This window comes from Afipia sp. P52-10 (assembly GCF_000516555.1).
Taxonomy (GTDB): domain Bacteria; phylum Pseudomonadota; class Alphaproteobacteria; order Rhizobiales; family Xanthobacteraceae; genus P52-10.
On record NZ_AZSJ01000007.1, the window covers coordinates 915816 to 971629 of the forward strand.

At 63.1% G+C, this 55814-nt stretch carries 60 protein-coding genes (1 of these 60 only partly in view); 32 read left to right on the plus strand and 28 right to left on the minus strand.

Features of this window, described 5'->3' with window-relative positions; all coding sequences use genetic code 11:
• Window positions 1–288 precede the first annotated feature (288 nt).
• Window positions 289–777 (plus strand): Holliday junction resolvase RuvX, encoded by a 489-nt coding sequence (gene ruvX / locus X566_RS21555; RefSeq protein WP_034471426.1) that lies wholly within the window; start codon window positions 289–291, stop codon window positions 775–777.
• Window positions 778–781: 4 nt separating this feature from the next.
• Window positions 782–1705, plus strand: coding sequence for an AEC family transporter (locus X566_RS21560; RefSeq protein ID WP_034471427.1), 924 nt, complete (start codon window positions 782–784; stop codon window positions 1703–1705).
• Window positions 1706–1785: 80 nt separating this feature from the next.
• Here the strand turns inward: X566_RS21560 and X566_RS21565 are convergent, their stop codons facing one another.
• The 3 genes from X566_RS21565 to X566_RS21575 form a co-directional block, all read right to left on the minus strand.
• Complete coding sequence (locus X566_RS21565) at window positions 1786–2049, minus strand: hypothetical protein (RefSeq protein ID WP_034471428.1); 264 nt, start codon at window positions 2047–2049, stop codon at window positions 1786–1788.
• Between the two features lie 301 nt (window positions 2050–2350).
• Window positions 2351–2722, minus strand: coding sequence for a hypothetical protein (locus X566_RS24115; protein WP_081740498.1), 372 nt, complete (start codon window positions 2720–2722; stop codon window positions 2351–2353).
• Between the two features lie 199 nt (window positions 2723–2921).
• On the minus strand, window positions 2922–3623 hold the full coding sequence (locus X566_RS21575; RefSeq protein ID WP_206538718.1) for a CPBP family intramembrane glutamic endopeptidase: 702 nt from the start codon (window positions 3621–3623) through the stop codon (window positions 2922–2924).
• Between the two features lie 259 nt (window positions 3624–3882).
• Between X566_RS21575 and X566_RS21580 the strand changes: the two genes are divergently transcribed.
• From X566_RS21580 to dprA, 4 genes are all read left to right on the plus strand, one after another.
• Window positions 3883–4836 (plus strand): aspartate carbamoyltransferase catalytic subunit, encoded by a 954-nt coding sequence (locus X566_RS21580; RefSeq protein WP_034471431.1) that lies wholly within the window; start codon window positions 3883–3885, stop codon window positions 4834–4836.
• Between the two features lie 39 nt (window positions 4837–4875).
• Window positions 4876–6183: a dihydroorotase gene (locus X566_RS21585; RefSeq protein ID WP_034471433.1), complete on the plus strand. Its 1308-nt coding sequence runs from the start codon at window positions 4876–4878 to the stop codon at window positions 6181–6183.
• A 196-nt stretch (window positions 6184–6379) separates the two neighbouring features.
• Complete coding sequence (plsY, locus tag X566_RS21590) at window positions 6380–6973, plus strand: glycerol-3-phosphate 1-O-acyltransferase PlsY (protein ID WP_034472714.1); 594 nt, start codon at window positions 6380–6382, stop codon at window positions 6971–6973.
• Window positions 6974–8071 (plus strand): DNA-processing protein DprA, encoded by a 1098-nt coding sequence (dprA, locus tag X566_RS21595; protein WP_034471436.1) that lies wholly within the window; start codon window positions 6974–6976, stop codon window positions 8069–8071. It begins immediately after the preceding gene.
• Here dprA and X566_RS21600 read toward each other — a convergent pair.
• A complete protein-coding gene (locus tag X566_RS21600; RefSeq protein ID WP_034471438.1) occupies window positions 8060–8305 on the minus strand; it encodes a hypothetical protein in 246 nt (81 codons plus the stop codon). The two genes, dprA and X566_RS21600, sit on opposite strands and share 12 nt — an antisense overlap.
• A gap of 232 nt (window positions 8306–8537) precedes the next feature.
• On the opposite strand from X566_RS21600, the gene topA reads away from it, so the two are divergent.
• The 6 genes from topA to X566_RS21630 all read left to right on the plus strand — a co-directional run bounded on the left by topA (window position 8538) and on the right by X566_RS21630 (window position 15612).
• Window positions 8538–11258: a type I DNA topoisomerase gene (gene topA / locus X566_RS21605; protein ID WP_034471440.1), complete on the plus strand. Its 2721-nt coding sequence runs from the start codon at window positions 8538–8540 to the stop codon at window positions 11256–11258.
• Between the two features lie 23 nt (window positions 11259–11281).
• Window positions 11282–13636, plus strand: coding sequence for a ribonuclease R (gene rnr, locus X566_RS21610; protein ID WP_034471442.1), 2355 nt, complete (start codon window positions 11282–11284; stop codon window positions 13634–13636).
• Complete coding sequence (locus X566_RS21615) at window positions 13633–14085, plus strand: DUF983 domain-containing protein (RefSeq protein ID WP_051444418.1); 453 nt, start codon at window positions 13633–13635, stop codon at window positions 14083–14085. Before rnr ends, X566_RS21615 begins: the two co-directional genes overlap by 4 nt.
• An 8-nt stretch (window positions 14086–14093) precedes the next feature.
• Window positions 14094–14858 (plus strand): NUDIX hydrolase, encoded by a 765-nt coding sequence (locus X566_RS21620; protein ID WP_034471443.1) that lies wholly within the window; start codon window positions 14094–14096, stop codon window positions 14856–14858.
• 177 nt (window positions 14859–15035) lie between these two features.
• Window positions 15036–15203: a 50S ribosomal protein L33 gene (gene rpmG, locus X566_RS21625; RefSeq protein WP_034471445.1), complete on the plus strand. Its 168-nt coding sequence runs from the start codon at window positions 15036–15038 to the stop codon at window positions 15201–15203.
• Between the two features lie 226 nt (window positions 15204–15429).
• The gene (locus tag X566_RS21630; RefSeq protein ID WP_034471447.1) at window positions 15430–15612 is read left to right on the plus strand and encodes a hypothetical protein; all 183 of its coding nucleotides are present in this window, start codon (window positions 15430–15432) and stop codon (window positions 15610–15612) included.
• Window positions 15613–15879: 267 nt separating this feature from the next.
• Here X566_RS21630 and X566_RS21635 read toward each other — a convergent pair whose 3' ends face one another.
• From X566_RS21635 to X566_RS21645, 3 genes are all read right to left on the minus strand, one after another.
• Window positions 15880–16167: a His-rich protein BRANT gene (locus X566_RS21635; RefSeq protein WP_034471450.1), complete on the minus strand. Its 288-nt coding sequence runs from the start codon at window positions 16165–16167 to the stop codon at window positions 15880–15882.
• 283 nt (window positions 16168–16450) lie between these two features.
• Window positions 16451–17824 carry a PleD family two-component system response regulator gene (locus tag X566_RS21640; RefSeq protein WP_034471452.1) on the minus strand — a complete coding sequence of 458 codons (1374 nt, stop codon included), beginning with the start codon at window positions 17822–17824 and terminating at the stop codon, window positions 16451–16453.
• A 10-nt stretch (window positions 17825–17834) separates the two neighbouring features.
• Window positions 17835–18200 carry a response regulator gene (locus X566_RS21645; RefSeq protein WP_034471454.1) on the minus strand — a complete coding sequence of 122 codons (366 nt, stop codon included), beginning with the start codon at window positions 18198–18200 and terminating at the stop codon, window positions 17835–17837.
• Between the two features lie 125 nt (window positions 18201–18325).
• On the opposite strand from X566_RS21645, the gene X566_RS21650 reads away from it, so the two are divergent.
• On the plus strand, window positions 18326–18625 hold the full coding sequence (locus X566_RS21650) for a DUF3572 domain-containing protein (RefSeq protein ID WP_034472718.1): 300 nt from the start codon (window positions 18326–18328) through the stop codon (window positions 18623–18625).
• Entirely contained in the window at window positions 18622–19899 is a 1278-nt protein-coding gene (locus X566_RS21655; protein WP_034471456.1) for a DNA polymerase IV, read from the plus strand. Before X566_RS21650 ends, X566_RS21655 begins: the two co-directional genes overlap by 4 nt.
• A 6-nt stretch (window positions 19900–19905) precedes the next feature.
• On the opposite strand, the gene X566_RS21660 is transcribed toward X566_RS21655, so the two are convergent.
• The gene (locus tag X566_RS21660) at window positions 19906–20793 is read right to left on the minus strand and encodes a cell envelope integrity EipB family protein (protein WP_409337841.1); all 888 of its coding nucleotides are present in this window, start codon (window positions 20791–20793) and stop codon (window positions 19906–19908) included.
• A gap of 204 nt (window positions 20794–20997) precedes the next feature.
• Here X566_RS21660 and X566_RS21665 point away from each other — a divergent pair, with 204 nt between their 5' ends.
• From X566_RS21665 to X566_RS21680, 4 genes are all read left to right on the plus strand, one after another.
• Window positions 20998–21465, plus strand: a complete 468-nt coding sequence (locus tag X566_RS21665; RefSeq protein WP_034471460.1) for a RidA family protein — start codon at window positions 20998–21000, stop codon at window positions 21463–21465.
• 87 nt (window positions 21466–21552) lie between these two features.
• Window positions 21553–22305, plus strand: a complete 753-nt coding sequence (locus tag X566_RS21670; protein ID WP_034472720.1) for a glycerophosphodiester phosphodiesterase — start codon at window positions 21553–21555, stop codon at window positions 22303–22305.
• 102 nt (window positions 22306–22407) lie between these two features.
• Window positions 22408–23655, plus strand: a complete 1248-nt coding sequence (locus X566_RS21675; protein WP_034471462.1) for a GNAT family N-acetyltransferase — start codon at window positions 22408–22410, stop codon at window positions 23653–23655.
• A 109-nt stretch (window positions 23656–23764) separates the two neighbouring features.
• On the plus strand, window positions 23765–24193 hold the full coding sequence (locus X566_RS21680; protein ID WP_034471466.1) for an HIT domain-containing protein: 429 nt from the start codon (window positions 23765–23767) through the stop codon (window positions 24191–24193).
• Window positions 24194–24343: 150 nt separating this feature from the next.
• Here X566_RS21680 and X566_RS21685 read toward each other — a convergent pair whose 3' ends face one another.
• The 4 genes from X566_RS21685 to X566_RS21700 form a co-directional block, all read right to left on the minus strand.
• Window positions 24344–24967 (minus strand): MSMEG_1061 family FMN-dependent PPOX-type flavoprotein, encoded by a 624-nt coding sequence (locus tag X566_RS21685; RefSeq protein ID WP_034471469.1) that lies wholly within the window; start codon window positions 24965–24967, stop codon window positions 24344–24346.
• Between the two features lie 119 nt (window positions 24968–25086).
• The gene (tsaA, locus tag X566_RS21690) at window positions 25087–25542 is read right to left on the minus strand and encodes a tRNA (N6-threonylcarbamoyladenosine(37)-N6)-methyltransferase TrmO (protein ID WP_034471472.1); all 456 of its coding nucleotides are present in this window, start codon (window positions 25540–25542) and stop codon (window positions 25087–25089) included.
• Between the two features lie 11 nt (window positions 25543–25553).
• Window positions 25554–25898: an AzlD domain-containing protein gene (locus X566_RS21695; RefSeq protein WP_034471474.1), complete on the minus strand. Its 345-nt coding sequence runs from the start codon at window positions 25896–25898 to the stop codon at window positions 25554–25556.
• Window positions 25895–26644, minus strand: a complete 750-nt coding sequence (locus tag X566_RS21700) for an AzlC family ABC transporter permease (protein WP_051444419.1) — start codon at window positions 26642–26644, stop codon at window positions 25895–25897. Before X566_RS21700 ends, X566_RS21695 begins: the two co-directional genes overlap by 4 nt.
• A 225-nt stretch (window positions 26645–26869) precedes the next feature.
• Between X566_RS21700 and X566_RS21705 the strand changes: the two genes are divergently transcribed.
• Window positions 26870–27970 carry an LLM class flavin-dependent oxidoreductase gene (locus X566_RS21705; RefSeq protein WP_034472726.1) on the plus strand — a complete coding sequence of 367 codons (1101 nt, stop codon included), beginning with the start codon at window positions 26870–26872 and terminating at the stop codon, window positions 27968–27970.
• A gap of 217 nt (window positions 27971–28187) precedes the next feature.
• Here the strand turns inward: X566_RS21705 and X566_RS21710 are convergent, their stop codons facing one another.
• From X566_RS21710 to clpS, 3 genes are all read right to left on the minus strand, one after another.
• On the minus strand, window positions 28188–29603 hold the full coding sequence (locus tag X566_RS21710; RefSeq protein WP_034471476.1) for a M20 family metallopeptidase: 1416 nt from the start codon (window positions 29601–29603) through the stop codon (window positions 28188–28190).
• A gap of 119 nt (window positions 29604–29722) precedes the next feature.
• On the minus strand, window positions 29723–32125 hold the full coding sequence (clpA, locus tag X566_RS21715) for an ATP-dependent Clp protease ATP-binding subunit ClpA (protein ID WP_034471478.1): 2403 nt from the start codon (window positions 32123–32125) through the stop codon (window positions 29723–29725).
• A gap of 131 nt (window positions 32126–32256) precedes the next feature.
• Window positions 32257–32589 carry an ATP-dependent Clp protease adapter ClpS gene (gene clpS, locus X566_RS21720; protein ID WP_034472729.1) on the minus strand — a complete coding sequence of 111 codons (333 nt, stop codon included), beginning with the start codon at window positions 32587–32589 and terminating at the stop codon, window positions 32257–32259.
• A 674-nt stretch (window positions 32590–33263) separates the two neighbouring features.
• On the opposite strand from clpS, the gene X566_RS21725 reads away from it, so the two are divergent.
• From X566_RS21725 to X566_RS21735, 3 genes are all read left to right on the plus strand, one after another.
• Entirely contained in the window at window positions 33264–34667 is a 1404-nt protein-coding gene (locus tag X566_RS21725; protein ID WP_034471480.1) for a TadE/TadG family type IV pilus assembly protein, read from the plus strand.
• Between the two features lie 167 nt (window positions 34668–34834).
• The gene (locus X566_RS21730) at window positions 34835–35257 is read left to right on the plus strand and encodes a hypothetical protein (RefSeq protein WP_034471482.1); all 423 of its coding nucleotides are present in this window, start codon (window positions 34835–34837) and stop codon (window positions 35255–35257) included.
• A gap of 136 nt (window positions 35258–35393) precedes the next feature.
• Window positions 35394–36023 carry a glutathione S-transferase family protein gene (locus tag X566_RS21735; RefSeq protein ID WP_034471486.1) on the plus strand — a complete coding sequence of 210 codons (630 nt, stop codon included), beginning with the start codon at window positions 35394–35396 and terminating at the stop codon, window positions 36021–36023.
• Window positions 36024–36121: 98 nt separating this feature from the next.
• On the opposite strand, the gene X566_RS21740 is transcribed toward X566_RS21735, so the two are convergent.
• Window positions 36122–37522 (minus strand): carotenoid oxygenase family protein, encoded by a 1401-nt coding sequence (locus X566_RS21740; protein ID WP_051444420.1) that lies wholly within the window; start codon window positions 37520–37522, stop codon window positions 36122–36124.
• 237 nt (window positions 37523–37759) lie between these two features.
• Between X566_RS21740 and X566_RS21745 the strand changes: the two genes are divergently transcribed.
• The 6 genes from X566_RS21745 to X566_RS21770 all read left to right on the plus strand — a co-directional run bounded on the left by X566_RS21745 (window position 37760) and on the right by X566_RS21770 (window position 43247).
• Window positions 37760–38413, plus strand: a complete 654-nt coding sequence (locus X566_RS21745) for a hypothetical protein (RefSeq protein WP_034471487.1) — start codon at window positions 37760–37762, stop codon at window positions 38411–38413.
• 13 nt (window positions 38414–38426) lie between these two features.
• The gene (locus tag X566_RS21750; protein ID WP_034471489.1) at window positions 38427–38765 is read left to right on the plus strand and encodes a pentapeptide repeat-containing protein; all 339 of its coding nucleotides are present in this window, start codon (window positions 38427–38429) and stop codon (window positions 38763–38765) included.
• Window positions 38762–39085 (plus strand): YnfA family protein, encoded by a 324-nt coding sequence (locus X566_RS21755; protein ID WP_034471491.1) that lies wholly within the window; start codon window positions 38762–38764, stop codon window positions 39083–39085. Before X566_RS21750 ends, X566_RS21755 begins: the two co-directional genes overlap by 4 nt.
• Before the next feature lie 167 nt (window positions 39086–39252).
• Window positions 39253–40581, plus strand: coding sequence for an MFS transporter (locus X566_RS21760; protein ID WP_244434851.1), 1329 nt, complete (start codon window positions 39253–39255; stop codon window positions 40579–40581).
• Window positions 40582–40722: 141 nt separating this feature from the next.
• Complete coding sequence (locus tag X566_RS21765; protein ID WP_034471493.1) at window positions 40723–41670, plus strand: nitronate monooxygenase family protein; 948 nt, start codon at window positions 40723–40725, stop codon at window positions 41668–41670.
• Between the two features lie 197 nt (window positions 41671–41867).
• Window positions 41868–43247, plus strand: a complete 1380-nt coding sequence (locus X566_RS21770) for a serine hydrolase (protein WP_051444421.1) — start codon at window positions 41868–41870, stop codon at window positions 43245–43247.
• 133 nt (window positions 43248–43380) lie between these two features.
• On the opposite strand, the gene X566_RS21775 is transcribed toward X566_RS21770, so the two are convergent.
• Complete coding sequence (locus X566_RS21775; protein WP_034471495.1) at window positions 43381–43716, minus strand: phasin family protein; 336 nt, start codon at window positions 43714–43716, stop codon at window positions 43381–43383.
• 413 nt (window positions 43717–44129) lie between these two features.
• Here X566_RS21775 and X566_RS21780 point away from each other — a divergent pair, with 413 nt between their 5' ends.
• On the plus strand, window positions 44130–45905 hold the full coding sequence (locus X566_RS21780) for a D-alanyl-D-alanine carboxypeptidase (protein ID WP_034471498.1): 1776 nt from the start codon (window positions 44130–44132) through the stop codon (window positions 45903–45905).
• 221 nt (window positions 45906–46126) lie between these two features.
• Here the strand turns inward: X566_RS21780 and X566_RS21785 are convergent, their stop codons facing one another.
• Both X566_RS21785 and X566_RS21790 read right to left on the minus strand, forming a co-directional pair.
• Window positions 46127–46849, minus strand: coding sequence for a DnaJ domain-containing protein (locus X566_RS21785; RefSeq protein ID WP_034471501.1), 723 nt, complete (start codon window positions 46847–46849; stop codon window positions 46127–46129).
• A 130-nt stretch (window positions 46850–46979) separates the two neighbouring features.
• Window positions 46980–47708, minus strand: a complete 729-nt coding sequence (locus tag X566_RS21790; protein ID WP_034471503.1) for a hypothetical protein — start codon at window positions 47706–47708, stop codon at window positions 46980–46982.
• 133 nt (window positions 47709–47841) lie between these two features.
• Between X566_RS21790 and X566_RS21795 the strand changes: the two genes are divergently transcribed.
• The gene (locus X566_RS21795; protein ID WP_034471505.1) at window positions 47842–48156 is read left to right on the plus strand and encodes an HdeA/HdeB family chaperone; all 315 of its coding nucleotides are present in this window, start codon (window positions 47842–47844) and stop codon (window positions 48154–48156) included.
• 77 nt (window positions 48157–48233) lie between these two features.
• On the opposite strand, the gene X566_RS21800 is transcribed toward X566_RS21795, so the two are convergent.
• The 3 genes from X566_RS21800 to X566_RS21810 form a co-directional block, all read right to left on the minus strand.
• On the minus strand, window positions 48234–48791 hold the full coding sequence (locus X566_RS21800; RefSeq protein ID WP_034471507.1) for a cytochrome b: 558 nt from the start codon (window positions 48789–48791) through the stop codon (window positions 48234–48236).
• 183 nt (window positions 48792–48974) lie between these two features.
• Complete coding sequence (locus tag X566_RS21805; RefSeq protein ID WP_081740501.1) at window positions 48975–49145, minus strand: Flp family type IVb pilin; 171 nt, start codon at window positions 49143–49145, stop codon at window positions 48975–48977.
• Between the two features lie 204 nt (window positions 49146–49349).
• Window positions 49350–50267 carry a division plane positioning ATPase MipZ gene (locus X566_RS21810; protein ID WP_034471512.1) on the minus strand — a complete coding sequence of 306 codons (918 nt, stop codon included), beginning with the start codon at window positions 50265–50267 and terminating at the stop codon, window positions 49350–49352.
• A gap of 305 nt (window positions 50268–50572) precedes the next feature.
• Here X566_RS21810 and panC point away from each other — a divergent pair, with 305 nt between their 5' ends.
• On the plus strand, window positions 50573–51424 hold the full coding sequence (gene panC / locus X566_RS21815) for a pantoate--beta-alanine ligase (protein ID WP_034471514.1): 852 nt from the start codon (window positions 50573–50575) through the stop codon (window positions 51422–51424).
• A 45-nt stretch (window positions 51425–51469) separates the two neighbouring features.
• On the opposite strand, the gene X566_RS21820 is transcribed toward panC, so the two are convergent.
• The 4 genes from X566_RS21820 to X566_RS21835 form a co-directional block, all read right to left on the minus strand.
• Window positions 51470–51907: a DUF1489 family protein gene (locus X566_RS21820; protein ID WP_034471517.1), complete on the minus strand. Its 438-nt coding sequence runs from the start codon at window positions 51905–51907 to the stop codon at window positions 51470–51472.
• Window positions 51908–52023: 116 nt separating this feature from the next.
• The gene (locus X566_RS21825; protein ID WP_034471519.1) at window positions 52024–52995 is read right to left on the minus strand and encodes a hypothetical protein; all 972 of its coding nucleotides are present in this window, start codon (window positions 52993–52995) and stop codon (window positions 52024–52026) included.
• Between the two features lie 167 nt (window positions 52996–53162).
• Window positions 53163–53354, minus strand: a complete 192-nt coding sequence (locus X566_RS21830) for a hypothetical protein (protein ID WP_034471521.1) — start codon at window positions 53352–53354, stop codon at window positions 53163–53165.
• 274 nt (window positions 53355–53628) lie between these two features.
• Window positions 53629–54285, minus strand: coding sequence for a glutathione S-transferase family protein (locus X566_RS21835; protein ID WP_034471525.1), 657 nt, complete (start codon window positions 54283–54285; stop codon window positions 53629–53631).
• A 122-nt stretch (window positions 54286–54407) separates the two neighbouring features.
• Here X566_RS21835 and X566_RS21840 point away from each other — a divergent pair, with 122 nt between their 5' ends.
• Entirely contained in the window at window positions 54408–54701 is a 294-nt protein-coding gene (locus tag X566_RS21840; RefSeq protein ID WP_034471527.1) for a DUF3253 domain-containing protein, read from the plus strand.
• A gap of 36 nt (window positions 54702–54737) precedes the next feature.
• Here the strand turns inward: X566_RS21840 and X566_RS21845 are convergent, their stop codons facing one another.
• On the minus strand, window positions 54738–55535 hold the full coding sequence (locus X566_RS21845; protein ID WP_034471529.1) for a YdcF family protein: 798 nt from the start codon (window positions 55533–55535) through the stop codon (window positions 54738–54740).
• Between the two features lie 76 nt (window positions 55536–55611).
• A protein-coding gene (locus tag X566_RS21850) for an aldo/keto reductase (protein ID WP_034471532.1) crosses the window boundary here: on the minus strand, window positions 55612–55814 show its final stretch. Its footprint extends 616 nt past the window's final position; the window shows 203 of its 819 coding nt (coding positions 617–819); its start codon lies beyond the right edge, outside the window; the stop codon is at window positions 55612–55614.

Genomic DNA, 55814 nt, shown 5'->3' on the forward strand with positions numbered 1-55814 from the left:
AGCACTGCAGCGCAAATCATCATCGAGAACGGGCGCATTGTGCCGACGGATTGCACTGCGGCAAGATATTCGTTGCACAAGTCCGGATTGCAGTGCGCACATGAACCCGACTTTCGTTGCAGCCATCCATCGCGCGGCTTGATGGCTTCCATCACAGCCCGCGATCACTCTCCGGCCGATCCGGCGTCCTCACCAGCCAAAACGCCGCTTCGGAACACTCTTCGATTTCGCGCGGGATGACGGCGGCTTTCCCTATGCAGGGCCGCAGGCCGGTGTTAGGCAGACTCCATGCCCGCCCCTGTCCTCCCGTTAATCGAAGCCGCACAGTTCTGGCCAGAGTCCGGCGCCCTGATCGGGCTCGACCTCGGTACCAAGACCATCGGCGTTGCGGTGTCCGATCCGGCGCGCCGCATCGCCACGGGCGTCGAGACGATCACTCGCAAGGCCTTCACGGCGGACGCCGCACGCCTGCTGGCGCTGGCCGCCGAGCGGCGGGTGGTTGGCATCGTGCTCGGCCTGCCGGTCAACATGGACGGAAGCGAAGGAGCCCGCGCGCAATCCACCCGCGCCTTCGCGCGTAACCTGTCGGGCAAGACCGACTTGTCGATCGCGCTCTGGGACGAACGGTTGTCCACCGCCGCCGTCGAGCGCGAGCTGATCGCTGCCGATGTCAGCCGCGCTAAGCGTGCCAAGGTGATCGACGAGCATGCGGCGATCTTCATCCTGCAAGGCGCGCTCGATCGGCTGACGACCCTCAAGCGCGAGAGCGGCACGTAAGCCGATGGCCGTCGTCCTTGCCGCCCTGCTGCCGGTGTTCCTGCTCATCGTCATGGGTTTCTGGCTGCGCCATTCGCTGCTGACCGAAGATGCGCACTGGATCGGCCTTGAACGTCTCGTCTACTACATACTGTTCCCCGCACTGCTGATCGAGACGTTGGCTCGTGCCAACCTGACCACCGTGCCGATCGGCGGCGTCGGCGGCGCGCTGATGCTGGCGGTGCTGACGATGGGCGCGTTCTGCCTGTTGATCCGCAGGCCGCTGCAAAGCGCGCTCGACGTCGATGGGCCTGCTTTCACCTCGATCTTTCAGGCCGCAACACGCTGGCAGACCTTCGTCGCACTCGCCGTCGCCGGCAACCTCTATGGCGATCTCGGCATCGCGCTGGCCTCGGTGGCGATGGTGGCGATGATCCCGCTACTCAATGTCATGAGCGTCGCCGTGCTCGCGCATTACGCGCGGCCGCAACGCCTGTCATGGCCGCAGATCCTGCTCACCGTGGCGCGCAACCCGTTCATCTGGGCCTGCGTAATCGGCCTTGCGCTGAACGTTCTCAACGTGCCTGTGCCGAAGGTCGCCTACGACTTCGCTAACGCGCTTGGCCGTTCATCATTGGCGATCGGCCTGCTGGTGGTCGGCGCCGGACTGCAGCTCAGCATGATCCGTCCCACCGCGCCCGTGACGCTGACGGTCATTTTGAAGCTGATAGCGATGCCGTCGATCGCGGTGAGCTATGCCCTGCTGTTCGGCCTGTCCGGAACAAATCTCGCGGTCGTCGCCTGCTGCGCATCGGTGCCGGCGGCATCGAACGCTTACGTGCTGGCGAAGCAGATGGGTGGCGACGCACCGCTCCTCGCACAGATATTGACCTTGCAGACGATCCTGGCAGTGCTGACGATGCCGATCGTGATCTCGCTCGTCCGATAACCGGAACACCGCCGGCTCCAAACAAGACAAGAGGCCGCGCTGCCGCAGCCTCCTGTGCTCATCCAAACCCGTAAGAACCACTACTGGTTCGGATTGTAGTTGGCACCGAAGCGGCCATCGTTGAAATTGATGCCACCACCGCTGACAGCCGGCGGAACGGCAAGGTTATATGACCCGCGGAAGGATTGCTGACGCACATATGCTGCGTCAGACGCAGACCCTCTGTGAACGTGTGTCGCCACACTTTTCGTGCGCGCAGAGCGCGCTTCCGCTGATGGCATCGAGAACGCTGCCGCGCCGATAACCGCAAAAGCCAATGCCAGTTTCGCTGTGGTGCTGATCATTCGAAAATCTCCTGACAGACATTTCCGCGATTGAACGTTCGTTCATGTCGCGCTGCGGTCTGCAGGTGGCTTTTGCCCTCGCACTGCACAAGGGGCGTTGAACTTTTTGTCATTGGGGAGGGATTATCGAGCGACAATGACAGCGTCGTGAGACGAGCGGACGATTTCGTCTCGCACTGGGCTTTCGATGAGAAAAATCATCTGCCGTGCGCACATCAAAAGAAAGAGGAGATCGCGTCGCGATCTCCTCCCTACTTAGTGCGATCAGCGCGTAATTCGATCGCAGCTCTGCGTTTTCGCGTTAGCCGCCGTTGGGATTGTAGTTTGTGCCCGGAACCGGCGCGCTGCGCGGACGGCCATAATAGCCATAGCCCGGCCCATCATAGTAGCCGTCATAGCTGCGATAGCGAGGCTGGTAGTAGTTGTAGCTGTCGCCGTAATAGCCGCCACCATAGTAGCCGCTATCGTAGTAGCCGTTCGGATAGTAGTAGCGCGGCTGTGACGCTGCGGCCGCCATGGCGCCAAGCGCCAGCGCACCGGCGGCGATGCCGAAACCGATCGCAGCATTGCGGCCGCCGCGCGCCTCTGCGGAAGGCACCGAGAGCGCTATCGCGCCCGCGACACCAAGCGCCGTCGCTAACTTCCAGCCAGAAAACGTGCGAGCCGTGCTCATGTCCTTCTCCTCATAACGCCACACACTGAACGGTTGTTCATCGCGTCGCGGCAAGCTGCGGTGGAAACTCACCAGGTCCCGACATGGTTCCGATGCCGGATCGCCGCAAGATCATACGCAATGAACTTTCGGTAACCTGTCCAAGCAACGATGGTGCATCGGCTGCGCTGAACCGCCGGTGAATGGCGGCAGAGAGCGATCAACTCACGAACCACAACGCCTGCAGCGAGGCGGTGAGATTGTAGAAGGCGTGAGTGATCACGGTCAGCCAGGTCGAGTTGCTCCACGCCCGCAGTGTGCCGAACAGCAGGCCGATGGCGAAGATGCCAGTGACATAGAACCATTCGTACTGGACGTGGATCACCGCGAACAAGGCGGCAGTGAGGACGATTGCACCGGCGGGCCTTAGGAATGTCACCGACCAGCCGCGATACATGAACCCGCGGAAGATGAATTCCTCGCCGATCGGCGCCGCAAAGCAGAAGCCGGCGAGCACCAGCCAGATCAAACCTGACTCACGCGCGGTCCGCATACTGGTCAGCGAAAATTCGGGAGCCAGCGGATAGCCGCACAGGTAAGCAGCGACATCGAGCAGGATCAGCAGCACCGCCGACGCTGCGAGCGCAATGCCGAGCTGACGCCAGCTCGGCCAGCGCAACGCCAGGTATCCCGCGAACGATCGCCGCGCCAGACGGATTGCGATCCAGAGCACCACGAGCCCGGCCGGCAGACCGGCCAATACGGAAAGAGCCACCGTGCCTCCGTGCTGGCCGATGGCTTTCAAACCTTCTTCCGAGAGGTCGAGGTCGGTGAAAACACCGAGCACGCCGATGAGCGCGAACACCTGCGCAAGCGACATGGCGCCGAAAGCGAGGCCACCCCAAAAGGTTGTGCCGAACAATTTCCAGGTTCGCGGCGGCTTCGATACAGGTTTTTGGGCGATTTCAGTGCATTCTACAGACGACATACGGCCCCTCTGAGCGGTTGGTGGCACCCTGCGCCCAGCCGGTTCAAACTTTATGAAAGAGCGGCGGGAACATGCTCCCGCGGCACCTGTTCTTCCCCCGAACAGCCGAAGGGCGAGATCGCAGGGGAAATGTCATCTTTGCCCAAGGGAAGGCTTCTCAGGGCACATGGTTTCCCCTATAGAACCGACTTTAATGACTTCCGCACCGAAATCGTCGTTCGTCCTCGGCCACCGCCATCTGCTTGGCATCGAGGGGCTTTCCGTCGCCGACATCACAGGCCTTCTCGACCTTTCCGAAGAGTTCGTCGAGCTCAACCGGCAGATCGAGAAGAAGACCACCTATCTGCGCGGCCGCACGCAAATCAACCTGTTCTTCGAAGCCTCCACCCGCACTCAGTCCTCGTTCGAGATCGCCGGCAAGCGGCTCGGCGCCGACGTGATGAACATGTCGGTCTCCTCGTCCTCGATGCGTAAGGGCGAGACGCTGATCGACACCGCTGTCACGCTGAACGCCATGCACCCGGATATCCTGGTCGTGCGCCATCACGCCTCCGGCGCTGTGGAACTGCTGGCGCGCAAGGTGGATGGTTCAGTCATCAATGCCGGAGACGGTGCGCACGAGCACCCGACCCAGGCGCTGCTGGACGCGCTCACCATCCGCCGCAACAAGGGCCGGATCGAGGGGCTGACGGTGGCGATCTGCGGCGACGTCCTGCACTCGCGCGTCGCCCGCTCCAACATTCTGCTGCTCACCACCATGGGCGCGCGCGTCCGTGTCGTCGCCCCCTCCACGCTGCTGCCGCCCGGCATCGAGAAAATGGGTGTCGAGGTCGCGCGCGACATGCGCGAGGGATTGAACGGCGCCGATATCGTCATGATGCTGCGCCTGCAGCGCGAGCGCATGAACGGCTCGTTCGTGCCTTCGAGCCAGGAATACTTCCAGTATTTCGGCCTCGACCAGAAGAAGCTCAATTACGCCAAGCCGGACGCGCTGGTGATGCATCCAGGTCCGATGAACCGCGGCGTGGAGATCGACTCGCTGGTCGCCGATGGCGCGCAGTCGCTGATCCGCGAGCAGGTGGAAATGGGCGTGGCCGTGCGGATGGCGGTGCTCGAAGCACTCGCCCGCAACCTGCCCAATGCGTAACCGCCATGATCGTCCGTTCAAAGAAGAAGCCGTAAGCCCATGCTGACGGAACGCCGTCCTATCCTGCTCGCCAACGCCCGCATCGTCGACCCGTCCCGCGGCATCGACGAACGCGGCGACGTGCTGATCACCGATGGCCTGATCCGCGAAGCGAAGCGCGGCATCGGCGCCGCCGGCGTCCCGGAAGGCACCGACATCATCGACTGCGGCGGCAAGGTGGTTGCGCCCGGCCTGATCGATATGGGCGCCTTCATCGGCGAACCCGGCGCCAACCATCGCGAGACGCTGGCAAGCGCGAGCGCGGCCGCTGCCGCCTCCGGCATCACCACCATCGTCTGCCGCCCCGATACGTCGCCGGTGATCGACAACTCCGCCACGGTCGATTTCGTGATGCGCCGGGCACGGGACACCGCGATCGTTCACATCCAGCCGATGGCGGCCCTCACCAAGGGCTTGCGCGGCGAAGAGATGACCGAGATCGGCCTCTTGAAGGCCGCCGGCGCGATCGCCTTCACCGATGCCGGCAAGAGCGTCACCAATGCCCTCGTGATGCGACGCGCCCTCACCTATGCCAAGGATTTCGGCGCGCTGATCGTCCATCACACCGAAGATCCGAACCTGGTCGGCGAAGGCGTGATGAACGAAGGCGAACTCGCCGCGCGGCTCGGTCTCGCCGGCGTGCCGACGGCGGCGGAAGCCGTCATGCTCGAACGCGACATGCGCCTGGTCGCACTCACCGGTGGCCGTTACCACGCATCGTCGCTCACCTGCATCGAGTCGCTGGATATCCTGAAGCGGGCCAAGGACGCCGGGCTGAACGTCAGCGCGTCGGCCTCGATCAACCATGTGACGCTGAACGAAAACGACATAGGGCCCTACCGCACCTATCTGAAGCTGTCGCCTCCGCTGCGCACCGAGGCGGATCGCGCGGCGCTCGCCGCCGCCGTCGACTCCGGACTGATCGACACGGTGATATCCGATCACAATCCGCACGACGTCGAAACCAAGCGCCTGCCATTTGCGGAGGCCGAGGCCGGCGCGATCGGGCTCGAGACGATGCTGCCCGCAGGCTTGCGGCTGGTGCACAACGGCGAAGTCACGCTGATGTCGCTGATCCGCGCCATGTCCACGCGCCCGGCCGAACTGCTCGGGCTACCGGGTGGAACGTTGCGTCCCGGCGCACCGGCCGATCTGGTCGTCATCGATCTCGATACGCCTTGGGTCGTCGATCCGGCGAAGTTGCGCTCATCCTGCAAGAATACGCCGTTCGACGAGGCCAAGTTCACGGGGGGCGCTGTGCGGACCATTGCGGGCGGCCGCACGGTGTTTCAGCGGGCGATGCCGTAACGCCATCGCAACTGAACGGCGCCGTTCAGCCAACCATGCAGCCGCGCTTTCCGATTGAAATGAGACATCGTCCAAAATAACGTCGTCCTGCCGGATGACCGCAACCGGCGGCGACAGGCGCAGCAACAACGATAGCAACAACGATAACGTGCGGCTTGAAAACGGCGGGCTTGGAAATGGCAAGCTTGGGGATGTCATGCTGGCTCTGAATCTCACGATCGCATTCCTGATCGGCTACCTGTTCGGCTCGGTGCCGTTCGGCCTGCTGCTGACTCGGCTCGCCGGCGGCGGTGACATCCGCGCCATCGGCTCCGGCAATATCGGCGCGACCAACGTGCTGCGGACCGGCCGCAAGGGTCTCGCCGCAGCGACACTGATCTGCGATGCGCTGAAGGGCACCTTTGCCGTGCTCGTCGGCGGCGCCATCGCGGGCCCCAATGGCGCCATCGTCGCGGCGCTCGGCGCGTTCCTCGGCCATCTCTTTCCGGTCTGGCTCAAATTCAAGGGCGGCAAAGGCGTCGCGACCTATATCGGTCTCCTGATCGGCCTGATCTGGCCGGCCGCACTGGCCTTCTGTGCGATCTGGCTCGCGGTCGCACTGCTCACCCGCTACTCATCGGCAGCGGCACTGATCGCCAGCCTCGCCACGCCGTTTCTGCTCTGGGGCTATGACCATCCGGCGCTTGCGGTTCTGTTCGCCGCGTTGACCGCGCTGTTGTGGTTCATGCATCGCGGCAACATCACGAAGCTGATGGCTGGGACCGAGTCCAAGATCGGCGCGAGGGCCTGATTGAGCCCCGTCCTCTCCGACGCGCAACGTATCGACTGGCTGCGGCTGATCCGTTCGGAGAATGTGGGGCCGCGTACATTCCGCCATCTGGTCAACCACACCGGCAGCGCCAGTGCCGCGCTGAAGGCTCTTCCCGATCTCGCCCGCCGTGGCGGGGCCGCCCGTTCGGGCCGGATCTGTTCGGAGGACGAAGCGAGACGCGAGATCGCTGCTGCGCGCGCGATGGGCGTTAGCCTCGTCGCCCCCGGCGAGCATGGTTATCCGGCGCGGCTGACGACGATCGATGATGCTCCGCCGCTGCTGGCGATCCGCGGACAGGCCGACGCACTGATGCGGCCGATGATCGCCATCGTCGGCTCGCGCAACGCCTCCGCGGCCGGGATCAAATTCACCCAGACCTTGACCACGGACCTGGCCGTCGCCGGCTTTGCGATCGTATCCGGGCTTGCGCGCGGCATCGATCATGCGGCTCATCGTGCCAGCGTGGCGAGCGGCACGGTTGCGGTACTAGCGGGCGGGCATGCGCAGATCTATCCGCCCGAGCACGAACCGTTGCTGCAGGCGATCGTCAGCGGCCCGGGCGGGGCCATCTCGGAGATGCCCCTCATGCATGCGCCGAGAGCGCGCGACTTTCCTCGCCGCAACCGACTGATCGCAGGGGCCGCCGTTGGCGTTGTCATCGTTGAAGCCGCCGAGCGCTCCGGTTCGCTGATTACTGCACGAATGGCTGCCGAACAGGGCCGCGAGGTGTTTGCCGTTCCCGGCTCACCGCTCGATCCCCGCGCGGCTGGTACCAATGGTCTGCTCAAGCAAGGCGCGACCCTCGTCACCTCTGCCATAGACATTATAAATGCCGTCGATCCGATCCTTGAACGGCCGCTTAAGGGCTTGTTCGAGGAGCCTGAGGCGCCTGCCTCCGAACCGGACAATCCGGACCGGAGCCGGATCGTCGCCCTACTCGGCCCCTCACCCGTGAGCATGGACGACCTCATCCGCCTGTCGGGAGCGTCGGCTTCGGCGGTCCGGATCGTTCTGCTGGAGCTGGAACTCGCCGGCCGGCTCGAGCGGCACGGCGGTGGACTGGTATCACTGCTCTGACGGGTCACGGACCCGGTAACGGCTTCGCCACAGCCTTTTCTCCTCATCCGCCTCCATCTTCACCATGTCGAGCAGATAAACGAGCGTATCCATCCCATGTCGCCGGGCAATCAGCGCGAGATTGTCCGCGACCGACCCGATGTAATCGGCGGCCTCGAATTCATTGCCGGTCCGCGCGGGCTCGTGCTTGGTCCCGTCACCGTCCGGTCCTCCATCGCGTGGCTTGGAGACCATAGATCCTCGCTTCTCGACAAACGGAGGTCCGAGCAGCCGGTTCCATAGGTCTTTCGCACTCTCGGCGTATGCAATCTATGATTACATTGATACACGTTTGCAACTATTAGTCTTCACAATCCACGCCTTTGCGATTTGACAGCGGGGGCCCGGGACACCATGTTCCGCCGCAAACGGGCTGGTTCGAGTCTTCGATCCTTGCCCGATATCGCCCTTAAGCCTTTGGAATTGCATGAATATCGTCATTGTCGAGTCGCCGGCGAAGGCCAAGACGATCAACAAGTATCTGGGCCCCTCCTATGAGGTTCTGGCCTCGTTCGGCCATATCCGCGATCTCCCGGCCAAGAACGGATCGGTCGATCCGGAAGAAAATTTTCGCATGATCTGGGAGGTCGATCCCAAGGCCTCCAGCCGCCTGAATGACATCGCCCGCGCGGTCAAGGGCGCCGACAAGCTGATTCTCGCCACCGACCCGGATCGGGAAGGTGAAGCCATCTCCTGGCATGTGCTTGAAGTGCTCAAGGAAAAGCGGGCGCTCAAGGACCAGGAAGTCGAGCGCGTCGTGTTCAACGCCATCACCAAGCAGGCGGTGACCGAAGCGATGAACCACCCGCGCAAGATCGATGGCGCGCTGGTGGACGCCTATATGGCCCGCCGGGCGCTCGACTATCTGGTCGGTTTCACCCTCTCCCCGGTCCTGTGGCGCAAATTGCCCGGCGCCCGCTCGGCCGGCCGGGTGCAATCGGTAGCACTGCGGCTCGTCTGCGACCGCGAGCTGGAGATCGAGAAGTTCGTCCCGCGCGAATACTGGTCACTGGTGGCGACGCTCGCCACCCCGCGCAATGAGACCTTCGAGGCCCGTCTGGTCGGCGCCGACGGCAAGAAGATCCAGCGCCTCGACATCGGCTCGGGCCAGGAAGCTGAGGACTTCAAGAAGGCGCTTGAGGCGGCCAATTTCACCGTGACCACGGTGGAAGCCCGTCCTGCGCGCCGCAATCCCTACGCCCCCTTCACCACTTCGACCCTGCAGCAGGAAGCGAGCCGCAAGCTTGGTTTCGCGCCGGCCCACACCATGCGGATCGCCCAGCGGCTCTACGAAGGCGTCAACATCGGTGGCGAGACCACGGGCCTCATCACCTATATGCGAACCGACGGCGTGCAGATCGCCAATGAGGCGATCACCCAGGCGCGCAAGGTGATCGGCGAGGACTATGGCAAGAACTACGTGCCGGATTCACCGCGCCAGTATCAAACCAAGGCGAAGAATGCGCAGGAGGCGCACGAAGCGATCCGCCCGACCGATCTGACGCGCCGTCCGAAGGACATCGCCAAGAAGCTCGAGCCCGAGCAGGCCAAGCTCTACGAACTGATCTGGCTGCGCACCATCGCCAGCCAGATGGAATCCGCCGAACTCGAGCGGACCACCGTGGACATCGCCGCCAGGGCCGGCGCACGCACGCTCGAGCTGCGCGCCACCGGCCAGGTGATCAAGTTCGACGGCTTCCTGGCGCTTTATCAGGAAGGCATCGACGATGCTGCCGACGATGACGACAGCCGCCGTCTGCCCGCAATGAGCGAAGGCGAAGCCCTCGATCGGCGCGAATTGAACGTCTCGCAGCACTTCACCGAGCCGCCGCCGCGCTTCTCGGAAGCCTCGCTGGTCAAGCGCATGGAAGAGCTCGGCATCGGCCGTCCCTCCACCTATGCCTCTATCCTACAGGTGCTGAAGGACCGCGGCTATGTGAAGCTCGACAAGAAGCGCCTCTATGCGGAAGACAAGGGCCGCGTCGTCGTCGCGTTCCTAGAGAACTTCTTCGCGCGCTACGTCGAATACGATTTCACGGCCTCGCTGGAGGACCAGCTCGACAAGATCTCCAACAATGAAGTCGCCTGGCGCGATGTGCTGGCCGATTTCTGGCGCGGCTTCATCGGCGCCGTCGACGAGATCAAGGAACTGCGCGTCGCGCAGGTCCTGGACGTGCTGGACGATATGCTCGGTCCGCATATCTATCCGCCGCGCGAGGACGGCGGCGACCCGCGCCAGTGCCCGACCTGCGGCACCGGTCGGCTGAACCTGAAGGCCGGCAAGTTCGGCGCATTCGTCGGCTGTACCAACTATCCGGAATGCCGCTACACTCGGCCACTCGCGGCCAGCAGCGCCGATAGTGGTGACCGCGTGCTCGGCAAGGACCCGGAGACCGGCCTCGACGTCGCCGTGAAATCCGGGCGCTTCGGGCCCTACATCCAACTCGGCGAGCAGAAGGATGTCGGTGAGGACGAAAAGCCGAAACGTGCTGGCATCCCAAAAGGCACCTCGCCCGGCGATGTCGATCTTGACCTGGCGCTGAAGCTGCTCTCACTGCCCCGCGAAATCGGCAAGCATCCCGAAACCGGCGAACCGATCACTGCCGGTATCGGCCGCTTCGGGCCGTTCGTGAAGCACGAAAAGACCTACGCCAGCCTGGAAGCTGGCGACGACGTCTACACCATAGGCCTCAACCGCGCGGTGACGCTGATCGCCGAGAAGATCGCCAAGGGTCCCGGCCGCGGCCGCTTCAAGGCTGATCCCGGCAAACCGCTGGGCGACCATCCGAACGGCGGCGTCATCACCGTGAAGAACGGCCGCTACGGTCCTTACGTCAGCCACGAGGGCACCAACGCCACGCTGCCGGCAGAGATCACGCCGGAAACGGTGACGCTGGCACAGGCGATCGAACTGATCGATGCCCGCGCCGGCAAGGGCAAGCCCAAGCGTGCCGCCAAGAAGGCCTCCGCGAAGAAGTCAGCGCCAAAGAAAGCGGCCGCCAAGCCGGCGTCCTCCGATGCAAAGCCTGCGAAGAAGTCGGTCGCCAAGGCGCGTGGGACGGTCACCGAGAAAGCTCCCGCGAAGACGAAGGCGGCGGCCGCCAAGGCTTCGGGCGCCAAGAAGGTGGCGGGCAAAGCCGGCGCATAACCGCAGAAAGTGTTTCGACCCCTGTGAAACGAAAACGCGACGCTGAGACCTCCTTCCCCTCGCGGGACGACATCGTCGCGTTCATCCGTTCGCAGCCGAACGAGGTGGGCACGCGCGAGATCGCCCGCGCCTTCGGTCTGAAGAACGCCGACCGCATCGAGCTGAAGAAGATCCTGCGTGAACTGTCCGACGATGGTGTCGTCGCGCGGCGCGGCCGCAAGACCGTGCATCTTGCGGGCGAGTTACCGCCGGTGCTTGCCGCCGACATCACCGAGCGCGACGAGGACGGTGAGCTGATCGCCATCCCCGCCGAATGGGACGAGGAGCGCGGCACTCCACCGAAAATTCTGGTGCATATCTCGCGCCGCGCGCATGCAGGGGTCACAGGCGGTGTCGGCGACCGCGTGCTGCTGCGCATCGAGCATGCGCACGATCAGGACGAGGTCACTCATCCCAGCGGCCGCATCATCAAGCTGCTCGATGCGGCCAAGCACCGCGTGCTGGGCATCTTCCGTGCTTTGCCCGATGGCAGCGGCCGCATGGTGCCGATCGACAAGAAGAACGTCGGCCGCGAACTTGTCATCGCAGCGCGCGATAGCATGGACGCCAGAGACGGCGACCTGATCTCTGTCGAAGTTCAGCGCGGGCGCGGCTTCGGCCTGCCCTCCGGTCGCGTTAAGGAGCGGCTGGGCTCGCTCAAGACCGAACGTGCGGTGTCGCTGATTGCGATCCACGCGCACGACATCCCGCACGTGTTTCCGCCTGCGGTTCTGCAGGAGGCGGAAGCCGCCATGCCGGCGACGGTCGAGGGCCTCGAGGACTGGCGCGATCTTCCGCTCGTCACCATCGACCCGCCCGATGCCAAGGATCACGACGACGCGGTGCATGCCGTCGCCGATCACGATCCCGACAACCGCGGCGGCTTCATCGTCACCGTTGCCATTGCCGACGTGTCGTTCTACGTCCGACCGGGCTCGGCGCTCGACCGCGAAGCCGTCAAACGCGGCAACTCGGTCTACTTCCCCGATCGCGTCGTGCCAATGCTGCCCGAGCGCATCTCCAACGATCTCTGCTCGCTGAAGCCCGGCGAGCCGCGCGGCGCGCTTGCCGTGCGTATGGTGATCGCGAAGGACGGCCGGAAGCGCTCGCATAGCTTTCACCGCGTGCTGATGCGCTCAGCCGCAAAGCTGCATTATGCGCAGGCGCAGGCAGCGATCGATGGCCATCCGGACGATACGACGGGCCCTCTGCTGAAGCCGATCCTCGAACCGCTCTACGCTGCATACGCTGCGGTGAAGAAGGCGCGTGACGATCGCGAACCGCTCGACCTCGACCTGCCCGAACGCAAGATCATGCTGAAGCCGGACGGCACGGTGGATCGCGTGACCGTCCCCGAACGCCTCGACGCGCACAAGCTGATCGAGGAATTCATGATCCTCGCCAACGTCGCCGCGGCGGAAACGCTGGAGAAGCGCGGCACACCCCTGATCTACCGCGTGCATGACGAGCCTGGTCGGGAGAAGGTCGTCGCGCTGCGCGAATTTCTGCAGACGCTAGACATCAATTTTCCGAAGACCGGCGCGCTGCGGCCGGAAAACTTCAACCGCACCTTACGCGAGGTGAAGGGCCACGATTCCGAACCGCTGGTGAACGAGATCGTACTGCGCTCGCAGGCGCAGGCCGAATACGCGGCGGAGAACTACGGTCACTTCGGCCTTAATCTGCGCCGCTACGCGCACTTCACCTCGCCGATCCGCCGCTATGCCGATTTGATCGTGCATCGCGCGCTGGTGCGCGCACTCAAGCTCGGCTCGGGCGGATTGCCGGAGACGGAAACGGTCGAGACGCTTGCGGAAATCTCGGCCAACATCTCGGCCACCGAGCGGCGGGCGATGAAGGCCGAGCGCGAGACCACCGACCGGTTGATCGCTCACTTTCTGAGCGATCGCGTCGGTGCGCATTTCCACGGGCGGATCTCAGGCGTGACGCGCGCCGGCCTGTTCGTGAAGCTCGACGACACCGGTGCCGACGGGCTCATTCCAGTCCGCTCGCTCGGCGGCGAGTACTATCAATACGACGAAGCACGCCACGCACTCATCGGCACACGCAGCGGAGCCATGCATCGGCTGGGCGATACGGTGGAGGTTCGTCTGGTAGAAGCAGCTCCCGTTGCCGGCGCATTGCGGTTCGAGCTTCTCTCGGAAGCGTCCAGCACGGTACGGCGCGGACGCAAGGATTTCGCAGGCCGGGACGATGCGCGGCGCGAGCGTCGTCCCGAAAAAGCTGTATTCCCTGCCAAGGCGCGCCGCGAGAAGCCTGCGAAATCGAGGAAGCCGAAATTGAAGGTGAAGCCGAAGGGCAAGCGAGGTCGGCGATGACAGCGACCAAGGAAGTCTGGACCAATCGCCCCGATGCCCCGCCGAAGCGCGACCTGTGGCAGGCGATGCTACGCGGCTTCCGCTGCCGCTGCCCAAACTGCGGCGAAGGCACGCTGTTTCGCAGCTACCTGAAAACCCGCGACACCTGTGGGACGTGCGGTCTTGAGTTTCACCATCACCGCGCCGACGACCTTCCAGCCTATCTGGTCATCGTCATCGTCGGCCACATCATCGTACCTCTGGTTCTTGCTGTGGAACAGAACTTCGCGCCTCCCTATCTGGTGCACCTTGCGGTATGGCTCCCCCTCACCTTGGGCATGTCGCTGGCATTGCTCCAGCCGGTCAAAGGCGCCATTGTTGGCTTGCAATGGGCGTTCCGGATGCATGGATTCGATGAGAACAGTCCCGGCGACCCGCTTGAGGCGGGCTTGAGACAGAAGAAGAGCTGAGGGACGAAATGACCGATACGACCGCATCGGAATCGAAGCTGCCGAACCCCGGAAACTATCGCGAAGACACCACCAAACACCCCTATTTCCGTCCCAAGGACGCGGCCACGCTGATCCTGATCGATCGCAGCGAGGCCAAGCCGAAGGTTCTCGTCGGCAAGCGCCACGACAAGGTGGTGTTCATGCCGAGCGCGTTCGTGTTCCCGGGCGGCCGCGTCGATCCAAAGGACAACAAGGTTGCCGTTGCGGCGCCAATTCCCGCCGAGCTCGAGGCGCGCTTGCTGCAGGGCAGCCCGAAGATCTCCGCTGCGCGGGCCCGTGCGCTCGCCAACACGGCCATCCGTGAGGCCTGTGAGGAAACCGGGCTCTGCCTCGGCAAACCAGCCAATGGCACCAAGGCGACGTTAGAGGGTAGCTGGAAGCCCTTCGGAGATGCCGGTCTCCTGCCAGACCCCTCTTCGCTCTACCTGATCGCGCGCGCAATCACGCCGCCAGGCCGGGTGAAACGCTTCGACACCCGCTTCTTTACCGCCGACGCGTCCGCGATCACCCACCGGGTCCCGGGAATCGTCCATGCGGATGCCGAATTGGTGGAGCTCGTCTGGGTCGAGATCGGCTCGCAGCCGCTTGCCAACATGCACCCGATGACGGTGAAGGTGCTGGAGCAGCTCGAAAAACGCCTTGCAGCCGGGCCGCTGCGGCATGACGCGCCGATTCCGTTCTTCCACTTCTATGGTGGCAAGATGCAGATGGATCTGCTGCCGGGAGCCTGATCTTGCAGGTCTTGCAGGAAAATCGCGGTTTTCGCTGAGATATCGAGCGAAAAACGACGATTTTCGGCGCAAGGAATGGTCCTGAAACCTTGACTTTGGGCCAGTCCTGGCTAGGTTGCGGGCCAACGGGCGGGTTCGGACCCGCCCTTCTCATTTCTAAGTTTTCGAGGTTTCGTCATGGCCAAGGCCGTCACCATCAAGGTCAAGCTCGTTTCGAGCGCCGACACCGGCTACTACTACGTGGCCAAAAAGAACTCGCGTACGATGACCGACAAGCTCGTGAAGAAGAAGTACGATCCAGTCGCCAAGAAGCACGTCGAGTTCCGCGAGGCCAAGATCAAGTAAATCTCGGCGGCAGCTCGCTTCGCGCGAACCGCAGATATGCAAAACGGAGCCGCTGGGCTCCGTTTTTCGTTTTGGGTGAGTTGCCAACCCAACCGCCGCTCCGTCAGCGAGCAGTATCATCACGGGAGCAAAACCCACCCACGCGCGTTGATACTCCGGTGAGCGCTGCCTCGTGGTTACAGCGTTCCATTTATCTGATCTGAATGACTAAGAGGAGCATGACACGATGCGCGAGCTTGATATCCACGCCTGCGCGCGGGAACTGCTGGAAGTGCGCGGCGTCCAGGCGATCGCCGACGCGGCGCAGAACGCCGTGAAGTTCGAAACCGAGGGCAACGCGGATCAGGCCCGCACCTGGCGACGAATCGAATCCGCGCTGAAGATCATGCGGGGGCCGCATCAAAGCTGACGCAACGCGGGCTTGTATCGCTGCGCGCAACGGCGCCAGCGTATTTGCCTTGCCTTCGTGGGATCGCCTCCCCACGCTTCCCGCAAACGGCTTCGCGGGCCGAGTCCGGAGCATGGGCACGCGTGGACCGAGCCTTCCCTTCAACGAGAGCGATCAACGAATGGCGCCTCTGGAGCGCAGATGCTCCAGAGGCCGCTTCAGCATGATTCTTGAGACGCGATGAGTTGACGAGCAGCCCGGCGATCCCCTCGGCGTGGGTCGCGGGTGTCAGCCCTTGACCTTCGCCGCAGCCGGCTTGACCGGCGAAACCTGCTTCGCCTTGGCCAAGCGCGCGTGCTTGTGCGTCTTCATGACCGTGTGTTTCTTGTGAACGCGGTGATGCCGCAGATGGCTGCGATGAACCTTATGCGTGGCCACCTTCAGCTTGCCGGCTTTCGACGCCATCGTTTCCGATTTGGCTGTCGGCGCAGCGTCAGTCCTGACCGTGCCGGCGGCCATAGCCGGAGCGGCAATCAGCGATGTCGCAAGCAACGCGGCTGAGATTGTCTTGAACATGGTGCTCTCCTGTTTTGATCGAGCAGCCACTCGAATGAGAGGCCTGCTGATCGTCGATGAGAACACTACGGCTAAGGCGCTGAACTCCTCCTGAGTTAGCCCGATAGTCTCCGTTCATCTGAATGAAATGTTGGTCAGAGTTCCGCGACGAGCTGTAGCGGCGGCGCTGCCCAAGGTGGCCGCTAAGGCATGATCCGGAAAAGTGTGTCGCGGTTTTCCGAAAAGACCATGCTTAAACCATGAGCTAAAGCGCGAGGATGACTCATCCAAATCTCATCGCGCTTTAGGCCGCCGCCAGCACCACGCGATTGCGGCCGTCGCGCTTGGCGCGATAGAGCGCCTGATCGGCACGCCGGATCACATCGCCAATCGGCTCGCCCTTGTTGTCGAGGCTGGCGATCCCGATCGAGATCGTCACGTCGATCCGCTTCGATCCCTTGTCGACGGCGAACGGTTCGGCAGCAATCGCCCGGCGAAGCCGCTCCGCGACCATGCCCGCGACGTTGACGTCCGTCTCCGGCATCACGATCACGAACTCCTCGCCGCCATAGCGGCAGGCGAGATCGATGCCGCGGATGCACTTGCGAATCCGCACCGCGAACTCGCGCAGCACGTCGTCACCGGCATCGTGGCCGTAGGTATCATTGATCGATTTGAAGAAATCGATGTCCAGCACCATCAGCGCCAGCGGCTTGCCGCGCGAGCCGGCCTGCTCCGCCAGCGTCGCGAGATGCGTTTCCATGTAGCGGCGGTTGTGCAGGCCAGTCAGCGCGTCGGTAATTGCCGCCTCGATCGAATGCTGCACGTTGTCGCGCAGATGATCGGTGTAACGACGCTTGCGGACTTGGGTGCGCGCGCGCGCCAGTAGCTCATTCTTGTCCACGGGGCGCAGCAGGTAGTCGTTGACGCCGATCTCGAGCCCGCGCAGCAGCCGCGCATTGTTGTCGGCATCGGAGATCGCGAGGATAGGCACATGCCGCGTACGCTCCAGCGAGCGCGCCTGGCTGCACAGCCTGAGACCGTCGAAGTTCTCAAGCCCGAGCGAGACGATCAGCAGATCGTAATTGCCATCGGCCGCATGAAACAGCGCCTCCGACGGATTCGGCTCCACATCGACGGTATGCTCTTCCGTCAGCATCGTCGCGATGCGCTCATAGGACGCCGGCCGATCATCGACCAGCAGGATCTTGCCGCCCTTGCCCTGGTCCGCGACCGCATCACGCTCCGGTCCCTGGATTCCGATCTCGTGCGAGGTGATGGCCCGCATGCGCAGCTCGTCGGTCATCATCTTCAGCCGCGTCAGCGAACGCACGCGGGCGATCAGCACGACATCGGAGACTGGCTTGGTGAGAAAATCATCAGCACCCGCTTCCAGGCCGCGCACGCGATCGGCGGGCGAGTCCAGCGCCGTCACCATCACCACGGGAATGAAATGGGTCGCCGGATTCGACTTCAGCCGGCGGCAGACTTCGAACCCGTCCATGTCCGGCATCATCACGTCCAGCAACACGATATCGCACTCGGCACGGGCTGCCGCTTCCAGCGCCTGCCGGCCATTCGCAGCCGTCACCACATCGAAGTATTCTGCCGACAGCCGCGCTTCCAGCAGCTTCACGTTCGCTGGCACATCGTCGACAACCAAAATACGCGCGGACATTTCCGTCCCCCTACCCGATAAAATGCCGGACAGTTTCGATGAATTTTCCGACCGAAATCGGCTTCGACAAATATGCTTCGCACCCGCCCTCGCGGATGCGCTCCTCATCGCCCTTCATGGCGAATGCAGTGACGGCAACAACCGGAATGGCACTCAGTTCCGGATCGCTCTTGATCCAGCGCGTAACATCGAGGCCCGAGACCTCGGGCAACTGAATATCCATCAGGATCAAGTCCGGGCGATGACGTCGCACGAGGTCGAGCGCCTCGATCCCCTTGTTGGTGCCAACGGTCTGATAACCATGCGCTTCGAGGAGATCGCGAAAGAGCTTCATATTCAGCTCGTTGTCTTCGACGATCAGGACGGTCTTTGCCATCCGCCCCCTCCACCATCCGGGTCGCTTTCCGATTTGCCTCCGCAAAACGGTTCGCCAGGCCAAAACGGCCATGGCAAGATGATTTAAAATAGAGACGATAGGTTACGGAAAGGCAAATGGAACAGATGACAAAGCGGGCTTTCACCCCAGGGCAAGTGGCTGAAACTGTGGCGATTCAGGCGCTTTCCTTCCTCGCGCAGGAGCCCGCCCGCCTGGGCCGTTTTCTGGCCGAAACCGGGCTCGGTCCGGAAACGATTCGCACCGCCGCCCAGGACAAGACGTTCCTGGTCGCGGTCCTCGACTTCATCCTCAATGACGAAGGTTTGATCGACGATTTCTGCGCCGCGCACGACCTCAAACCGCGGCAGCTGATCACCGCGCGCGAAGCGCTGGGCGGCCCATCCTGGGAGCGCGACGTGCCGTGACATCAGCCCTGCCCGCAACCGGCTTTTGCCGCGACTGCCTGGAGGTGGCCGGCGCGAACGCGGTGCGGTGCAGGCATTGCGGCTCGCCGCGGCTGTTGCGCCATCGGAACCTGTCCGCGCTGGCGATTGCCCATATCGACTGTGATGCGTTCTACGCAACCGTCGAGAAGCGCGACAACCCTGACCTCGCCGACAAGCCCGTCGCGGTCGGCGGCGGCAAGCGCGGAGTGGTCTCGGCTGCATGTTATGTCGCCCGCACCTTTGGCGTGCGTTCGGCAATGCCGATGTTCAAGGCCCGCGCGTTATGTCCCGAACTGGTCGTCATCCCTCCGGACATGGCGAAATATGTTCGCATCGGCCGCGAGGTCCGCAGCGCCATGCAGGCGCTAACGCCGCTGGTGGAGCCGCTGTCGATCGACGAGGCGTTTCTCGACCTGTCCGGAACCGAACGCATCCACCGTTCGATCCCTGCGCTGACGCTGGCCCGCTTCGCCCGCGACATCCAGCGTAACATCGGTATCACCGTCTCGGTCGGCCTCTCCTGCAACAAGTTCCTTGCCAAGATCGCTTCCGATCTCGACAAGCCGCGCGGGTTCGCCGTGCTCGATCAGGAGGACGGCCGCGCCCTGCTCGCCGAGAAGCCGGTCAGCTTCATCTACGGCGTCGGGCCTGCGACCCAGCAGCGGCTGGTGCAGCAGGGCTTCCGCCTGATCTCAGACTTCCAGCACGCCGAGGAGACCGACCTGATGAAGCAATTCGGTCCCGAAGGCCGGCGGCTGTGGCGGCTCGCCCGTGGTATCGACGATCGCAAGGTGGAGCCTGATCGCGATACCAAAGTCATTTCCGCCGAAACAACCTTCGAGAATGACATCCGCGACCTACCGAGCCTGGAAAGGCGGCTGTGGCGGCTGACCGAAAAAGTCTCCGCGCGGCTGAAGGCGGCCGAACTTGCCGGGTCGACCATCACGCTGAAACTGAAAACTGCCGACTTTCGTCAGCGCACGCGCGCGCAATCGATCGGCGCGCCGACCCAGCTCGCCAACCGCATCTTCTCGACCGCGCGTGAATTGCTCGCCAAGGAAATCGACGGCACCGCGTTCCGCCTGATCGGGACAGGCGTCAGTGCGTTGCGACCCGCATCAGAGGCCGAAGATTCCGATCTGCTCGACCGCCGCTCCGCTCACGCCGAACGCGCGATGGATGCGCTGCGCACCCGTTTCGGCAAGGATGCGGTGATCAAAGGCATCGCCTATGAAGGTCCCGAACGGGACTGAGCCCTGTCAGTGACAGGGCTTCGTCGTCTTCGCGTCGAACTTGCTCATGGCGCCGGCAATGACAAAGTCGTTGTAGTCCAGCGTCAGCGCCCGCGAGACGCCGTTTTCGTAGAGCTCGAACGACATCGAATAGGACGGCGTCTGCTCGCCAGAGCCCGACTTCGCATTGCGATCGTAGTAGCTCACGGTCACCGGCCAGCGCGTCATGCTCTTGAGTGCCGCATTCTCCGTGCCGATGTCGGGCTGCGTGGGCGCACGCGATCCCGGGATCGGCTGCCCGATCACCGTCATCGTGTTGTAGACCTTTTCGCCATTGTCGGAGCCGTCGTACACGGACAGTTCGAGAATGCTCTTGCCGGCGCGGGCCGCCTCGATGATGCGGTTGACCTGCTCGGTCGGGAAGACAATGTCCTTGTCGAGCGTGAAGGTCTTGGCCTCGGGCTGCTTCAGCTTGACGACAATCCCATCCTTGGTCCGTTCGGCAGAGCCGTCCACCGAACCGGTGCTCTCGTCGTTCATGCGGGTCTCGATCTTGAAGCGATAGCTCGCCCCCTTGCCCTCCTCCCAGCTCGATGAGCGAAGATCGCTGACCACCATCTTGCCTTCGCCGGTGTTCAACCGCGACACTTGGCGGAAGTCGGTGGTATAACCCTCGCACTCGCTGCCGGAGAAATTGTAGACGATGCGTCCTTCCGCCGCTTCGATCGACGGACTGCGGCGCGACGTCTTCAGGCTGAGGTCGTAAGCCGCCTGATGCGCGAGAAACGGTGCGACTGTCGCCGCCTGCCCGCGGCTGCTGGCACCATCCCACGCGAAGGCCGCCGCTGTGACGGCCAGTATGGCACCTAGCCGGACTCCGGGGCGCGCAAACGACGACATCCAAGGTGAAGGCATAAAGTCTCCCAGGTCAGGAATCATTCCAAATCTGATCCGGCTTCGCCGCCGTAAACAAGACATAAGTCGTTCACAAGAAGCGGCGGACACAATCGATCCCGGCCGCGGCGACGGGAGCCGGACCGACCGCCTTGCATGCGCCCGCATGATGGGCAAAAAGAGGCGGAGTTTCATCAAACGGGCGTGACCCGAAGGGACATTCAGATGGCAGGGACTGTCGAACAGAAGCTCGCGGCGCAGGGGATCGTGCTGCAGGAGCCGGTCGCTCCGGTGGCGAACTATGTGGGCTTCGTCCGCACCGGAAATCTTCTGATCTGCTCGGGCCAGATCTGCCTCGGTGCCGATGGCAAGCTGATCGCCAAGGGCAAACTCGGCAAGGACGTGAGTGTCGAGCAGGGCGTGGCTGCTGCGCGCGGCTGCGCGGTCAACCTGCTGGCGCAGGTCAAGGCCGCGCTCGGCGATCTCGACAAGGTGACGCGGGTCGTCCGCCTCGGCGGCTTCGTCAACAGCGCGCCGGATTTCGTCGATGGACCGAAGGTGCTGAACGGCGCCTCCGACCTGATGGTTGCGGTCTTCGGCGACAAGGGCCGCCATGCACGTTCTACTGTCGGCGTCGCCTCCCTGCCGGCGGACGCCGCGGTCGAGGTCGAGGCGATCTTCGAGGTGGCCTGACCATGAGTGCGGCACCCGACCCACAGGGCCGCGCCAGCCTAAGCTGGAGATAGGTTTTCGGATCAGGTGCATGACGGAACGATCATGATGCGCGCGCCGGCGTGGCTAACCGCAAGGCCGATCGCCCATCGCGGTCTGCACGACCGCGCGCGCGGAATCGTCGAGAACATGCCGGCGGCGGTCACAGCCGCCATCGCTGGCAACTTCAGCATCGAGGTGGACCTGCAGCTCTCCGCCGATGGCGAGGCGATGGTGCATCATGACGATGTCCTTGGCCGGCTCAACGAGGGCCGCGACAGGCTGGTCGCCCTGACGGCCGCGCAATTACAGCGGGTGGCCTTCAGGGACACCGCCGAGCGGATGATGACGCTCGGCGAATTGTGCGATCTGGTTGCTGGCCGCGTTGCGCTCGTGATCGAGGTCAAGAGCCACTATGACGGCGACCGCAAACTGGTGGCCCGCCTCGCAGAGGTCCTGAAGTCCTATCGCGGGCCAGCCGTGGCGATGTCGTTCGATCCGGACCAAGTGATGGCGCTGAAGCAAACCGCGCCGGACCTCATTCGCGGCATTGTCGCCCAGCGGACCTACGACGACGCTTATTGGAGCAAGCTGCCGGCGGAAAGGAAACGCACCATGCTGGGCCTGCGCCATGGCTTCCGCACCCAGCCGCATTTCGTGGCCTACTGGGTCAATGAATTGCCGGCGCCGGCGCCATGGATCGCCCGCAACCTGTTCGGCTGCTCCCTTCTGACCTGGACCGTGCGCACAGCGGAACAACGCCAGTGCGCGGCCCGTTACGCCGACCAGATGATTTTCGAAGGCTTCGTGCCGGAGCGTTGAATAGCCGGGTATCGGTTATGCCGCTGCCGGCGAGCGCTGAAGTGGCATTGGCCCCCTTCGATCTGCTAATCTGGTGGAACCAGCGGACAATTTCCGGTCCTCATGTCCTCTTCCGACATCGAACTTCAAGCGGTTCCCTCGATCGGCGATATTCCCGCCGAGGCATGGGATGCGTGCGCCAATCCCGGCGGAAAGCGCGATGCTGGCGAATCCACTGGCGGCGCAAGTTTGCCCGGAAGCGGCTCGTGCGAAGGTTTGCGGGAGCGCTACAACCCCTTTGTCACACACGCGTTTTATCATGCACTGGAAGCCTCGCGCTCGGCCTGGCCGCGCACCGGCTGGGCGGCCCAGCACCTGATTGCCAGGCGTGGCGGCACCATCATCGGTGTCGTCCCGTGCTACCTGAAATCGCACTCGCGCGGCGAATACGTCTTCGATGCCGGCTGGGCCGATGCCTATGAGCGCGCCGGGGGGCGCTATTACCCGAAGCTGCAGGTCTCGGTGCCGTTCACACCAGCAACAGGCCCTCGCCTGCTGGTCCGCGGCGACATTTCGGACGCGCGACAGGTGCGCGAACTGCTCGTCAAAGGACTGATGGCCCTGTGCCGGACTGTGCAAGCCTCCTCGGTTCACGTCACCTTCGCCCAGAGGGACGAATGGGAGCTGCTCGCAAGCTCTGGCTTCCTGCAGCGAACCGATCGGCAATTCCACTGGCAAAACGAGGGCTATGCGACGTTCGACGACTTTCTCGGAGCCTTGAATTCGCGCCACCGCAAGGCGATCAAGCGCGAACGTCGCGAAGCAGTCGCCCCAGGCATTACCATCGAACACCTGACCGGCAACGACCTGACAGAAGACGCCTTCGACGCCTTCTTTGATTTTTACCAGGAAACCGGCTCGCGCAAATGGGGCTCCCCCTATCTGACACGCGACTTCTATACCCGCGTCGCCGAGACCATGGCCGACGACATTCTCCTGGTCATGGCGAAACGCAATGGTCGCTGGATCGCTGGCGCCATCAACTTCATTGGCTCCGATACTCTGTTCGGCCGTCATTGGGGCGCCATTGAGCATCACCCCTTCCTGCATTTCGAGGTCTGCTACTACCAGGCGATCGAGTTCGCGATCCGACGCAAACTGAAGCGTGTGGAAGCCGGCGCCCAGGGCGAGCACAAGCTCGCGCGCGGCTACCTGCCGAAAGAGACTTATTCGGCCCACTACATTCCGGACCCCGGATTCCGTCATGCCGTCGCCGACTATCTCAAGCGCGAGCGGCAATATGTAGCGCAGTCCGTCGACGAACTCGCCGACTATGCTCCCTTCCGCAAGGGCGACGGCGACGGATCTTGACCGCGCTATTGCCTTTTGCTGAGGATGATCGCGAGACGTGAACTAATCAACGGACAGTGATCCCCCGGAGAAGGCGGGAAACGACAGCAGCAGAAGCAGGACGATACGCATGACCGCCTACGACACCAACAATATCTTCGCCAAGATCCTGCGCGGCGAGCTGCCTGCCTTCAAAATTTACGAGGACGACAAGACTTTCGTCTTTCTCGACATCATGCCGCGCTGCCCGGGCCATGCACTGGTGATCCCGAAAGCACCGGCCCGTAATATCCTCGACATCACGCCGGATGATTTCGCGGCCGTCGCCCGCACCACTCACAAGATCGCCGCCGCCGCGAAGCGCGCCTTCAACGCCGATGGCATCACCATCCAGCAGTTTTCCGAGGCTGCCGGCGGACAAGTGGTCTTCCACCTGCACATGCATGTGATGCCCCGCCAGGATGGCGTAGCCCTGTTGCCGCCCGCGAGCCGCAAAGAGGACCTGAAGGTCCTCGAGGACCATGCCACGCGCCTGATCGCCGCCCTGAAAACAACCTGATCCGACCGAGCTGCTTCATCCTGAGGCGGCCGCACCGCCGCCGTCTCGAAGAATGATGATGAAACTGCACCGGCCTCATGGTTCGAGACGCCGGCCGCGCGCACGGCTCCTCACCATGAGGACCTCGCGCTTGTCCTATGAACCGGCCTTCTACCCGTTCGACCACAACCGCGTTGTGTAGGCTTCCGCGACCGTGTCGTCGATCTGCTTGGCGACAGCTTCGCCCTCGCCGATCTTCGGCGCGATAATCTTGCCGAATGAGATGCGCTGGGCCGCAGGCCACGATTCCGGCTCCCACAGCTTCGCGCGCAGGAATGCGCGGGCGCAATGAAAGAAGCACTTCTCGATGTGTACACGGATCGCCAGCAGCGCGGGGCGGTTGTCCGAGCCGAGCTTGTTCAGCAGATCGGCATCGTTGAAGATTTCAGCGCGACCGGAAAGACGCAGCGTTTCGCCGGTGCGCGGGCGCAGGTAGATCATGCCCACCCGCCCGGTGGCAATGATGTTGGTCAGGCCATAGGCGAGACGGTTGCCGGTACGTTCGGGCACCAGCAGCGTCCTGTCGTCCTCGATGAGCGTAAAGCCCGGCTCGTCCCCCTTCGGCGAGACCTCCACCGTACCGGCTTCATCAGCCGTGGCGAGAAGGGCAAACGGGCTCGTGCTGATGAAGTCCTTGGCCTGATCGTCCAGCGCAGGCATGACTTTCAGCTTGGTGGTCTCGCGCGGCTCCTGCAGGATCGCCCGAAGCTGTTCGACGGTGGTGATGCGCGCCATGATCAATCTCCCGGCTCAGTCCCCGGACGCAGATAGCTACCCTAGCGCAAACGGCGCATGATGGACATGCTGCGAATTCCACGCCGTCCCGGAATCGTTCAAAGCGCTGAGCGTCGCGCCTATGGCGAGTGAGCGCAACGATCTGGCTTGAGATCGATCAGCGGCGTTCCGTCGAGACAATCGAGCCCGCGCACCGAGACGATGTTGCCGGCGATGCCGAGGAGTGTCACCGCCGACAATCCGATCGGATTGGGGCGCACCGGTGAACGCAGCGCGAACGTGCCTGCCGTCACGCCATTGCTGCGCGGGCTTTGGGTGACGAGATCGCGGCGCGACTGGTGCAGCCAGTACAGCACCTGAATGGTCTCGAACGTCTCCAATCCCTTCAAGCCGGCAACCCACGGCTCGAACATCTCGATGCGGCAGAGCGGACCATCGAGGCGCCCCTGCCGTGGCGTTTCGGCCCGCGTCTTCCACGGTGTATGGATGCGGCCGATGAATTCGAGTCCGGCATCGCGCGCCTGTGGCGAAGCAACGGCAACTTCGCCCATACGAATCTCGTTGATGTCCGTCATTGGGCCCTCTCCTACCCCAGCCACCACTTGCCGCCGAGCAGCACCAGTTCCGAAGCGATCACTCCCGCCAGCACCGATCGCTTCACCAGAAGATAGACGAGAAAACCTACCACGACAGCTGCAAATCGGACCGGCGTGGGCATCGTCGCGAGCGCGCCCGGCGGCATGATCAGGATCTGCATGACGACGCAGCCAATGATGGCGGTGGCGACCGCCCTGACCCAGACGAGAATCTCGGCGCCCTCGTCGATCCGGCGGCCGGCGAGGAAGCCGAACACACGCCAGATGCCGTTCGGCAGCACCCCCGCCAGCAGCAGCACGCCGATCGCCTGCCAATCGCCGATGAACGTGCTCACGGAACCCTCCGCAACCGATGCACGCCGTAAGCAATGGTTCCGGCCGACACACCGGCAATCAACATATCGATGCCGGTGTTCAAAAACGCGGCGAGCGGCATCAGTCCGAGGCCAAGACCGAGCGCCAACCGGTCCACCAGTTGCTTGCTGTTGGTTGCCGTCGTCAAAAGGAAGCTGATCGGCGTCAGAAACAGCACCGCAGCACCGAAGAGCGGTGGCAATGCCGCGGCCAGAGTGTAGCCGGCGATGGTGGAGACCACCGTCGAGAGCATCACGCCGCAGCCGAGACCATTGACGAAAGCCACTCGCCGTTCGCGCGGAATGCCGGGCACCAGGCGCATGCTTTCGACCCAGACGGTCACGGCGATGAAATGGGTCGGCAGGATGAGGTGCCACGCCCTCGTCTTCGGCCCGCGCAGCATCGGCAAGAGCGAGACCACCATCGGCATCAGCCGGATCGCGCTGAGCGTAACTGCGATCGCGGCCTGAACCACCGTCCCGCTGCCTCCAAGCGCGGTCAGGAGGATCATCTGCGCGGGAGCAGCCCAGACCAGCGTGGTTCCAAGCAGCGCCCAGAGCAGGCTGAAGCCGAGGTCGTGCGCGAGCGCGCCGACACCGAGATAGGTTGCAAACAGCGTATACGTCAGGATGGTGCGATAGGCCGCAGCGACGCCCCTTGTGAACGCGCCAAGCGAGGTGGCCCAGTTACCGCCGGTAGAAAGAGTAGCTGTCGGGTCGGTTTGCACCGCGCCATGACGCAGATCGTACCTGGGTGCGTCAAGTCAGCGCGTGCGCAACCCAGAGTCCCGTTCCCTGCGTCAAAATCGCTGGCCAAAGTGCAGCGCGCAATCGCGCACACCTCGCATCGGTGCAGAGCAAAAACGATTCCCGATTGTAGGCGCCATAAGCCATGGCTAGATTTCATCGTATGAAGCGCGATCAACGACGCTTCGCAGACAGTGAGGATGCTCATGGAGATCGGCTACTTTACAATGCCGTCGCATCCGCCGGAGCGCGGTCTCAAGGACGGCCACGATTGGGATCTGCAAACGCTTCGCTGGTGTGATGAACTCGGTTATCAGGAAGCCTGGATCGGCGAACACCACACGGCGCCTTGGGAGCCACACCCCTCGCCGGACCTGCTGCTCGCCCAGGCCTTCATGCAGACGAAGAACATCCGCCTCGGCCCAGGCGGATTTTTATTGCCCTATCACCACCCCGCAGAACTCGCCAACCGCGTGGCGATGCTCGATCATCTCTCTGAGGGACGGCTGAATTTCGGCGTCGCCGCCAGCGGCCTGCCGAGTGACTGGGCGATGTTCAATGTCGACGGCATGTCGGGCCAGAACCGCGACATGACCCGCGAAGCGCTCGATATCATTCTCAAGATGTGGACCGAGGATGCGCCGTTCACCTACACCGGCAAGTACTGGAGCGTGAGCAAGCCGGACACGATGTTCGACTTCCTGAAACCCCACATCAAACCGGTGCAGGCGCCGCATCCGCCGATCGGCGTCGCCGGTCTGAGCAAGAGCTCCGACACGCTCAAGCTTGCAGGCGAACGCGGCTTCATCCCCATGAGTCTCAACCTGAATCCGGCTTACGTCGCCAGCCATTGGGAGTCGGTGGAGATCGGCGCCCAGCGCACCGGCCGCACACCGAACCGCCGCGACTGGCGGATGGTGCGTGAGGTGTTCGTCGCCGACACCGACGAGGAAGCGTGGCGTCTCTCTGTCGGCGGCATGATGGGCCGCATGATGGAGGAGTACTTCCTGCGGCTGCTCGGGCATTTCGGCTTCAAGGATTACCTGAAGCACGCGCCCGACGTGCCGGACTCGGATGTCACGGTCGAGTATTGCGCCAAACACAACTGGATCGTCGGCTCGCCCGCCACCTGTGCTGAGAAGATCGAGGCCATCTATGACCAGGTTGGCGGCTTTGGCACGCTCCTGGTGTTCGGCTTCGACTACAAGGACAATCCGAAGGCGTGGCACAACTCGCTGCAACTCCTCGCCAAGGAGGTGATGCCGCGGATCAAGCACCTCACGCCGAAACTGGAGAAAGCGGCGTAAGCCTGACCACAGACTCGGTGCTGATAACTGGAGAAGACGACAGAGCATGTCATGAGCCTTGCTCTGTCGTCACGTCCATGAACACGGGCATGACGCAGGCCGAGACGTTCCGATTCAATCACGAACGTCTCGGACGACTGGTCCCAGCCTTCGCTAAAACCACTCTTTTCTTCCGTTGTGGCCGATCGCCCTCAGAGTCGAAATGCTCCAGGAGCCATTACGACGGTTTCACCACCGGCGGCCTGGTGTCGGCTGGCAGCGGGGACTTGTAAGCGAAGGTCTTGGTGCGCGCGGCAAAATCCGCCTTGGCGTCCGACAGCAGCGCTGAATCTCGCAGGCAATCCAGCGCCGTCGCGGCCATGGCCTTGGCCGCTTGCGTCATGCCTTTGTGCGCGGCCGGCGCCTTGCCTTGCGCCACCATCTGCCAGGAATGCGGCGGCGTGCCGATTGCATAGGTCGCACCATAGGTCTGCACGGTGGGGACGACCCAGCTTACATCGCCAACGTCGGTCGAGCCGCGCAGCTGTGCCCGTGGCGAGTCAGCGGGCACCACCTCGACGCCGAGCGGAGCGTCGCTGCGCACCATCCCGAAGCGGCGATAGGCGGTGGCGATATCCTCGTCCTGGAAGGTTCCCTGCATTTGGCTGGCAAAGGCGCGGTCGGCCTCGTCGAATGGCGGCGGACCGAGATGCTGCAGGTTCGCCTGCATCGCCTTCTCCAGCGGCCCGTTGCCGAGCAGATTCGACATCGCCGAAACCACCTGCGAGGTGACGGTGGTCTCCGTCATTAGCGCAGCGCCTTCAGCCACCTTCTTCACCCGCTCGAGGATATTCCACATGGTTGGCAGTTCGATCGCGCGTACCATGTAGCGCACCTTGGCCTTCGCCTGGACCACGTTCGGCTGCAAACCGCCGGAGTCGGTAATCGCATAGTGAATACGCGCATCGCTCGGCACATGCTCGCGCATGTAATTGACGCCGACATTCATCAACTCCACCGCATCGAGCGCGCTGCGGCCGAGATGCGGCGCGGCGGCCGCATGCGACGCGCGGCCGGCGAAGGTAAAGTCGACCTGGATCATCGACAGCGAATTGGCGACGTTCAGCGCCATGAACGGCGCCGGATGCCACGAGATCGCAATGTCCACGTCATCGAACGCACCCTCGCGCACCATGAACGCCTTGCCGGAGCCGCCCTCTTCTGCAGGGCAGCCGTAATAGCGCACACGTCCCTTCAGCCCGTTCTTGGCGAGATAGTCCTTGACGGCGGTGGCGGCGAGCATTGCGCCCGCACCCAGTAGGTTGTGGCCGCAGCCATGACCCGCGCCGCCGCTCTCGATCTCGCGCCGCTCGGCAACACCCGCTTCCTGGCTCAGCCCCGGCAGCGCATCGAACTCGCCGAGAATCGCGATCACCGGCCCGCCTTCGCCGGCCTCGCCCATCACGGCCGTCGGCAAGCCACCGCAGTTGCGAGTGACGCGAAAGCCTTCGGCCTCGAGTGCCTGGGTATGCAGCGCCACCGACTTGAACTCGCCAAAACAGGTTTCCGGCACCGCCCAGACATCGTCCGCGAGCTTCTCGAACGCCGCCTTCTTGGCATCGACGTATGACCAGATGTCTTGGGTATTGCGCATGCGTGTTCTCCCTTGTCCCGGTGACGGGCGGCGCTTCTTCTTGACGCGCATCACGCAAACAAAACGGCCGGCCGTCAAGCTGACGACCGGCCGGTCTGGCATTCCTGTTACGAAAGCGGTTACGCCTTCACCAGCGGTCCCTTGGTCGGACCGGCAGGACCGTCATTGCCGCCCTTCGGCGGTTTACGCGGCGCTGCGCGCTTCTTGGCGTTCGGCAGCTTCTCCGGCTTCGGCGCGACCGGGCCATCCACGAATTCGAAGCCGATCTTATCCTCGTCCTTCTCGTCCTTGACGATGACGACGCGGACATGGCCGCCACCCTTCAGCTTGCCGAACAGCACCTCGTCGGCGAGCGGCTTCTTGACATACTCCTGGATCACCCGGGCCATCGGCCGCGCGCCCATCTGCTCATCATAGCCGCGCTCGATCAACCAGGCCTTGGCAGGCTCGGACAGTTCAATGGTCACGTCGCGGTCGGCCAGCTGCGCCTCGAGCTGCAGCACGAACTTCTCGACCACCATGCCGATGACATCGGAACTGAGGTGGCCGAACGACACGATCGCATCAAGACGGTTGCGGAATTCCGGCGCGAACTGCCGGTTGATCGCCTCGGTGTCGTCGCCTTCCCGCTTGTTGCGGGTGAAGCCGAACGCCTGCCGCGCGAGATCAGCCGCGCCCGCATTGGTCGTCATGATCAGGATGACGTTGCGGAAGTTGACCTGCTTGCCGTTGTGATCGGTCAGCTTGCCGTGATCCATGATCTGCAGCAGCACGTTATACAGATCCGGGTGCGCCTTCTCGATCTCGTCCAGCAACACCACGCAATGCGGATGCTGATCGACGCCGTCGGTCAGCAGACCGCCCTGATCGAAGCCGACATAACCCGGAGGCGCACCGATCAGACGCGAGACCGTATGCCGCTCCATGTACTCGGACATATCGAAGCGCAGCAGCTCGACCCCGAGCGAGTTCGCGAGCTGCTTGGCGACTTCGGTCTTGCCGACGCCAGTGGGTCCCGAGAACAAGTAGCTGCCGATCGGCTTCTCCGGCTCGCGCAAGCCCGCGCGCGCGAGCTTGATCGACGCCGACAGCGCCTCGATCGCCTTGTCCTGGCCGAACACCACGCGCTTCAGGGTCTGCTCGAGGTGCTTCAGCACCTCGGCGTCGTCCTTCGACACGCTCTTCGGCGGGATCCGCGCCATGGTGGCGATCGTCGCTTCGATCTCCTTGATGCCGATAGTCTTCTTGCGCTTGTTCTCCGGCAGGAGCATCTGCGCCGCACCCGACTCGTCGATCACGTCGATCGCTTTGTCCGGCAACTTGCGGTCGTGGATGTAGCGCGAAGAGAGCTGCACCGCCGCTTCCACCGCCTCGTTGGTGTACTTCAGCTTGTGATAGTCCTCGAAATACGGCTTCAGACCCTTCAGGATCGCGATCGCATCCTCCACCGTCGGCTCGTTGACGTCGATTTTCTGGAAGCGGCGCACCAGCGCACGATCCTTCTCGAAGTGCTGGCGGTACTCCTTATACGTGGTGGAGCCCATGCAACGGATCGAACCCGACGCAAGCGCAGGCTTCAGCAGGTTCGATGCGTCCATCGCACCACCCGACGTGGCGCCGGCACCAATCACCGTGTGGATCTCGTCGATGAACAGGATCGCGTTCGGATGCGCCTCCAGTTCCTTGATGACCTGTTTCAGCCGCTCCTCGAAATCGCCGCGATAGCGCGTGCCCGCGAGCAGCGTGCCCATGTCGAGCGAGAACACGGTGGCCGCCGCCAGCACATCCGGCACCTCGGAATCGACGATGCGCTTGGCGATGCCTTCGGCGATCGCCGTCTTGCCGACGCCGGCATCGCCGACGAACAGCGGATTGTTCTTCTGCCGGCGGCAAAGGATCTGGATCGCGCGATTGATCTCGGCGTTGCGGCCGATCACCGGATCGATCTTGCCGTCACGCGCCTTCTTGTTGAGATTGACGCAGTAAGCCTCGAGCGCATCGCCCTTCTTCTTGGCGTCCTCGCCGGCCTTGTTCTCCTGCTCTTCCTCCGCCCCGCGGACCGGGCGCGACTCGGATGCGCCAGGTCGCTTGGCGATGCCATGGCTGATGTAGTTGACCGCGTCGTAGCGCGTCATGTCCTGCTCCTGCAGGAAATATGCGGCATGGCTCTCGCGCTCGGCGAAGATCGCCACCAGCACGTTGGCGCCGGTCACCTCTTCGCGGCCGGACGACTGCACGTGGATCACCGCGCGCTGGATCACACGCTGGAATCCGGCGGTCGGCTTGGAATCATCGCCACCTTCGACGACGATGTTCTCGAACTCAGTCTCGAGATAGTTCACCAGGCTGCCGCGCAGCTTGTCGAGATCGACATTGCACGCGCGCATCACCGCGGCCGCATCGGAGTCATCGAGCAGCGACAGCAGCAGATGCTCCAGCGTCGCGTACTGGTGATGACGCTCGTTTGCGATCGCAAGCGCGCGGTGCAGGGATTGTTCAAGGCTCTGGGAGAAAGTCGGCATTCGCGTCCCTTTTGGCCCCCGCCAAATCTTCAGTTCAAGACGATCCGGATCGGATCGTTACTCCGCCGGAGCACGGCGTGGTCCGAAAACTGGTACTCGCTTTTCGGCATCGGGCTCCGGATGACTGCAGGCTACTTCTTTTCCATCACGCATTGCAAAGGATGTTGATGCTTGCGCGCAAAATCCATCACCTGCGTCACTTTGGTCTCGGCGACCTCGTACGTAAAAATGCCGCACTCGCCGATCCCGTGCTGATGAACGTGCAGCATGATTTTGGTGGCGGTCTCCACGTCCTTGTTGAAAAATCGCTCGATCACATGAACGACGAACTCCATCGGCGTGTAGTCGTCGTTCAGGATAAGAACGCGGTAGAGGTTCGGCCGTTTCGTCTTCGGCTTCACCTTGGTAATGACGGACGTTCCGGGCGCGCCGGGTCCGGTCGAGCGGCCCTCGTCGTTGCTCATGAACGGGCGCCGGGCCTCCGACAAGGCGGCGACGGCTGTGCGGAACTGGGTGGACGGCTGGAACATGGCAGAACGTAAAGCTTCCCCAATTAACGATCGGAGGACCCATCAGGCCCGTCCCCAAGCCATCATAAAGTCCGCCAGACCCGGATTCCAGACCTGCGCGTGCTTCGCTCCCGGACTGCTACACACCGGATACCAGCATCCACGCACCTCGGACTGCCAAAGAAGCCCGAGAAACCTGCAAATCCCACATCGTTTTGGCTCGATCATGCCTTCCGACGGACCGAACCGGTTAGAGAACTTCTGAACCGCCCTATCGGTCCGCTCTTGCTGTGCAAGAACCGGGCCTTACCGGCAAGAAATCCTGTGATTTTGAATATGGGTTGATGCATCCCCGCCCGCAAGCGGGCGATTTAAGGGGCCCAAAGAGCTACCGAGGAACTGATGGCGGCCGCAGCCGCGCTCGGAACCGGCGTGGTTAACCGAAGCTCACCGTGATGCTCTGAAAAGCCGCAGTCCCATTCAGGCTCTGTTGGCGATAGAGCATAAAGATCGCATTCAAATGGAAATGCATTCGGCCATTTACTCAAATTCGGAGTGGCAGTTTACCACCCCTTCACGCCTGAGACCTACCGCTTGGTTCCATCACTGGACCGTTCTCAGGTGCATTCATGCCGATCCCATCCGTGACTGACTGGTTGAAGCACTCCGCAGCGCGGTTCGCGCGGGCCGAACAAGGCAATGTCGCGATGATGCTGGCCATCGCGCTGGTGCCGATCATCGGCTTTATCGGCGCTGCAGTCGATTACACCCGCGCCGTCTCCGCACGCTCGGCGATGCAGGCCGCCGCCGACGCAACGGCGCTGATGATCTCGAAGGAAGCCTCCACCCTCAGCGCGGATCAGCTCCTGACCAAGGCGAAGGCTTACTTCAACGCGCTCTACACCCGCTCTGACGTATCCAACGTCACCTTCAACGCCATCTACTCGCCCAACTCCGGCAACGGCGCCAGCGTGAAGGTCGATGCTTTCGGCAATATGCAAACCGACTTCATGCGGGTCGCCGGCCTTCAGAACCTCGACATCAGCGCGTCGTCCACCACCAAATGGGGCAACATCCGCTATCGGATCGCGCTGGCGCTAGACAACACCGGCTCGATGAAAGACGCCGACAAGATCGGCGAACTGCAGAAGGCCGCCACCAAGCTGATCAATGACTTCTACGCGATGGCGACCACGGACGCCGACGTCTACATTTCGATCGTGCCGTTTGCCAAGGACGTCAATATCGGCACCGGCTTCAGGACGTCGAACTGGCTGCGCTGGGACAGCGATCCCCAGAACGAGGACCCCACCGGCTGGAACGACGTCAACGGCTCCTGCTCGAAATCGCTGGGATGGTGGGTGACGCCGAACAAGAGCAATTGCCAAGCCGCAAACGGCTCCTGGACGACCGCCAACAAGAGCACCTGGAACGGCTGCGTGAAGGACCGCGACCGGAAGTCGACCAGTTACGACACGCTGAATACGCCGCCCGATCCCGCGGTGCTGGGAACCATGGTCTGGCCCGAGCAGTACGACGCCTGCCCGACGGCTCTGCTGCCGATGACGCCGGTGCGATCGCAAAAGCAGGTGCTGATCGACAAGATCAACGCGATGAAACCGAACGGCGGTACCAACCAGAGCATCGGCGTGTTTTGGGCGTGGATGACGCACGGCCAAAACGGTCCCTTCCCGCCGCTGTCGAAGGATTCCAACTACTCCTACATCGATGCCGTAGTGCTGCTGACCGATGGTCTCAACACCCAGAACCGCTGGGATGGTACCGGGTCCCGCTGGGAGCCAAAGGTTGATGATCGCCAGGCAACCCTGTGCAGCAACATGCGCACCGCCGGCATCAAGATCTTCACGATCCAGGTCGCAACGGACAACGATGCGTTGTCGACCGTCACCAAGAACTGCGCCACCGAGCCTAACAACCCGAACTACTTCAGCTACATCACCCAAGCTGGTCAGATGACGGTGCAGTTCCAGAACATCTTCAAGGAGCTCGCGCGCCTGCGCGTGGCCTCGTGAGCTCAGGCCTTGCATTAGACGTGAGCCCGCTTACGTCGTTGATGGTGTTCCTGACGGTCTCACGCCGGGTTCCGTCAGCGTGAGATCATTTCGAGAACGAATAATGAACACTTTTTCAACGACTCATCTATACTCTCCGGCCCTGCATTCCCGATGGGTGGGCCAATATGTCTGAAATCGCTCGTGATTTTTCTGCGGTCGTGCGGCTCTGCGAGTATTGCCGCGAGCTCGAACGGCTGCATCTATGGGGGAACGACGAAGAGATCGATCGCGAATACAACGCTGTTTGCCGTGCCGTGTGGGGGTACATGTGCGATGACTTCCATGACGACAGCCTGTCGGCGGACGATCATGCCTGGCTCGACAGCCTCACCAAGAAGGCCGCCTACGAATTCGCGTTGCAGAACGGCTACGACCTCGCCGACTACAACAACGGCGGATACGTTTCGGACTGGTGGGGCTTCGCCTGGATGATCCTTGCCGAGAAGCGCGGCCTGTTCACGCCTGAACAGCGCGCCGCCGCGTGGGCCAAGCACGATGCCAAGCTGATGGCCGACAGCAATGTCATCGGCGTCATTCGCGGGCCCTGACCCGAGCGGGGCTTGACTTAGCTCCGCCCAACGGATTGCTGCCGCGCGCCGGCAGCGGCTCGCAAGCATGAGGTGATCATGCCATAGGAACGCGTCTATTCCCTCCTGTAGTCCCTCCTGCCGACGAGAACTTGCGATGCTGAAACTCTACACCGCCCCAGGCACCTGCGCGCTCGCCTCCCATATCGCCCTGATCGATGCCGGCGCAGCGCATGAGATCGTCCGCGTCAACTTCAAGGCCGAGGAGCAGCGCAAGCCGGACTATCTCGCCATCAACCCGAAAGCGCGCGTGCCGGCGCTGGTGACGCCGCGCGGCATTCTCACCGAAAGCCCGGCAATCCTGGCCTTCATTGCCCAGAGTCATCCGGAAGCGAAGCTTGCGCCGCTGTCCGATCCGTTCGCGTTCGCCGAAGCGCAGGCTTTCAACAGCTATATCTGCTCATCGCTGCATGTGGCGCACGCGCACCGCATGCGCGGCACCCGCTGGGTCGAGCCGACCGACACCGAGGCGCTGGCTGCCATGCAGCGCAAGGTGCCGAAGACGGTGGCCGAATGCTTTGCCCTGATCGAGCAGACGATGTTCAAGGGACCGTGGGTGCTTGGTGCCGACTACTCGATCTGTGACGCCTACCTGTACACGGCCGCCCTGTGGATGGAGGGCGACAGCATCGACCCGAAGGGCTTCCCGAAAGTCTACGACCATATGCAGCGCATGGCCGAACGCCCCTCCGTGAAGCAAGCGCTCGCGGCCGCGACAGGACGTTGACGCACATCTTATTGCGCAACACGCGGCGATGGTCTGGTGGTTGTCAGGCGAGACCGCCGCCGCACAGAGGCCGTCTCCATCTGACGCATGGGACTGCCTCAGTCTCCGGCGATCCAGGCGCCATGGAAGCCCGCGGGCACCCGGCGCGGCAGCGTCACGGTCGCCACCGGCTTCAGCGCTGGATCGGACGCGTCCTGCACCACGAACTGCGCGCGGTCTTCCAATGCGTGTGTAGCGATCGACATCAGCCAGCCGTCGTCCTCCGAAGTCGCGTTTTTGGCCGCCACGAAGATCGCCTCGCCTGGAATCCAGCCGCGCTCGAACGCATGCGCGCGGCGCTCACCGGTCTTGACGTCGAACTTGACGACATTCATGCCGCCACGATCCTCGATGAACGAGTTGTTGACCGCATAAACGTAGCGATGATCACGCCCAACGCGCTCGCCATTGACCACCGGAAACTCCACCGACAGATCGTCGATCGGTCCCTCGCTCACCGCACCGTTCGCAAGGTCGAGCGTCCACTGATACAGCACGCCACCCTTGGTGGCCTGCGGTTCGCCGGTTGCAGCCACAGACGCTCCACCGAGCCTGTTCCACAGCCGATCGAAGCTTGCCCGGTCGTAATAGACGCCATCGAGCACGATGCGTCCCTGCGCGTCCTCATGCGCGTTGCCGACGTGGAAGACATAGCCCGGCTTGACCGCGAACCAGCGCACGTCCGCGTTGCTGCCGCCACGCGGCATCACGCCGATGCGCGGTGGATAGTCGTCGCTCCAGCGATACGGCATGCCGCGCCGTCCCATCGCGAGCTGCATGTCGAATACCACCGGCATGTCGAGCCAGATCACATGCCGCGCGGTCATCGCAAAGTCGTGCATCATGGTCGGGCCCGTCACCGCCAGCGGCACGCTATGTTTCAGCACACCGTCGCGTGTGGCGACATGGTAGACGAGGAATGGCGGACGAAAATCGTAGCCGAAGAAATGGATCTCGCCCGTTGCGGGATCGGTCTTCGGATGCGCGGTCATCGGGCTTTTCAACGCGCCGCCAAAATCATACGGCCCGACAGTGTCGAGCTCCCGCGTCAGTTCGTACGGGAGCGCGTTCTCGACCAGCGCGAGGATGCGCCCGTCGTAATGCAGGATCGAGGTGTTGGCGACGCCCGCCGTCACGTCGCGCGTGCCGTCAGGACGGACCGCCCGCGCCCCCTGCATGGTCGGCGTCTTGACCCAGCGATTGCGATACCAGATGGCGCGTCCGCCTTCGAGCCGTATACCATGCACCATGCCCTGGCCGGTGAAGTTGTGACCCGGATCCTGGCCGGGCATCGGATTGGAGCCGTTGCGCAGGTAGAGGCCGCTCAATTCCGGCGGCAGCGCGCCCTCCACCGTCAGTTCAAACCGTTCAATTTCATCCGGCACCGGCCCGAGGAAACCCGACAGGTAGGCCGGCTGGCCCTGTGCGCTCAACGCGGCTTGCGGAGACTTTGTGTCCATCGGCACGCTCCTCCCGTGAGTGGCATTTGCTGCTCTTGCCCACTCCAAACTTGACGTTGTAAAGTTTACATTGTCAAGTTGAATCCTTGAGAGCTGCGCAAGTTGCCCGGCGCGGACTCGCGAAGGGCATACTGTTGCCGACCAACCGCATTCGGTCGGAGCAACTTGGCCGCAAAACATCGGCGCTTGCCGAGGTCGCATGGCGCATGCCAAGACAGTCCGAACGAGGCATTCCACATGGCCCTGACTCATCCCGCCTTCGTGCATCATCGCATCGACTGCGCGCCCCGCGCCTGGAGCGCGGTGGCTCAGGATATTATTGCGCTGAAACCTTGGCTCGCGCGCGAGGGTGGTATTCTCTATGGCGTCTGGCGCAGCCAGATCGGCGAACCGCGCGACACGCTGAACATCATCACCTCCTGGTCCCTGCCGGCGAGCGGTGTCGGCATCTCCGAGAAGCTGAACGCCATCTCGCAAATCCGCGGCTACGAGATGACGTCGATGGAGCCGACGTTGCGCCCGGCCAGCGACGCTCCTCCGGTGCGGCAGGGCAATTTCGCTTTCCGCTGGCAGGAAACGCCGGCCGAACGCTGGCAGGAGTTTCTCGATCTTTGCGTCGCCGCGTGGCCCGGCTTCGAAGGGGCCTATGACTCCCAGGTGGTCGGCCTCTGGAAGCTGCGCGACAGCAGCACGCCGACTGTCCGCAGCTTGTTGCTGACCCGGAGACCCAATCTCGCAATGTGGGAGCGCTCCAAGATTCCACAGGGCGCGGCGGAGGCGGCCGTGCGCGACAAGCTGAATCAGCGCTACGACCTCTGCACATCCACCGTCGTCTATACCACCACCCTGCTCACGGCCGACGATCGCGCCGACACAGAACGCTGGACCTGAAACGAGACCAGACATGGACCTGCACCACGTCAAGGAGCGTCTTCATGTGCACGATGCCGACATTTCGGGCTCGGCCTATGACGACGTGAACATGTCCGGCTCGACATTCCACAACATCAATCTCTCCGGCTGCACGTTGCAGCAGATCAACATGTCGGGCGCGACGTTCGAGGATTGCAATTTGTCCGGCTGGCGCGTGCACGACGTCAACCTCGCCGGCCTGCGCATCGCCAACGCCAACCTCGCCGGCGTTTCGATTTCGGAAAGCCTGATGGATGGCATGACCATCGACGGGATCGCCGTCTCCGATCTGCTCGCCGCTTATCGCGCGAGGCAGCAAGACGGCCAATGACCCTCCCCGCTTACATTGGCGCTGCGCTGGCCGAGATCGCCGGTTGTTTCGCATTCTGGGCGTGGCTGCGTCTCGACAAGCCGGTGTGGTGGCTGATCCCCGGTGTGGCCTCGCTGGTCCTGTTCGCCTACCTGCTCACCCTGGTCGAAAGCGCAGCCGCGGGTCGTGCCTATGCCGCCTATGGTGGCATCTACATCGTCGCCTCGCTCGGCTGGCTCTGGACCGTCGAGGGCATCCGGCCCGACCGCTGGGATCTCGCAGGCGCCCTGCTCTGCCTGGCCGGCGCCGCCGTCATCATCGCGGGTCCTCGCGCCGCCTGATCTGCCGGCGCCGCGGCATCGGCCGGCCAGCCGCTAGCCCGCAGCGAACCAAACCGCGCATGTTGCGTTAGCGCATTGGGCAGCGCCCCCGTCTTCGCAGCTTTGTCAGTTGCGAGAATGCCCATTTGGGAATCCAATCGGCACGGCGAACGGCAGGAGATCGACCGATGACGGTTTCGATGCGGGACGGCCAGACCGGCAACACCCCTTTTGATACCGCCGACGTTCGCCGCCGACTGAAGTCCATTTTCGTCGGCTCGATGGGCAATCTGGTCGAGTGGTACGACTTCTACGCCTATACCGCCTTCGCCCTCTATTTTGCGCCGAAATTTTTCCCACACTCTGATCCTGTGGTGCAACAGCTCGAAGCGGCAGTCCTGTTCGCCGCGACGTTCCTGATGCGCCCGTTCGGCGGCTGGCTGTTCGGCTTCCTCGCCGACCGCTACGGCCGCCGCATGTCGCTGACATTGTCTGTCGTCTGCATGTGCTTCGGCTCGCTGCTGATCGCCGTCACCCCGACCTATGAGACGATCGGCTTTGCCGCGCCCCTCGTGCTCGCTATCGCGCGCATCATCGAGGGTCTGAGCCTCGGCGGCGAGTATGGCGCCAGCGCCACCTACCTCTCGGAGGTTGCCGATCCCGCCCACCGCGGGTTCTACTCAAGCTTCCAATACGTCACGCTGATCGGCGGCCAGCTCACCGCGATCATCGTCCTGCTGTTGTTGCAAAACGTATTCCTCACCGACGAGGAGCTGAAGTCGTGGGGCTGGCGCATTCCGTTCGTGATCGGCGCCGGGCTCGCGATCTTCACCGCCTACATGCGGCGCGGCATGCATGAGACCGAAGCGTTCGAGGCCTCGAAATCGGCGGGCAAGGCCACCGGCTCGATCCGCACGCTGTTCGCGTATCCGCGCGAGCTCCTGCTGGTGGTCGGCCTGACCGCAGGCGGCACCGCCGCATTCTACACCTTCACCACCTACATGCAGACCTTCGTCAAGCTGTCGGTCGGCCTCAGTGAAAACCAAACGACGCTGGTGATCTTCGGTTCGCTGGTCTTCGCCTCGCTGCTGCAGCCGCTGTATGGCGCGCTGTCCGACAGGATTGGCCGCAAGCCGCTTCTGATCTTCTTCGGCGTCGTCGGCACGCTGGCGACGGCGCCCCTGCTCTTCACGCTGAAGGAGGCGCAGACGCCGCTGCAGGCAATGTTCTTGATCTGCGCTGCCTGGGTGTTCGTCGCCGGCTACACGTCTATCAACGCCGTCGTCAAAGCAGAACTGTTTCCGACCAACGTGCGGGCGATGGGCGTCGGCCTGCCTTACGCGCTGACCGTTTCGATTTTTGGCGGCACCGCGCCGGCGATCGCCCTGTGGTTCAAGACGCAAGGGCACGAGCACTGGTTCTACTATTATCTCTCCGGCATCATCTTTTTGTCGCTCATCGTCTACACCACCATGCGCGATACCAAGCACGCGTCCGCGATGCACCGGCACACCTGACGGATCGCCAGCCGGCACGCTGCCGGAATGCATCGCATCCCTGCATGCCATGACGACGTCGCCGCTCCTTTGCGCGTTTGCAACGACGGCGAAACCAGATATCGCTTGTGCGATAGAACGATCGCCCTAGCGGAGGACGCCATGTTCGAAGGCAATCGCGTGATCGCCCATACCCGGTCGCGCTATCCGATTTTCCAGTCGCCGATGACCTGGATTGCCCGGGCGCCGCTGGTGTCCGCCGTCGCAGCCGCAGGCGGCATGGGACTTCTGGAGAGCTCGGCGCGCGACCTGTCGATGACGACGCGGGAGTTCGCCGCCATCCGCAAGGCCACCAACCAGCCGTTCGGCGTCAACCTGCCGGTGCGCTACCTGCAAAGCGATCCGAAGGAGGAGCGCGCCATCATCGACTGGCTGCTCGAGCAAGGTGTCCACTTCATGACCACGTCGGCGGGCGATCCTGGCCGTTACGTACGCGTCCTGAAGGACGCGGGCGTGATCGTCTATCACGCGACCGCCAACCTGCGCGGCGCGCTGAAGGCGGTCGATGCCGGCGTCGATGGCCTGATCGTGGAAGGCGCGGAGAGCGCCGGCATGCGAAATCCGGACGAGATCCACAGCTTCGCACTGCTGCAGGCAGTGCGCGAGAAGGTGGACGTGCCAATCGTCGCCGCCGGCGGCATCGTCGACGGCCGCGGCATGGCAGCTGCATTCGCACTCGGAGCCGAGGGCGTGACCATGGGCACGCGCTTCGTTGCCTCGGTCGAAAGCCCGGTGCATATCAACTACAAGAACGCGATCGTCGACGCGACGATCACCGGAACGATCCTGACCGACAACCCGCCCCGCGCCCGCGCGCGTGGCCTGCGCACGCCATACGCGCTCGCGGTCGCCGAAGGTTCGCGCGAACGGCTGCCACCCGGCGCGCAACTGGAGATGCTGTATGTGAACGGCGACGTCGAGAATACGTCCGGTTCGGCCGGCGAAAGCGCGGGTCTGATTCATGAGATCAAGCCGGTGCGCCAGATCATCGACGACACGATTACGGGCTTCTGGCGCGAGATCGACCGCCTCGCCGCTTTGCGCCGCTGAAGCCTAGCGGCAGATCGCCTCGCCGGAGCTCGCCAAGGCCAGATATCGCTGAGACGGCGCATCCTGCTTCACGCGCAATTGAAGCGGACATTGGGGCTGCCTGCATGCGGGCACACCTGGAGCCCCAGCCGCATATCGACTAGCATCGGCTGGGCTGGTGAGCTTCAAGCCTGCCGATTTCAAACAATGGCCCGTCGATGATCCTTCGCCGCGACGTCCTCTTGGGTTCCGCCGCAAGCATTCTTGCATCGTCGATCTCGCTATCTACGATCCGCAGCGCCTGGGCGGCTGGCGAGGACATCCACAGCCTGCTGCAGGACTGGGTCGACAACGCACGCCAGAGCGTCGGCATGATCGCATGCACCTACGACGCCGATAGCCAGACCGTCACGTCCTATGGCCACTCGGGAGCAGCCGACAGTCGCCCGCTGGATGGCGACACGGTGTTCGAGATCGGCTCGATCACCAAGGTCTTTACCGCGCTGCTTCTGACCGAGATGGTCACGCGCGGCGAAGTCGCCCTGAACGATCCGGTCGCGAAATATCTGCCCGATGCGGTGAAGATGCCCACCCGCGACGGCAAGCAGATCACGCTATTGGACCTTGCAACCTATACGTCCGGCCTGCCGCGTATTCCGGATGGGCTGGCGACCAACGACAATCCCTACGCAGACTATGGTGCCGAGCAGCTATACGCCTTTCTATCCAATCACACACTTCGCTTCATACCGGGCCGCCATTACGAATACGCAAATCTGGGCTTTGGTCTCCTCGGCCATGTGCTCGCGCTGCGTGGCGGCAAGACCTATGAGGAGATGATCGTCTCACGCATTTGCGAACCGCTCGGGCTGCACGACACTCGCATAACGCTCACGGATTCGATGCGTGCGCGCCTGGCGCAAGGACATCTCTCCAACCTCAAGCCGAGCGCGAACTGGGATTTTCAGGCGCTGGCAGGCGCCGGCGCGTTGCGATCGACGGCGAACGATCTGGTCCGCTTCATGAAGGCGACGAACTTCGCGGAGGCCGGATCGCCGCTCCAGCAGCCGATCGCGATGCTGCTGCAAACCCGTCGCGCAACCGATCTCGCAACGGTTAAGGCCGCACTCGGCTGGTTCGTCAACACGAACCACGATGACCAGGTCGTCTGGAAAGACGGCATGACCGGCGGCTACACCTCGTTCGCGGGCTTCTCCACCATGCGAAAGTCCGGCGCCGTGATCTTGGCGAACGCCGCCAACGCGCTCAACGACCTTGGCCTGCATTTGACCAATCCCGCTTACAAGGTGGCGCTGTACCCCCCGCAGGTCGCTGTCGATCCCGCGATTCTCGCCTCCTATGCCGGCATCTATCAGATGGCGCCAACCTTCATGCTGACCATCCGCGCCGAGGGCCCGCGGCTGTTCATCCGCGCCACCGGACAAGCGGAATACGAGATGTTCGCCGAGAGCGACAGCCGCTTCTTTCTCCGCGTGGTCGATGCGCAGGGTCGATTCATGCGCAACAAGGAGGGCGCCGTGGACCGGCTGCTCTGGCATCAGAACGGGAAATATCAGGAGTGTCCGCGTCTTCCGTAATCCCGCCACGATCCGGCGACCTCGTTCACCGCAATCCACGAGATTAAAGAAGAAAGCCCGGCGCGATCGCCGGGCTTCTTCGTTTCATTTGAAGTCTCTTGAAGGAAGCTTCAGAAAATGTGTCGGCTGCCAATCAGGCCGCTTTGGTGGCCTTGGCCAGGAAACCTTCGAACGGCTTGTAGGCTTCCTTGGCGAGATCCTTGTACAACTCACCGATCTTGGTGGTTTCAGCGACGAAGGTGTCATAGGCGGTCTTGGCGTAGTCGCTCTGCACCTCGAACGCCTTGTCGAGCGAACGCACGCCCGCAAGCTTTTCGATGAAGGCGCTGCCCTCCTCGAACGACTTCTTGGTGAAATCGCCGTAGGCGGAGGCGATCGCCTGCAGACCCTTGGTGTAGGAACCCGCGGAGGCGACAGCGGCATCGAACTGCTCTTTGCCGTAGTTCTGGAACTCTTCAACCTTGAGCATCGTCAAATCCCTTTCAGAGAGCGTTGTTAAAACAAACTGCAAATTGCCATGGCGCCACTGCAGCGCCCGGCGCCTTCCCATCCGCAATCCCAATATACTGCACTGCACAAAAAGCGCAAGTGGATTTGTGCGATGCAACAAAATAAACTTTGCCTCAAACCTCTGAGTCGCAGGCAAGGGATGATTAACCGTTTCGCAACCCCTCCCTCATACCGTGGAATTCTGGACTGTTCATGCGGCGGGAAAAGCCCGGAATGTCGAGCTTTCTCAGCATCTTAACGGGAAAATCGGGCTAGGCCAGCCACCCTTTGAGATGCCGCTCGGCCGCCTGACACAAAATGGCCTTGTCAATGTTGCTCAACGGACCTGTGACGGACCCGTGAGCGGCCGGAATTTAGGGGGACGGGAAGTTCATGTTCCGCGCAATCGTTGCGTCCTCTCGCGGGCGACGTCTTTTCGTGCTTGGGCTCGTTACAGCAGTGGCGGCCACCACCTTCACCACCGATTTTGCCGAGGCAAAGCGGCGGCATGGCAAGCGCAAGGCGCACCATGCCCGCGTCGTCTACGCGCCCCCCTTCTCCAGCATCATCGTCGACGGCAATTCCGGCGCCACGCTGCAGGCCAACAATGCCGACGCTCCGCGCTTCCCCGCCTCGCTCACCAAGATCATGACGCTCTATCTGCTGTTCGAGCGGCTCGAATCCGGCCGGATGAAGCTCGATACCGAGATGAGGGTTTCCGAATATGCGTCCGAGCAGGCCCCGACCAAGCTCGGCCTGCGTCCTGGCCAGACCATCCGTGTCGAAGACGCCATCAAGGGCCTGGTCACCCGCTCGGCGAACGACGCTTCGGTCGTCATTGCCGAAGCCATCGCCGGGTCCGAGGACGAGTTCGCCAGGATGATGACGCGCAAGGCCCGTGCGCTCGGCATGAGCCGCACCACCTATCGCAACGCCAACGGCTTGCCCAATCCCGAGCAAGTCACCACCGCGCGCGACCAGGCCCTGCTCGGCCGTGCGATACAGGATCGCTTTCCCCGCTACTATCGCTACTTCGCGACCAACAGCTTCGTCTTCCGCGGCAAGTCGATCCGCAACCATAATCGCCTCCTTGGCAAGGTCGAAGGCGTTGACGGTATCAAGACCGGCTACACCCGCGCCTCCGGCTTCAACCTCGTGACCTCGATCAAGCGCGGCAATCGTTATCTGGTCGGCGTCGTGCTCGGCGGCCGGTCCGGCGGCTCGCGCGACGCAGTGATGCGCAACCTCCTCGCCGAGCACATCGAGCGTGGCGCCACCCGCCGCACGGTCGCAGCCATCACGGAAAACGGCGCCGTTCAGGTCGCCCAGGCCAACGATACGCCGCTTCCGGTGGCCCGCCCGGATATCCGCCCCGTCGAAAGCCGGAGCGTCGACCTGAAACCGACCGCTCCGAGCGACTTCGATGGCGAAGGCAATCCGGCGCGTCGTACGATCGAACCGATGCAGGTCGCCGCCGCAGCGCCTGAGCCGGCACCGGCACAAACCGCAACAGCAACGCCACAGCAGCGCATGGCGCCGCTCACCAACGGCGTGATCTCCTCGCAAGCGCTGCCGCCGATCCCCGGTTCGACCGAGCCGATGACGCCGGTGCGCGTGAAGACCCTGCAGGTGAAGGCCGGCCCGGTGAAGGTCGCAAGCGCCGGCCCGACCCAGATCCTTCCGCAGGTCGCCGAAACCGCCCCCGAGACCAGCCGCAGCAACGCAACCGCCAAATCCGATCTCGCCAAATCCGATCTGCCGCCGGTCAATCCGAACCACGGCCGCGGCACCGGTATCCTCGGCACGCTGCCGGCCAGCGCGCTGGCCTATGCCGATCCGGCACGCCCGGTCCCCGCTCCGCGCCCGGTTGCCGCACCGGCCACCACCAAGCAGGCCGAGGCGCCGAAGCCTTCGATCCGTCCCGGCAGCTGGATCATCCAGGTCGGCGCGCTCGAGAGCGAAGCCGACGCGCGCAGCCGTCTGAACGAGGCTCGCGACCACGCTCGCGCCGTGCTGGGCAAGGCCGAGCCATTCACCGAGACCGTCGCCAAGGGTGACAAGCAGCTGTACCGCGCCCGCTTCGCCGGCTTCGTCGACAAGGATCGGGCCGAAGCCGCCTGCAAGACGCTAAAGCGCTCGGACATCTCCTGCTTTGCAATGAAATACTAACCATCCGTCCGTAAAGTTCCGGAGGTTGGACCGCCAACGCTGCTCCCACACAATGACGGTGCAGCACGGTCCGCATGATCCCACCACAAGCTGCGCCATCGCGCCGCTCGCCGGACGAGGATCATGGCAATAACAGAATGGATCGCAGGCCATGCGATCCGGGGCGCATCGAACGGACTGACGGCGAACCGCTCGCGCGTGGCGTTCGTATGCGTGCGGAGTTAGTGTCGATGGCGTCGAAGCAAGGTATCCTTGGCCTCGTTTACTCGCGAAGCGAGATACGTCGATCCCCCCTGGTCGGGATGGAGTTTCTTCATCAGGGAGCGGTGAGCCCGGCTGATCTCACTGTCCGGCGCCCCCGGCTGCAGGCCAAGGATCTGATAAGCCTCCTGTTCCGTCATTTTCCCGGACGGCGGACGGCCGACGTGACCACCTTGCCGCCCTGTCCCTTCGTCATGCGCGTGCTGACGCCAAGCGGGAAACCGGCGATCAAGATAACTTTCCAGAAGCGCCAGGCTCTCGGCGTCGAAGGCGCGCCCCATCGCGACCAGCGCCTCAAGGTCGAAGTCATCTAGCGGACGGCCGGCGTTCGCGCCGGCAACGATCTGCCCGCTCAACCGGCCGCTGTCGTGGTCCAAAGTCATATCGAGAAAGGCCGAGCGGACCCGTGAGGTCTGACCGGACGAACGCTGCGATCCCCAGCCGGGAAAGTTGAACCCCATGTTGGCGAGCGGTGTCCAGCCGAGCAGCCCCGCTCCGAACAGGCCGAGCGGGATCGCCACGGCGAACTCACCCCGGACGCCGATGAAGGCAGCCGCCGCGAGCGTGACGATGCCGCCGCCAATTTTGACGCCGCGCGCGAGCACGGCCGGATTGGTTGAGCGCAGCACCTGCAACAGCAGATACAGCGTGACGACGGCGACAAGTCCTGCAACGAAAGCCATGGCGGCAATGTAATCGCCTGCGCGCCGTTCAGGTAGATCGCGGAACCAAATAAGCCGTATTTCAACAACAGCCTTGTATGTCCACGACAGCCTTGCGACCCGTCACCGCGCCAACGCGAGGCTTTCCCCGCTAGCGCATCTGGCCAAGCAGATGTGTTGCCCCCGCGGAGCCCGTAGCCAGCCGCTTCAGTGCCTCGCGACCACCCGCCGCATAAGCCGCCGCCGCCCGCAACAAGTCTCGCAGCTGCGCTGCGCTGCCCGGATCGAACCTGCACCAAGCGCCGCCGGTCAAGCGCGCGATCTCGCGAAACGCATGCTCGACAGCAGCATCGCGCCCTTCCTGGAACATGAAGCACGGCACCTTGAGCAGGCCGAGTTCTCCGGCGGTGGCGCATAGCGCGTCGATGTCCTCTTCCATCGCGTCGCCGACGAACACGAGCGCGCGCACCGACGACGCCGATGCTTCGCGCCGTGCATCGCTCAGCACTCTGCCGATCTGCGTGTGTCCGCCGGCGCAGGTGATGCGTCCCATCAGCCGCGCGAGCTTGGCTGTGTCGGTCAGCCAGCCGGTCGCGCGACATTCGTTGCGACCGCGATAATAAATCAGCCGCATCGCCAGTCCGCCGATCTTGGCAGCCTCGTTGAACATATCTGCCTGCAGGGCACAGGCCATGTCCCAGGTCGGCTGCCGGCTCAACGTCGCGTCCAGCGCAAAGATCAGCCGCCCGGACGCTCCGTTGCCCGCAGGTCCGAGTGCCTTCACCTGCTGAAGGAAGTCGGCGATTGCCGCGGAAGACGACTGTGCGGCCGGAGTTTTGCTCGCAGACGATACGGGTTTCTGTCTGTCGTCGCTTGTCATGACGCGTCTCATCGTGCGCACGCAGATGGTGCAAGCTTTATGTGGAGCGCGTGCGCGAGGCCGTCAATGCCGGATCGTCCGACATCCGTGCGTGCTAGCCTCGTCGCGATCCTATCAACCGAAGGAGCTTCTCATGACGTTCATACGCATCACCTGCGCGCGCATCACCTTGGTCACGGCCGCACTCGCGCTTCCGCCCACGGCCTCGGCCAATGCCGTCGTGCTCGATCTCTATACCATGACCTGCAAGGAATTCGTGCAGAGCGACGAGCAGACGGTCTCGCTCATGCTGACCTGGCTCGACGGCTGGTACAAAGGCGACAGCGATGAGGCCAAGATCGATACTGACGTGTTCTTGGAGAACGCCAAGAAGATCGGAGCCTATTGCGGCTCCAACCCGACCGTCAGCATCGTCAATGCAGCCGATAAGGTTTTGAGCGAAAAGTGAACTGCCGCAGTCGCTGAAGGGAGGCCGGCGCTGGGCCGACCTCTCTTCATCCGTTGGCGGCGTACGCATTCTCGTATTCAGTCGCCGCCGATAGCGCGCGGCAGCATCCGCTGCAAGACTCCATCACGATGGATGAGGAAGTGATACAGCGCCGCAGCAATGTGCACGAGCACGATCGCGGCAACGATCAATCCTATGCTCCGATGCACGGCGAATAGACGATCGGCCAGCGCTTCGTTCTTGGCGATCAGATTGGGAATCTCGAACACGCCGAAGAACGGCGTCGGCGCCCCATAAGCCGAGTTGGCAAGCCAGCCGCCGATCGGCATCACAAGCAATAGGACATACAGCAATCCGTGCGTCGCCGACGAGGCAACGCGCTGCCAGCGGGCCAGTGATGGTGCCGGGGCCGGCGCACCGATAACGATGCGGTTGACCAGGCGCGCAAGCATCAACATCAGGATCAGCATCCCGAGCGACTTGTGCAGCAGATATAGCGTATCCTGGGTCGGTCCCTGCCCGACCCGGCCCATGACGATGCCGATCGGGATCATGACCAACACACAGGCTGCGATCAGCCAGTGCAGCCATTTCGAAGTGGCCGGATAGCCGCCGCTGCGAACGCCATAGGTCATGGCAATGTCCCCCGTCTTCAGGGAAGACTAATCAGCAACACGGGTTCCGGCTAGGGGATCGGGTGGCGGTGTCGCAGCCGGATCATGACGGCGCGTGATCGTACCGGTCTGCAAAAGAAGCCGCCAGAGGCGGCTGACAGTTGCCAGTGTTCATGCTGCCGGCGGCAGCAGAGGTTGCCCGGATCAGGGCGTGCCGAGTGAGGTCGTGATTGAACCGAACTTGTTGCTGATGGCGGTGCCGAGCGTGTTGACCGCCGCGATGATGGCGATGCCGATGCCTGCGGCAATCAAGGCGTATTCAATCGCCGTCGCGCCCGACTCATCGCGCACGAACCGTTGTATCAAACCGATCATCTGTGATGCTCCCGGATCGCTATCTTCGATGGCCTTGCCATCCAAGGCACGATACCGGACGGAACTTTCCGCTCGGTAAAGCTGTAATCGACAACTGTACGCGCCCTGCGCGTGAACCTTAACCCTCCGTTAAGGCTGATGGATCGCACCGGTCAGGGAATGTGGATCACGCCAGAGACGCCAGCCGGGAAACCCGGCTCGACCTCAGACGATATCGTGGGTCTCGAGCGGCTTACCGGATTGCGCGAACCATTCGGCACGGGCCGCGGCACGGCGGCGTCCGCGCTCATCGATCGGCAGCTTGAGATGACGCAGCAGGCTTGCGACCTCCTCGCGCGCGGTGACATGCGCCATGCTGGGCCGCATGCCAAGCGTTTGCGCATTCAGATCGTCCAGCGCGGTCAGCCCGCGCGGAAACAATTCGCGATAGACCACCCGCTCGGCGAAACCGTCCACGGTTCGGAATCCAACCGAAGCAGCAAGCTTGTTCAGGCCTTCACCGATCAGTTGCTTGTTGCGCGACGTCATGAAGGACAGGCGATTGCGTACGACGATCCAATCGGTCGAGGCGCCATCCACCTGCCGACGCTGGCGCCGCGCCTCGCGCACCATCCGCGCATAGTGGCTTTCACCAGTGACCCAGTATGTCGCGGGATCGACCCTGCCGAGCACATCGAAATCGACGAAGCTGTCGTTGATCGGCGTGATCAAGGTATCGGCCATCGAATGCGCGAGCCGCATCAGGTAGTTGTCGGTGCCCGGCGTATCGATGACGATGAAATCGAAGGAACGCTCCACCGCATGGATCGCCTGCGAGAACTGTTCGAACTCGGAGCTCTCGTTCTCGGCGATGTTCATGCTCGAGCCGAGCGTGACGTGGATGTGATGCGGCAGTTCGAGCGCGAGACCGGTGCGGCGCGCCCAAGCGGCGCGGTTTTCCATGTAATGGGTCAGACTCTTTTGCCGCGCATCAAGATCGATGGTCGCAACCCGCTGGCCGGCCTTCAAAAGGGCGACGATAACGTGAACGGCGGTGGTCGATTTGCCCGAGCCGCCCTTCTCGTTACCCAAGACGATGACATGTGCGGAGCCGGCTTGCGCCGGGCTGGCCTGTACTAACATCACGCGTGGCCCCTGTTGCCTCATTCTCAGAGTGGAGAGCGGCGGGGTCAAGCGAAATGCGCAAGGAGCGACGTTCATCCTAAATGCGATGGGCGAGGCTCGCCTCCCCCGCGCCGATGCGCGCGCACGCGGGACCCTGACGCGATGCCCTCATGCCACGCTGTCATGTCCGGCACGACGGCGCGGAGACGGTTTTCGCAACGGTTGAGCGATTGGCGGTAACACCTCGCCTTTGATAGGTTCGCCGCGCGTCGGCCTCCGCAGACCGATCGCGCCGTTCACCCCGTTTTCCAACCAGGCCCCCGATGTCAAAACGCCCTTCCGTCGTCCGCACCCTTCCCATCCTGCATCGCACGCTCGATGCCTTGCGCGGCCGCAAGGCGAAGATCGCCATCGTGCCGACCATGGGGGCGTTGCACGACGGGCATTTGACACTGGTGCGCAATGCCAGGCGACGCGGGCTGAAGGTCGTGGTCTCGATCTTCGTTAATCCGACGCAGTTCGCCCCGCATGAGGACTTCGGCTCCTATCCGCGCACACTCAACGAGGATCTGCAGAAGCTCAGTGCCGAGGGTGTGGATCTCGTCTGGGCACCCAATGCGCATGTGATGTATCCGGAAGGTTTCGTCACCCGCATCGCCCTCGAAGGACCGGCCGTGGCCGGGCTGGAGGACACCTATCGTCCGCACTTCTTCGGCGGCGTGGCAACCGTGGTCGGCAAGCTGTTCGCGCAAACGCGGGCCGACTTCGCGATGTTTGGCGAGAAGGACTATCAGCAGCTCAAGGTTGTGACGCGGATGGCCAAGGACCTCGACCTGCGAACCAAAGTCATCGGCGTGCCGACCGTGCGCGAAAAGGACGGTCTCGCGATGTCCTCGCGCAACGTCTATCTGTCGGCTGAGGAACGCCGGACTGCGCCTGTCCTTCATCGCACGATGAAGAGTGTATCGGCCAAGCTTCGCGCCGGCGAGAGCCTTGAGGCTGCACTCGCGGAGGGACGTGAGACGATCGCAGCGGCCGGTTTTGCGATCGATTATCTGGAGGCGCGCCACGCCGAAACGTTGGCGAAGATCGGCTCCATCAAGGACGGTCCGGTGAGGCTCCTGGTTGCGGCCAAGCTCGGGCGAACGCGGCTGATCGACAACATGAAGGCGTGATGCGCACCAGGCGGGAGGCACCCGCAGGCGCCCGTTCCTGTCCGCCTAAAGCAGACCGAGTTCGCGCAGTTCGCGGCGCAAGGGCTCCGGCATCGCCGCAAGCCCCTTCCCCGCCTGACCGAGATCGGCCGGCGCATCGGATGCGCTCAGATAGCGCCAGCCCTGGAAGGCCCGCATCGGCCGCGGCGTGACGGTGATCACCTTCGGCTCCATCACGATGCGGCAACGGGAAATGCCGGCCTTGTCGCGGAACGACTCGATCGCAAGCAGCTTCTCGCGCGCGGCGATCTGCCCCTTGATCACCCAGTAGAGCGAACCGCCATCGAGCAATTCCTCGTCCCGCTTCGGCGTCATTCGCGTGATGTGGATGTGCTTGCGCGGCAGACCCTGCTCCTTCGCCTTGCGCATGCGCTCACGCAGGAAGTCCTGGAGGTCTTTGATCGAGTCGCAACCGACCGCCAATTTCATCAGATGCAGTGCCATACTGCCATTTTACGGCAAGGCGCCGCAGGGTGGAAAGGCGTTTTACCGGAAGATCACAACAGCGGCGCTCATACCGCGATGGTCACGAACAGGCGGACCCACCACGGCGCTGAACCTCAATTGGCCTCTTGCTGCGGCATGAAAGGAACCGGCGCAACGACACGCGGCCGGCCGACGGATGCGGCTGGTGGATGAGCGGTGCTGCCGGCGGTCGCCGCAGGCTGCTGGTGGCTGGCTGCAGGACGCTTCGCCTGAGCCTGCGCGTTTGTCCCCTTCTGTGCGGGCGCCGGTGCCGCCTGTTTGGCAGGTGGCGGCGACGGCTCTGGGGTCATGATGCTGACCGGCGGGATCGAGGTGGAGGTTGCGAAATCGACCGTCGTCGGCTTGCCGGTCGGCATACCGGGCAGCAGGCCTGCTGCGGGCGACGGGGCGGATGTGGCGGCGCTGTTCCACGATGCCGCATAGCGGGCGACCAGCGTGTCGTAGAGGTGCTCGCTCATGTTGGCTTTGATCTGGGTGGAATCGGACAGCACGCGAAACAGCGGGCAATCGACGGCATTGCAGCGCTCGCGCGCGGTGATCACCTGGGCGACCAGGCCGTAACGATCGCGTTCGATCGTGCGCTTGAGCAGTTGCTGCTCGGGCGAAAGCGACCGCGTGTTGCCCGCTGCGATCAGACGGGAGACCTGTGCCGCCGCGTAGGACACCGCGGCCGCCGCCATATCCGCCGAACCGAACACCGCGCGCTCGCACGCAGCCTCGACGCTATCGCCTGCAAGGCCATCAAGGCATGAAAGCGCCGGCACCGATGCCGTCTGCTGCGGCGCAGAGATTCGCTGCGGCTGCTCGATCGCAAAATCCTGCGAACGGCTCATTCCGCCAAAACCGCGAACGGTGGTGGTGGAGGCAATCCCGATGGCCAGCAGCGCAATCACCGCCAGCGCACCATTCGCCATCGTCTTATCGGCTCGCAACAAGACGATCAGCACGACCAGCGCGGAGAAACCGGCTGCCGCCAGCGTCACCCACATCGGAAACGCGGGCGAATGCCACAATTGATCAAGCGACGTTGCCCATGCCCATTGCATGCCAAGTGCCCCCTGCGCTCGCACTCGATCTCGCCGTCTGCCGCGAACGGCTCAGCGAGACGAAAGCGTTATGTGTGTATCGGGACGGCACATGGTCCCTGTGCCGCGCCCATCCGCCGGTCAGAGTGAGTCACGAACAAGACATCAATGGGGCAATAGTCTGTCGCTCAGGCCGCCTTCAACTGGCTTTCCTTGGCCACGCGCTCGAACGCTTCGGTGGTGCTCTTGATCCGATACTGGCAATCGTCGCCATCGGTCGGCAACTGGCGGATGACCTCGTAGGTTCCACTCGCCGCGGGACGTGAGACGTTGCTAGCGGTGAAATAGACGGTGTCCCCGACCTTGTATTTGTGAGTCAACGCCCTCTCCTTTACGCGCTATGCGAAAAAAGCCAATCAAAGCAATGAAGTGAAGCTTGATTGGCGAAAGCCACCCGGGCTCCGTATAGCACGTCGGACCACAATTTGGCCAGCATTTCCCGCCGCCAGAGAATGGCAAAAAGAGTTTATATTTCAGGGCCTTAATAGGGTTCCGAAATCGAATTTGCGGAACCGTGCCGCCCCCTGTGGCGGAACCGCACACCGACCGCTGAATCGGCCGGATCCAACCCGCAAACCCTTCCCTGGTGCGAGTTCAGTCGTTCTCAAACCGTTCGATGACCAACGTCTCCTCGAGTGCCGCCTCGGTCCACGCAGCGAACGCCAGATCGCGCTGCATGGTGTCGACGTAGTCGGCAGCCTCGCCCGTCACCGTGACGCCATAGGTCCGAAACCGGTGGATGACCGGTGCATACATCGCGTCGGCCGCCGAGATGCGTCCGAACAGGTACGGGCCTTGGCTGGCGTATTGGCGACGGCACTCGATCCAGATCTGCTCGATGCGTGCGACGTTGGCTTGCGCATCCGCCGACAGCGCCCGCTTGAAGGGCGGACGATGAATGTTCATCGAGCACTCGTTGCGCAATGGCACGAAACCAGAATGCATCTCCGCCGAGATCGAGCGGGCTTTGGCCCGCGCCGCGACGTCCGCGGGCCAGATGCCTTTGTCGGGGAAACGTTCGGCCAGATATTCGATGATCGCCAGCGAATCCCAAACCGTGATGCTGCCGTCGACCAAGACCGGCACCTTGCCGGCAGGCGAGTAATGTAGGATGCGCTGCTTGTCTTCGTCGCCGGTGTAGAGCGGGATCGACACCTCATCGAAGGGAATGCCTGCGCCCTTCAACGCCATCCATGGCCGCATCGACCAGGATGAGTAGTTCTTGTTTCCGATCACCAGCGTCAACGCCATGGCTCACTCCGACGGCTTACTCGGCACCTGTTCGCGAGAGCCTGCTTTTACGCGAGACCAGCCCACTCCGCCAGAGAGGACGATCGCTTGCAGCGGGCGCTACAATCCGGCAAGGCAGGCGGATGCTCAATCACGATTCGACCGCCGCTTTGCCTCCGGCAGACCACCAGCCCGTCCATTTGGAGAATGCCATTCTCGCCGTGCTCGCACGGGCGCCGGCGGAAACACTGAGCGCACCCGAAATCGCGCAGGTCATTTCCGATGCTGGTGATTGGCACACGCTGCTGATGCCGATCCGGCGCGCGGCGGTGAAGCTCGCGCTCGACGGCCGCCTTATCATCTACCGCAAGGGCAAACCGGTCGACCCCACGGATTTCCGCGGCGTCTATCGTCTCGGGCTGCCGCGTCACGACTGATCGTCGATCGATCCTACTGCCGTCACCTCGCAGCGGTCAGCGCGGGCCGGGAAACAGTTCGCTGCTTCGCCCGGTCAACCAGTAGACCACGAGACCATTCCACTCGCGCATGGCTGTATCGGTGCGCGCAAGGCCCGCACTCACCCTGCGGAACGGCAGCAAAGCGTCGTCCCACCCGCTGGTCCGCCAGTCCACCGGGAACGCCTCCACCTCGAAGCCCACTTTCCTGAAGGTGCCGATCGCGCGCGGCATGTGCGAAGCGGATGTCACCAGCAGCCAGCGCTCTCCCGGCTTCGGCTGTACGAGATCGCGCGAATAGATGGCGTTCTCGTAGGTCGTCCGCGATGCGCTCTCGAACAGGAAGCGATCGCCGCTCATTCCCAGTTGCTCGAGCAGCTTCTTCGCATAAGGCGCTTCCGACACGGCCTCGCTCAAGAGATTGGCGCTGCCGCCTGAGTAGACGATGCGGACGGTCGGGAAACGATGCGCCAGCATCAGCATCGCGATCGCCCGTTCGCCGGCTGAATCCAGTTCGGTTATTCCTCTCGCCGCGGAAATGTTGGGGTTGATGGCACCGCCAAGGACGATGATCCCGTCCGGAGCACCGTTTCGCTCATCCCAGGCTGGAAACCGTTCGGTGAGCGGCAGCAGCAGGATATTGGCAGCCGGAGACAATCCGAACAGCGCGATCAGCACGACGCTGATAGCCGACACCCACAGACCCAACCGCCGCCAGCCCGCACTCAACAGACCGATACCGGCGATGGCCAAAAGGGCAAAGAGATTGGACGGGACCGCGAAGAAACCGAGAACCTTCGAAAGCACAAAGAACATGTTTGGAGGTAACCCCGCCTGATGCCCAACCTCCATGCGTGAACTTGCCGGCAAGATCAATCGGACATGCGATGGCTCAATCCCAATCGGGGCCGATCCCGGTGTTCAGCAACCGGCCCGAACGGCTTCCGAGTGCCGCGACCGTCGCCATCTCGTCGTCGCTCAAGGAGAAATCGAAGACATCGATGTTTTGCTGCAAGCGCTCGAGCTTGGTGGTGCGGGGAATCGCGGCCACGTTCTGCTGCACCAGCCAACGCAAGCAGACCTGCGCCGCGGTCT

Bases quoted from the DNA above. Each gene is read 5' to 3' on its own strand.
- ruvX (WP_034471426.1), top strand. From the start codon at position 289: ATGCCCGCCCCTGTCCTCCCGTTAATCGAAGCCGCACAGTTCTGGCCA.
- X566_RS21560 (WP_034471427.1), top strand. From the start codon at position 782: ATGGCCGTCGTCCTTGCCGCCCTGCTGCCGGTGTTCCTGCTCATCGTC.
- X566_RS21565 (WP_034471428.1), bottom strand. From the start codon at position 2,049: ATGATCAGCACCACAGCGAAACTGGCATTGGCTTTTGCGGTTATCGGC.
- X566_RS24115 (WP_081740498.1), bottom strand. From the start codon at position 2,722: ATGAGCACGGCTCGCACGTTTTCTGGCTGGAAGTTAGCGACGGCGCTT.
- X566_RS21580 (WP_034471431.1), top strand. From the start codon at position 3,883: ATGACTTCCGCACCGAAATCGTCGTTCGTCCTCGGCCACCGCCATCTG.
- X566_RS21585 (WP_034471433.1), top strand. From the start codon at position 4,876: ATGCTGACGGAACGCCGTCCTATCCTGCTCGCCAACGCCCGCATCGTC.
- plsY (WP_034472714.1), top strand. From the start codon at position 6,380: ATGCTGGCTCTGAATCTCACGATCGCATTCCTGATCGGCTACCTGTTC.
- X566_RS21600 (WP_034471438.1), bottom strand. From the start codon at position 8,305: ATGGTCTCCAAGCCACGCGATGGAGGACCGGACGGTGACGGGACCAAG.
- topA (WP_034471440.1), top strand. From the start codon at position 8,538: ATGAATATCGTCATTGTCGAGTCGCCGGCGAAGGCCAAGACGATCAAC.
- X566_RS21615 (WP_051444418.1), top strand. From the start codon at position 13,633: ATGACAGCGACCAAGGAAGTCTGGACCAATCGCCCCGATGCCCCGCCG.
- X566_RS21620 (WP_034471443.1), top strand. From the start codon at position 14,094: ATGACCGATACGACCGCATCGGAATCGAAGCTGCCGAACCCCGGAAAC.
- rpmG (WP_034471445.1), top strand. From the start codon at position 15,036: ATGGCCAAGGCCGTCACCATCAAGGTCAAGCTCGTTTCGAGCGCCGAC.
- X566_RS21630 (WP_034471447.1), top strand. From the start codon at position 15,430: ATGCGCGAGCTTGATATCCACGCCTGCGCGCGGGAACTGCTGGAAGTG.
- X566_RS21635 (WP_034471450.1), bottom strand. From the start codon at position 16,167: ATGTTCAAGACAATCTCAGCCGCGTTGCTTGCGACATCGCTGATTGCC.
- X566_RS21640 (WP_034471452.1), bottom strand. From the start codon at position 17,824: ATGTCCGCGCGTATTTTGGTTGTCGACGATGTGCCAGCGAACGTGAAG.
- X566_RS21645 (WP_034471454.1), bottom strand. From the start codon at position 18,200: ATGGCAAAGACCGTCCTGATCGTCGAAGACAACGAGCTGAATATGAAG.
- X566_RS21650 (WP_034472718.1), top strand. From the start codon at position 18,326: ATGACAAAGCGGGCTTTCACCCCAGGGCAAGTGGCTGAAACTGTGGCG.
- X566_RS21660 (WP_409337841.1), bottom strand. From the start codon at position 20,793: ATGCCTTCACCTTGGATGTCGTCGTTTGCGCGCCCCGGAGTCCGGCTA.
- X566_RS21665 (WP_034471460.1), top strand. From the start codon at position 20,998: ATGGCAGGGACTGTCGAACAGAAGCTCGCGGCGCAGGGGATCGTGCTG.
- X566_RS21670 (WP_034472720.1), top strand. From the start codon at position 21,553: ATGCGCGCGCCGGCGTGGCTAACCGCAAGGCCGATCGCCCATCGCGGT.
- X566_RS21675 (WP_034471462.1), top strand. From the start codon at position 22,408: ATGTCCTCTTCCGACATCGAACTTCAAGCGGTTCCCTCGATCGGCGAT.
- X566_RS21680 (WP_034471466.1), top strand. From the start codon at position 23,765: ATGACCGCCTACGACACCAACAATATCTTCGCCAAGATCCTGCGCGGC.
- X566_RS21685 (WP_034471469.1), bottom strand. From the start codon at position 24,967: ATGGCGCGCATCACCACCGTCGAACAGCTTCGGGCGATCCTGCAGGAG.
- tsaA (WP_034471472.1), bottom strand. From the start codon at position 25,542: ATGACGGACATCAACGAGATTCGTATGGGCGAAGTTGCCGTTGCTTCG.
- X566_RS21705 (WP_034472726.1), top strand. From the start codon at position 26,870: ATGGAGATCGGCTACTTTACAATGCCGTCGCATCCGCCGGAGCGCGGT.
- X566_RS21710 (WP_034471476.1), bottom strand. From the start codon at position 29,603: ATGCGCAATACCCAAGACATCTGGTCATACGTCGATGCCAAGAAGGCG.
- clpA (WP_034471478.1), bottom strand. From the start codon at position 32,125: ATGCCGACTTTCTCCCAGAGCCTTGAACAATCCCTGCACCGCGCGCTT.
- clpS (WP_034472729.1), bottom strand. From the start codon at position 32,589: ATGAGCAACGACGAGGGCCGCTCGACCGGACCCGGCGCGCCCGGAACG.
- X566_RS21725 (WP_034471480.1), top strand. From the start codon at position 33,264: ATGCCGATCCCATCCGTGACTGACTGGTTGAAGCACTCCGCAGCGCGG.
- X566_RS21730 (WP_034471482.1), top strand. From the start codon at position 34,835: ATGTCTGAAATCGCTCGTGATTTTTCTGCGGTCGTGCGGCTCTGCGAG.
- X566_RS21735 (WP_034471486.1), top strand. From the start codon at position 35,394: ATGCTGAAACTCTACACCGCCCCAGGCACCTGCGCGCTCGCCTCCCAT.
- X566_RS21740 (WP_051444420.1), bottom strand. From the start codon at position 37,522: ATGGACACAAAGTCTCCGCAAGCCGCGTTGAGCGCACAGGGCCAGCCG.
- X566_RS21745 (WP_034471487.1), top strand. From the start codon at position 37,760: ATGGCCCTGACTCATCCCGCCTTCGTGCATCATCGCATCGACTGCGCG.
- X566_RS21750 (WP_034471489.1), top strand. From the start codon at position 38,427: ATGGACCTGCACCACGTCAAGGAGCGTCTTCATGTGCACGATGCCGAC.
- X566_RS21755 (WP_034471491.1), top strand. From the start codon at position 38,762: ATGACCCTCCCCGCTTACATTGGCGCTGCGCTGGCCGAGATCGCCGGT.
- X566_RS21760 (WP_244434851.1), top strand. From the start codon at position 39,253: ATGACGGTTTCGATGCGGGACGGCCAGACCGGCAACACCCCTTTTGAT.
- X566_RS21765 (WP_034471493.1), top strand. From the start codon at position 40,723: ATGTTCGAAGGCAATCGCGTGATCGCCCATACCCGGTCGCGCTATCCG.
- X566_RS21770 (WP_051444421.1), top strand. From the start codon at position 41,868: ATGATCCTTCGCCGCGACGTCCTCTTGGGTTCCGCCGCAAGCATTCTT.
- X566_RS21775 (WP_034471495.1), bottom strand. From the start codon at position 43,716: ATGCTCAAGGTTGAAGAGTTCCAGAACTACGGCAAAGAGCAGTTCGAT.
- X566_RS21780 (WP_034471498.1), top strand. From the start codon at position 44,130: ATGTTCCGCGCAATCGTTGCGTCCTCTCGCGGGCGACGTCTTTTCGTG.
- X566_RS21785 (WP_034471501.1), bottom strand. From the start codon at position 46,849: ATGGCTTTCGTTGCAGGACTTGTCGCCGTCGTCACGCTGTATCTGCTG.
- X566_RS21790 (WP_034471503.1), bottom strand. From the start codon at position 47,708: ATGACAAGCGACGACAGACAGAAACCCGTATCGTCTGCGAGCAAAACT.
- X566_RS21795 (WP_034471505.1), top strand. From the start codon at position 47,842: ATGACGTTCATACGCATCACCTGCGCGCGCATCACCTTGGTCACGGCC.
- X566_RS21800 (WP_034471507.1), bottom strand. From the start codon at position 48,791: ATGACCTATGGCGTTCGCAGCGGCGGCTATCCGGCCACTTCGAAATGG.
- X566_RS21805 (WP_081740501.1), bottom strand. From the start codon at position 49,145: ATGATCGGTTTGATACAACGGTTCGTGCGCGATGAGTCGGGCGCGACG.
- X566_RS21810 (WP_034471512.1), bottom strand. From the start codon at position 50,267: ATGTTAGTACAGGCCAGCCCGGCGCAAGCCGGCTCCGCACATGTCATC.
- panC (WP_034471514.1), top strand. From the start codon at position 50,573: ATGTCAAAACGCCCTTCCGTCGTCCGCACCCTTCCCATCCTGCATCGC.
- X566_RS21820 (WP_034471517.1), bottom strand. From the start codon at position 51,907: ATGGCACTGCATCTGATGAAATTGGCGGTCGGTTGCGACTCGATCAAA.
- X566_RS21825 (WP_034471519.1), bottom strand. From the start codon at position 52,995: ATGCAATGGGCATGGGCAACGTCGCTTGATCAATTGTGGCATTCGCCC.
- X566_RS21835 (WP_034471525.1), bottom strand. From the start codon at position 54,285: ATGGCGTTGACGCTGGTGATCGGAAACAAGAACTACTCATCCTGGTCG.
- X566_RS21840 (WP_034471527.1), top strand. From the start codon at position 54,408: ATGCTCAATCACGATTCGACCGCCGCTTTGCCTCCGGCAGACCACCAG.
- X566_RS21845 (WP_034471529.1), bottom strand. From the start codon at position 55,535: ATGTTCTTTGTGCTTTCGAAGGTTCTCGGTTTCTTCGCGGTCCCGTCC.